Annotated in this window: 53 protein-coding genes and 1 pseudogene (1 of these 54 running past the window's edge); 31 read left to right on the top strand and 23 right to left on the bottom strand. The window is 66.1% G+C overall.

The genetic code is table 11. From position 1 onward, the window contains the following. The 4 genes from ACWDTI_RS21130 to ACWDTI_RS21115 all read left to right on the top strand — a co-directional run. Nucleotides 1-87 carry the 3' portion of a hypothetical protein gene (locus ACWDTI_RS21130; RefSeq protein ID WP_449740088.1) on the top strand. The gene continues 84 nt to the left of window position 1, outside the view, so 87 of the gene's 171 nt are visible here — the last part of the coding sequence; the start codon falls outside the window, past its left edge; it ends in the stop codon at nt 85-87. A gap of 217 nt (nt 88-304) precedes the next feature. Continuing rightward, a complete protein-coding gene (locus ACWDTI_RS21125) occupies nt 305-664 on the top strand; it encodes a hypothetical protein (RefSeq protein ID WP_449740087.1) in 360 nt (119 codons plus the stop codon). 100 nt (nt 665-764) lie between these two features. After that, nucleotides 765-1,076 carry a MerR family transcriptional regulator gene (locus ACWDTI_RS21120; protein WP_449740086.1) on the top strand — a complete coding sequence of 104 codons (312 nt, stop codon included), beginning with the start codon at nt 765-767 and terminating at the stop codon, nt 1,074-1,076. A gap of 65 nt (nt 1,077-1,141) precedes the next feature. Continuing rightward, nucleotides 1,142-1,414, top strand: coding sequence for a GlsB/YeaQ/YmgE family stress response membrane protein (locus tag ACWDTI_RS21115; RefSeq protein WP_449740085.1), 273 nt, complete (start codon nt 1,142-1,144; stop codon nt 1,412-1,414). A gap of 11 nt (nt 1,415-1,425) precedes the next feature. Here ACWDTI_RS21115 and ACWDTI_RS21110 read toward each other — a convergent pair whose 3' ends face one another. Beyond that, complete coding sequence (locus ACWDTI_RS21110; RefSeq protein ID WP_449740084.1) at nt 1,426-2,328, bottom strand: DUF3616 domain-containing protein; 903 nt, start codon at nt 2,326-2,328, stop codon at nt 1,426-1,428. A 165-nt stretch (nt 2,329-2,493) separates the two neighbouring features. On the opposite strand from ACWDTI_RS21110, the gene ACWDTI_RS21105 reads away from it, so the two are divergent. The 3 genes from ACWDTI_RS21105 (at nt 2,494) to ACWDTI_RS21095 (ending at nt 5,043) form a co-directional block, all read left to right on the top strand. After that, on the top strand, nt 2,494-3,033 hold the full coding sequence (locus ACWDTI_RS21105) for a methylated-DNA--[protein]-cysteine S-methyltransferase (protein ID WP_449740083.1): 540 nt from the start codon (nt 2,494-2,496) through the stop codon (nt 3,031-3,033). A gap of 112 nt (nt 3,034-3,145) precedes the next feature. Continuing rightward, nucleotides 3,146-3,988, top strand: a complete 843-nt coding sequence (locus tag ACWDTI_RS21100) for an S-methyl-5'-thioadenosine phosphorylase (protein ID WP_449740082.1) — start codon at nt 3,146-3,148, stop codon at nt 3,986-3,988. Further along, nucleotides 3,985-5,043 carry an NAD-dependent epimerase/dehydratase family protein gene (locus tag ACWDTI_RS21095; RefSeq protein WP_449740081.1) on the top strand — a complete coding sequence of 353 codons (1,059 nt, stop codon included), beginning with the start codon at nt 3,985-3,987 and terminating at the stop codon, nt 5,041-5,043. Before ACWDTI_RS21100 ends, ACWDTI_RS21095 begins: the two co-directional genes overlap by 4 nt. Here the strand turns inward: ACWDTI_RS21095 and ACWDTI_RS21090 are convergent. The 3 genes from ACWDTI_RS21090 to ACWDTI_RS21080 are packed head-to-tail and all read right to left on the bottom strand — an operon-like array spanning nt 4,993 to nt 8,198. Then, a complete protein-coding gene (locus ACWDTI_RS21090; protein ID WP_449740080.1) occupies nt 4,993-6,096 on the bottom strand; it encodes a sensor histidine kinase in 1,104 nt (367 codons plus the stop codon). The genes ACWDTI_RS21095 and ACWDTI_RS21090 overlap by 51 nt on opposite strands. Beyond that, nucleotides 6,093-6,791, bottom strand: a complete 699-nt coding sequence (locus tag ACWDTI_RS21085; protein WP_449740079.1) for a response regulator transcription factor — start codon at nt 6,789-6,791, stop codon at nt 6,093-6,095. The genes ACWDTI_RS21090 and ACWDTI_RS21085 overlap by 4 nt, the downstream gene beginning before the upstream one ends. 18 nt (nt 6,792-6,809) lie before the next feature. Beyond that, entirely contained in the window at nt 6,810-8,198 is a 1,389-nt protein-coding gene (locus ACWDTI_RS21080) for a hypothetical protein (protein WP_449740078.1), read from the bottom strand. A gap of 114 nt (nt 8,199-8,312) precedes the next feature. Here ACWDTI_RS21080 and ACWDTI_RS21075 point away from each other — a divergent pair, with 114 nt between their 5' ends. From ACWDTI_RS21075 to ACWDTI_RS21055, 5 genes are read left to right on the top strand one after another with little or no spacing between them, the layout of a single operon-like run. Continuing rightward, nucleotides 8,313-8,969, top strand: a complete 657-nt coding sequence (locus ACWDTI_RS21075; RefSeq protein ID WP_449740077.1) for a glycosyltransferase family 2 protein — start codon at nt 8,313-8,315, stop codon at nt 8,967-8,969. Further along, nucleotides 8,966-9,649 carry a TIGR04282 family arsenosugar biosynthesis glycosyltransferase gene (locus ACWDTI_RS21070; protein ID WP_449740076.1) on the top strand — a complete coding sequence of 228 codons (684 nt, stop codon included), beginning with the start codon at nt 8,966-8,968 and terminating at the stop codon, nt 9,647-9,649. The genes ACWDTI_RS21075 and ACWDTI_RS21070 overlap by 4 nt, the downstream gene beginning before the upstream one ends. Before the next feature lie 13 nt (nt 9,650-9,662). Continuing rightward, nucleotides 9,663-10,313 carry a methyltransferase domain-containing protein gene (locus ACWDTI_RS21065; RefSeq protein ID WP_449740075.1) on the top strand — a complete coding sequence of 217 codons (651 nt, stop codon included), beginning with the start codon at nt 9,663-9,665 and terminating at the stop codon, nt 10,311-10,313. Next, nucleotides 10,310-11,440, top strand: a complete 1,131-nt coding sequence (locus ACWDTI_RS21060) for a molybdopterin-dependent oxidoreductase (protein WP_449740074.1) — start codon at nt 10,310-10,312, stop codon at nt 11,438-11,440. The genes ACWDTI_RS21065 and ACWDTI_RS21060 overlap by 4 nt, the downstream gene beginning before the upstream one ends. Continuing rightward, nucleotides 11,440-11,907, top strand: coding sequence for a hypothetical protein (locus ACWDTI_RS21055; protein WP_449740073.1), 468 nt, complete (start codon nt 11,440-11,442; stop codon nt 11,905-11,907). The genes ACWDTI_RS21060 and ACWDTI_RS21055 overlap by 1 nt, the downstream gene beginning before the upstream one ends. On the opposite strand, the gene ACWDTI_RS21050 is transcribed toward ACWDTI_RS21055, so the two are convergent. The 3 genes from ACWDTI_RS21050 to ACWDTI_RS21040 are packed head-to-tail and all read right to left on the bottom strand — an operon-like array spanning nt 11,831 to nt 15,569. Next, the gene (locus ACWDTI_RS21050) at nt 11,831-12,700 is read right to left on the bottom strand and encodes a universal stress protein (protein WP_449740072.1); all 870 of its coding nucleotides are present in this window, start codon (nt 12,698-12,700) and stop codon (nt 11,831-11,833) included. The genes ACWDTI_RS21055 and ACWDTI_RS21050 overlap by 77 nt on opposite strands. A gap of 37 nt (nt 12,701-12,737) precedes the next feature. Further along, complete coding sequence (locus ACWDTI_RS21045; protein WP_449740071.1) at nt 12,738-14,141, bottom strand: APC family permease; 1,404 nt, start codon at nt 14,139-14,141, stop codon at nt 12,738-12,740. Nucleotides 14,142-14,183: 42 nt separating this feature from the next. Next, nucleotides 14,184-15,569, bottom strand: coding sequence for an aspartate aminotransferase family protein (locus ACWDTI_RS21040; protein ID WP_449740070.1), 1,386 nt, complete (start codon nt 15,567-15,569; stop codon nt 14,184-14,186). A 333-nt stretch (nt 15,570-15,902) separates the two neighbouring features. On the opposite strand from ACWDTI_RS21040, the gene ACWDTI_RS21035 reads away from it, so the two are divergent. Both ACWDTI_RS21035 and ACWDTI_RS21030 read left to right on the top strand, forming a co-directional pair. Further along, on the top strand, nt 15,903-16,625 hold the full coding sequence (locus ACWDTI_RS21035; RefSeq protein ID WP_449740069.1) for a mycothiol-dependent nitroreductase Rv2466c family protein: 723 nt from the start codon (nt 15,903-15,905) through the stop codon (nt 16,623-16,625). Between the two features lie 89 nt (nt 16,626-16,714). Next, entirely contained in the window at nt 16,715-19,465 is a 2,751-nt protein-coding gene (locus ACWDTI_RS21030; RefSeq protein WP_449740068.1) for a cation-translocating P-type ATPase, read from the top strand. On the opposite strand, the gene ACWDTI_RS21025 is transcribed toward ACWDTI_RS21030, so the two are convergent. Next, on the bottom strand, nt 19,440-20,978 hold the full coding sequence (locus ACWDTI_RS21025) for a class I adenylate-forming enzyme family protein (RefSeq protein WP_449740067.1): 1,539 nt from the start codon (nt 20,976-20,978) through the stop codon (nt 19,440-19,442). The two genes, ACWDTI_RS21030 and ACWDTI_RS21025, sit on opposite strands and share 26 nt — an antisense overlap. A 71-nt stretch (nt 20,979-21,049) precedes the next feature. Here ACWDTI_RS21025 and ACWDTI_RS21020 point away from each other — a divergent pair, with 71 nt between their 5' ends. From ACWDTI_RS21020 to ACWDTI_RS21005, 4 genes are all read left to right on the top strand, one after another. Further along, a complete protein-coding gene (locus tag ACWDTI_RS21020) occupies nt 21,050-22,630 on the top strand; it encodes an FAD-binding oxidoreductase (protein WP_449740066.1) in 1,581 nt (526 codons plus the stop codon). A 129-nt stretch (nt 22,631-22,759) separates the two neighbouring features. Further along, nucleotides 22,760-24,334, top strand: a complete 1,575-nt coding sequence (locus ACWDTI_RS21015) for a DUF222 domain-containing protein (RefSeq protein ID WP_449740065.1) — start codon at nt 22,760-22,762, stop codon at nt 24,332-24,334. A 66-nt stretch (nt 24,335-24,400) separates the two neighbouring features. Next, the gene (locus ACWDTI_RS21010; protein ID WP_449740064.1) at nt 24,401-25,039 is read left to right on the top strand and encodes a DUF1345 domain-containing protein; all 639 of its coding nucleotides are present in this window, start codon (nt 24,401-24,403) and stop codon (nt 25,037-25,039) included. 21 nt (nt 25,040-25,060) lie between these two features. After that, the gene (locus ACWDTI_RS21005; protein ID WP_449740063.1) at nt 25,061-26,119 is read left to right on the top strand and encodes a threonine aldolase family protein; all 1,059 of its coding nucleotides are present in this window, start codon (nt 25,061-25,063) and stop codon (nt 26,117-26,119) included. 49 nt (nt 26,120-26,168) lie between these two features. Here the strand turns inward: ACWDTI_RS21005 and ACWDTI_RS21000 are convergent, their stop codons facing one another. Beyond that, a complete protein-coding gene (locus ACWDTI_RS21000; RefSeq protein WP_449740062.1) occupies nt 26,169-26,999 on the bottom strand; it encodes a sulfurtransferase in 831 nt (276 codons plus the stop codon). Nucleotides 27,000-27,073: 74 nt separating this feature from the next. Between ACWDTI_RS21000 and ACWDTI_RS20995 the strand changes: the two genes are divergently transcribed. The 3 genes from ACWDTI_RS20995 to ACWDTI_RS20985 all read left to right on the top strand — a co-directional run bounded on the left by ACWDTI_RS20995 (nt 27,074) and on the right by ACWDTI_RS20985 (nt 29,826). After that, nucleotides 27,074-27,952, top strand: a complete 879-nt coding sequence (locus tag ACWDTI_RS20995) for a formate/nitrite transporter family protein (protein ID WP_449740061.1) — start codon at nt 27,074-27,076, stop codon at nt 27,950-27,952. Nucleotides 27,953-28,051: 99 nt separating this feature from the next. Beyond that, entirely contained in the window at nt 28,052-29,128 is a 1,077-nt protein-coding gene (locus ACWDTI_RS20990; RefSeq protein ID WP_449740060.1) for an NAD(P)H-binding protein, read from the top strand. Further along, a complete protein-coding gene (locus ACWDTI_RS20985; RefSeq protein ID WP_449740059.1) occupies nt 29,125-29,826 on the top strand; it encodes a CPBP family intramembrane glutamic endopeptidase in 702 nt (233 codons plus the stop codon). The genes ACWDTI_RS20990 and ACWDTI_RS20985 overlap by 4 nt, the downstream gene beginning before the upstream one ends. On the opposite strand, the gene ACWDTI_RS20980 is transcribed toward ACWDTI_RS20985, so the two are convergent. Continuing rightward, entirely contained in the window at nt 29,827-30,606 is a 780-nt protein-coding gene (locus ACWDTI_RS20980) for an MBL fold metallo-hydrolase (RefSeq protein ID WP_449740058.1), read from the bottom strand. 34 nt (nt 30,607-30,640) lie between these two features. Here ACWDTI_RS20980 and ACWDTI_RS20975 point away from each other — a divergent pair, with 34 nt between their 5' ends. Beyond that, the gene (locus ACWDTI_RS20975) at nt 30,641-32,611 is read left to right on the top strand and encodes an alkaline phosphatase family protein (protein WP_449740057.1); all 1,971 of its coding nucleotides are present in this window, start codon (nt 30,641-30,643) and stop codon (nt 32,609-32,611) included. 625 nt (nt 32,612-33,236) lie between these two features. Here ACWDTI_RS20975 and ACWDTI_RS20970 read toward each other — a convergent pair. From ACWDTI_RS20970 to ACWDTI_RS20920, 11 genes and pseudogenes are all read right to left on the bottom strand, one after another. Further along, nucleotides 33,237-33,641: a nuclear transport factor 2 family protein gene (locus ACWDTI_RS20970; RefSeq protein WP_449740056.1), complete on the bottom strand. Its 405-nt coding sequence runs from the start codon at nt 33,639-33,641 to the stop codon at nt 33,237-33,239. Nucleotides 33,642-33,677: 36 nt separating this feature from the next. Next, a pseudogene (locus ACWDTI_RS20965) lies at nt 33,678-33,796 on the bottom strand (SDR family oxidoreductase); the annotation flags it as partial. Between the two features lie 638 nt (nt 33,797-34,434). Further along, the gene (locus tag ACWDTI_RS20960; protein ID WP_449740055.1) at nt 34,435-37,893 is read right to left on the bottom strand and encodes a protein kinase domain-containing protein; all 3,459 of its coding nucleotides are present in this window, start codon (nt 37,891-37,893) and stop codon (nt 34,435-34,437) included. Nucleotides 37,894-37,987: 94 nt separating this feature from the next. Continuing rightward, nucleotides 37,988-39,259 carry a benzoate/H(+) symporter BenE family transporter gene (locus ACWDTI_RS20955; RefSeq protein WP_449740054.1) on the bottom strand — a complete coding sequence of 424 codons (1,272 nt, stop codon included), beginning with the start codon at nt 39,257-39,259 and terminating at the stop codon, nt 37,988-37,990. Between the two features lie 120 nt (nt 39,260-39,379). Beyond that, entirely contained in the window at nt 39,380-39,565 is a 186-nt protein-coding gene (locus ACWDTI_RS20950) for a three-helix bundle dimerization domain-containing protein (protein ID WP_449740144.1), read from the bottom strand. 126 nt (nt 39,566-39,691) lie between these two features. Continuing rightward, a complete protein-coding gene (locus ACWDTI_RS20945) occupies nt 39,692-40,861 on the bottom strand; it encodes an arylsulfotransferase family protein (RefSeq protein WP_449740053.1) in 1,170 nt (389 codons plus the stop codon). Nucleotides 40,862-40,983: 122 nt separating this feature from the next. Beyond that, on the bottom strand, nt 40,984-41,988 hold the full coding sequence (locus ACWDTI_RS20940) for an alpha/beta hydrolase family esterase (RefSeq protein WP_449740052.1): 1,005 nt from the start codon (nt 41,986-41,988) through the stop codon (nt 40,984-40,986). Nucleotides 41,989-42,159: 171 nt separating this feature from the next. Further along, nucleotides 42,160-43,089: a 5-dehydro-4-deoxyglucarate dehydratase gene (locus ACWDTI_RS20935; protein WP_449740051.1), complete on the bottom strand. Its 930-nt coding sequence runs from the start codon at nt 43,087-43,089 to the stop codon at nt 42,160-42,162. Nucleotides 43,090-43,123: 34 nt separating this feature from the next. Continuing rightward, entirely contained in the window at nt 43,124-44,734 is a 1,611-nt protein-coding gene (locus tag ACWDTI_RS20930) for an aldehyde dehydrogenase (NADP(+)) (RefSeq protein WP_449740050.1), read from the bottom strand. A gap of 80 nt (nt 44,735-44,814) precedes the next feature. Beyond that, a complete protein-coding gene (locus ACWDTI_RS20925) occupies nt 44,815-45,708 on the bottom strand; it encodes a LysR substrate-binding domain-containing protein (RefSeq protein WP_449740049.1) in 894 nt (297 codons plus the stop codon). 102 nt (nt 45,709-45,810) lie between these two features. Further along, entirely contained in the window at nt 45,811-47,166 is a 1,356-nt protein-coding gene (locus ACWDTI_RS20920; protein ID WP_449740048.1) for an MFS transporter, read from the bottom strand. Nucleotides 47,167-47,610: 444 nt separating this feature from the next. Here ACWDTI_RS20920 and ACWDTI_RS20915 point away from each other — a divergent pair, with 444 nt between their 5' ends. The 3 genes from ACWDTI_RS20915 to garR are packed head-to-tail and all read left to right on the top strand — an operon-like array spanning nt 47,611 to nt 50,356. After that, nucleotides 47,611-48,816, top strand: a complete 1,206-nt coding sequence (locus ACWDTI_RS20915; RefSeq protein WP_449740047.1) for an L-talarate/galactarate dehydratase — start codon at nt 47,611-47,613, stop codon at nt 48,814-48,816. A gap of 18 nt (nt 48,817-48,834) precedes the next feature. After that, nucleotides 48,835-49,470: a bifunctional 4-hydroxy-2-oxoglutarate aldolase/2-dehydro-3-deoxy-phosphogluconate aldolase gene (locus ACWDTI_RS20910; RefSeq protein WP_449740046.1), complete on the top strand. Its 636-nt coding sequence runs from the start codon at nt 48,835-48,837 to the stop codon at nt 49,468-49,470. A 16-nt stretch (nt 49,471-49,486) separates the two neighbouring features. Further along, nucleotides 49,487-50,356 carry a 2-hydroxy-3-oxopropionate reductase gene (gene garR, locus ACWDTI_RS20905; RefSeq protein ID WP_449740045.1) on the top strand — a complete coding sequence of 290 codons (870 nt, stop codon included), beginning with the start codon at nt 49,487-49,489 and terminating at the stop codon, nt 50,354-50,356. A gap of 1 nt (nt 50,357) precedes the next feature. Here the strand turns inward: garR and ACWDTI_RS20900 are convergent, their stop codons facing one another. Beyond that, nucleotides 50,358-51,599 carry a fatty acid desaturase family protein gene (locus tag ACWDTI_RS20900; protein ID WP_449740143.1) on the bottom strand — a complete coding sequence of 414 codons (1,242 nt, stop codon included), beginning with the start codon at nt 51,597-51,599 and terminating at the stop codon, nt 50,358-50,360. 19 nt (nt 51,600-51,618) lie between these two features. Then, nucleotides 51,619-52,731, bottom strand: a complete 1,113-nt coding sequence (locus ACWDTI_RS20895) for a ferredoxin reductase (RefSeq protein ID WP_449740044.1) — start codon at nt 52,729-52,731, stop codon at nt 51,619-51,621. Nucleotides 52,732-52,865: 134 nt separating this feature from the next. Between ACWDTI_RS20895 and ACWDTI_RS20890 the strand changes: the two genes are divergently transcribed. The 6 genes from ACWDTI_RS20890 to ACWDTI_RS20865 all read left to right on the top strand — a co-directional run bounded on the left by ACWDTI_RS20890 (nt 52,866) and on the right by ACWDTI_RS20865 (nt 56,742). Next, nucleotides 52,866-53,249, top strand: coding sequence for a hypothetical protein (locus tag ACWDTI_RS20890; protein ID WP_449740043.1), 384 nt, complete (start codon nt 52,866-52,868; stop codon nt 53,247-53,249). Next, nucleotides 53,246-53,548, top strand: coding sequence for a WXG100 family type VII secretion target (locus tag ACWDTI_RS20885; RefSeq protein WP_449740042.1), 303 nt, complete (start codon nt 53,246-53,248; stop codon nt 53,546-53,548). Before ACWDTI_RS20890 ends, ACWDTI_RS20885 begins: the two co-directional genes overlap by 4 nt. Nucleotides 53,549-53,555: 7 nt before the next feature. Then, nucleotides 53,556-54,851 carry an HNH endonuclease signature motif containing protein gene (locus ACWDTI_RS20880; RefSeq protein WP_449740041.1) on the top strand — a complete coding sequence of 432 codons (1,296 nt, stop codon included), beginning with the start codon at nt 53,556-53,558 and terminating at the stop codon, nt 54,849-54,851. A 63-nt stretch (nt 54,852-54,914) separates the two neighbouring features. Further along, entirely contained in the window at nt 54,915-55,514 is a 600-nt protein-coding gene (locus ACWDTI_RS20875) for a hypothetical protein (protein WP_449740040.1), read from the top strand. A gap of 15 nt (nt 55,515-55,529) precedes the next feature. Then, complete coding sequence (locus ACWDTI_RS20870) at nt 55,530-56,201, top strand: hypothetical protein (protein WP_449740039.1); 672 nt, start codon at nt 55,530-55,532, stop codon at nt 56,199-56,201. Further along, nucleotides 56,194-56,742 carry a gamma carbonic anhydrase family protein gene (locus ACWDTI_RS20865; protein WP_449740038.1) on the top strand — a complete coding sequence of 183 codons (549 nt, stop codon included), beginning with the start codon at nt 56,194-56,196 and terminating at the stop codon, nt 56,740-56,742. Before ACWDTI_RS20870 ends, ACWDTI_RS20865 begins: the two co-directional genes overlap by 8 nt. The last annotated feature ends 95 nt before the right edge of the window (nt 56,743-56,837 follow it).

The following is a 56,837-nucleotide window of genomic DNA, read 5'->3' as shown; positions in this document are numbered from 1 at the left end:
GGCGCCCACGGCGGCGTCATCGTCGTCTCCGCGTTGATCTGCTGCCTCGCGGCCATGGCCGTACTGCTGAGCGGCGTGCCGATGTAATCGCCGCCAGCATTCTGCAGGCACAACGACCGAGTGCCGGGCGCGCTCTTCCGCGCCCACGCGAGTGTGCCGCCTGCGCCGACGATCAGGTCCGCAGGCGGCACACGCAATTCTTTGTTGACCATAACAACTACGTCACACGCCGTTCGGCGTAGCGTAGGCGTTCGGTCCAGAGACGCAGGCCGGTCCGTGATGTGCGAGAGAAATGAGACGACCGGTGCCGCGAAAGCCCGAGTTCACCGCGCGATATGCCGATGCTCTGCACGTTTTGGAGGTCGCGACACATCGTCCGGCCCGGGTCGTCAACATCGACGGCCGGTATGCCCTCCGCGTCGACTTCGAACACGGTCGCTACCTGATGGCAACCAACACCGTCGCCGATGTCGGCCTCGACGACAGCCGCGACGCGGACGCGGAGTCACCGTGGCGCGTGCTGTTCTTCGACGGGGCAGTCGCCGGGAGGCCGACACTGCTGGCCGACGAGACCCGCGCCTGGCTGATCGACGCCTACGACGCCGCGGTCGGCCTGGTACCGACCGACGCCTCCCAGAGTGCCGAGCAGCCCATCATCGAGTAGCAGCCGACTTTCTACCCGTTCAATCCATAATCTGTGCCATTCGCGACAGATTTCCATATACTTCAAGAGACATGATCCGTGCGCGCACGAAAGGGAGGAGATGACTCAGCGGACACACGCACGACCCGAACAGGGTGTGTACGGGATTTCGGTGGCCGCCGAACTCTCCGGCGTCGGACTGCAGACCTTGCGGCTGTACGAGAGGCGTAACCTGCTGCAGCCGCAACGCACCAGTGGCGGCACACGTCGCTACAGCGAAAACGACATCGCGCGAATCCGGCGCATCAGCGTGCTGGTCGACGAGGGTGTGAATCTCGTCGGGGTGGAACGCATTCTGGCACTCGAGGACGAGAATCTGGAACTCAGAAGGCAATTGAGCGCCCGGGCCGAAACCTGGGCACGGCCGACGTGACGTCGTCCTGACGACAATCTCCCACGAGAAGCCGTGGGCCACATGAGAACAGTGAGGTAGAGAAGATGGTCTCGACAGTTATCAGTGCGATCGTGGTGGGGCTCATCATCGGCGTCCTGGCTCGCCTCGTCATGCCCGGCAAGCAGAACATCGGCGTGATCATGACGATCGTGCTCGGATTCCTCGGATCACTTGTCGGTTCGTGGCTCACCTACAAGATCGGCTACAGCAACTCCAACGGCGGCTGGGCCGTCATCCCGTTCCTCGTCGGGATCATCGTTGCCGTGGTATTCATCGCCGCATATCTGGGGCTGCGCGGTCGGACCGTGCGGCAGTGACCGACGGCTGATCACAACGGCGAATCCAGTGCGGCGAACCCACCCGAGTCGTCGACGATCAGCATCCGGCGGACCTCGCCGTCCCAAAAGGTCGTCACCCCTTCGGGTTTCATCGAGCGATGCTTGAAGGTGACGTCGAGGATGTCGGCCGTCTCGCTGGTGCCGTCCCAGGCGAGTAGTTCGAACGGCACCTCGCCGGCGCTCAAGGAGCGACCCACGATGAGGATGAAGCGGTCGGCTTCGGCGTCATACTCGATGTCGCGAATCCCCTGCGGCCCAGACTGATCTGACTTCTGCAGCCACCGGATACGCGGCTCCCGGCACGCATCGGTGGTCCACGGCGCGTCGAGGTCCAGCGCGACCGACAGGACCGGAATCCGCCCGTTGGCAACGGGACTGCGCACGCCGAAGAGCAGCTCCCGGTGCACCGGATCCCAGGCGAGGCCTTCGATATTGAGGCCACCGTCGTCGGGCATCAGTTGCGTGGCGGGCACCAGCGTCGGGAAGGCGTCGAGCAGCCACCGCCGGAAACGCGGCATCGCCTGCCCGTGCAGATCGCCAAGAGGCGAGTAACGGATTCTCACGAGGCCTTTCGCCGTGATTGGTTCGGATCTTCGCGGCGACAGGACGCAGAACGACGACGACACCACGAGATCGATGGCGCGACCAGTCGTATCGATCCGGGTCAGACCTTCGGGGTCCGACAGCTTTCCGGGTGCCACACCGACGATCCGACGCCGCACGACCGGGCCGTGCTGCCGTCCGTCCCGGGTCAGCGTCAGCTCGAACAGCGCGCCCGGATCGTCGTTGTCGATGAAGACGAACCGGCGGTCCCCCACGGCAACCACGCCGGACGCATTGAACGGTGTACCACGATTGGTTCTGTCGAACGGCATCGACGATACCGAGACCATCGTTGCCTCCTGTCGTCATCACCGGTTCTTCCACCACAATTCTGACGAGGAACGCAAGGGCGAACACGGGTAATGCACTACTCCAACCACTCAATCCGCAGTTCTGTCGGTGCCGGGGACTACCGTGAGGTTCCAGCCCACCGACGAGCGCATGAAGGCGTCCCGATGCCCACGAAACAACCTGATCAGCGACCCGGCCGAGCTCGCTACACCGTGGTCGAGACCGTGTTGTGCCCGCTCACGCTCGTCGCCGACGACGATCACCTGCTCGGCGTTCGTTTCGAGCGTTCACCGGACCCACCCCACCCACCGCTGGGCCGTCGCGTCGAGGTCGCCGACCACGCGATCCTCGAGAACGCTCACACTCAGCTGATCGAGTACCTGGCCGGAACCAGGCGCGACTTCGACCTACCGCTACGCCCCGAGGGCGACACCTTCTCCGTCGCGACGTGGACGCTGCTGCGCGACATCCCCTATGGGGAGACCACGACTTACGGCGAGATCGCCGGGCTCCTCGGGAACCGCCAGTTGGCGCAACGGGTGGGGCAGGTGATCGGTCGCAACCCGATCGGCATCGTCATTCCGTGCCACCGGGTCATCGGAGCCGACGGATCGCTCACCGGTTTCGGCGGCGGCCTCGACCGCAAACGCCGACTGCTCGATCTCGAGGAACCAGCTGAGCGCCGGGCGCTGCGACTGTTTTGACATCCCCGGGTTTGGCACCCCCGGTTTGGCACCCCCGGGCGACCGATGACGAAAGTATGACCATGTCGGCCCGTCCATGGTGTCCGCGCGCGAACGGCGCGAGGATCGAGACATGACCACCGACAACCACACCCCCGATGCGGCGATCGGCATCATCGGCGGCTCCGGCTTCTACCGCTGGCTGTCCACCACAGAGGAGGGCGGCACAGCCGAAACCCACACGGTCACCACTCCGTTCGGCGATCCATCGGGCGAGCTGACGGTGTGTACCGTGCAGGGCCGGCGGATCGTGTTCCTCCCGCGGCACGGCGCACATCACCAGTACCTGCCGCACCAGATCCCCTACCGCGCCAACCTGTGGGCGCTGCGGGCACTCGGCGTCCGCAAGGTGGTCTCCGCGTCGGCCGTGGGAAGTCTTGACCCCGATGTCGGCCCGGGCAGCATCGTCGTCCCTGACCAGCTCGTCGATCGAACCTCCGCCCGGCCGCAGACCTTTTTCGACGACGGTACCGGCGCGGCCGGTCCGATCCATGCGGCGTTCGCGGACCCGTACTGTGCGGATCTGCGGACGGCGCTGGCCGCTGCCGGTTCCACGGTTCGCGACGGCGGCACCCTGGTGGTGATCGACGGTCCCCGGTTCTCCACCCGCGCGGAAAGCCAGTGGTATGCGCGACAGGGATGGTCATTGATCAACATGACCGGCCACCCGGAGGCGGTGCTCGCCCGCGAACTCCAGATGTGTTACGCCACTGCCTGTCTCGTCACCGACCTGGATGCCGGCGTGGTGAGTGGAGAGGGTGTCACCGCCGACGAGGTGTTCGCGCGGTTCGCCTATCACCTGCCCGAACTCGTCTCGGTGATCGAGAAATCGGTCGGCCGAATCGACGCAGGCAAAGGATGTGACTGCGCCACTGCCGATTACGATGTCGATGCGCTCCTCGGAGTGCCCGCGTGACCCGGGTGCTGCTGACCGGGGCCGCCGGGTTCATCGGTTCACACATCCATACCCTGCTGGACGCCAAGGGTTTCGAAGTCATCGCCGTCGACGCGATGATCCCGCAGGCCCATCCGGCCGGCCCGGCCCCGAGCGGTATCCGGCAGGTCGACGTCCGCGACCTCGACACGATCACCGATCTACTCGCCGACGTCGACGTCGTGTGCCATCAGGCCGCCATGGTCGGCATGGGAACCGACATGTCGGACGCACCTTTGTATGCCGGACACAACGATCTCGGTACCGCCACCTTGCTTGCCGCCATGCATCGCGCCGGGTGCTCGCGCCTGGTCCTGGCGTCGTCCATGGTCGTCTACGGACACGGCTCGCTGCGGGGCCCCGATGGCGAGCACATCACCGAACCGCCCGCGCGCCGTCCCGCCGATCTGCACGCCGGGGACTTCGAATATCGTCTGCCCGACGGCGGGCCGGTGACATGGACCTTGACGACGGAGGATGCCCCGCTCGCACCGAGGAGTACCTACGCGGCAAGCAAAGTGGCACAAGAGAATTACGCGCGCGCCTGGTCGATCGCCACGGGCGGGTCGGTCATCGCGTTGCGTTATCACAACGTGTACGGCCCCGACATGCCGCGCGACACCCCCTACGCGGGTGTGGCGTCGATCTTCCGGTCCAGACTCGACCAGGGTGCACCGCCGCTGGTGTTCGAGGACGGCGGTCAGATGCGGGATTTCGTCCACGTATCGGACGTGGCGGCCGCCGACGTGGCCGCGATCGAGCATCTCGCCGCGAACCGGGGCAGAGGGTTCACCCCACTCAATGTGTGCTCTGGACAACCTGTTTCGATCCGCGAGGTCGCGGAGATCCTCGCCGTGCACGTGGGCGGTCCGATGCCGGTCATCACCGGTGAGATACGCCGGGCCGACGTTCGGCACATCGTCGCCGACCCGTCGCGGGCGCGGACCGTTCTCGGCTTCTCCGCTCGCATCGCACCCGACGACGGGCTACGCGAGTTCTCCGGCACCCGGCTGCGGGGGTCGGTCGGCGTCGGCTGACCGCGGCACCGAGAGCGGCGACCCCGGCCGCGGTGCGCGATGGGGCAGCGTCACCTCGAATCGGCACCCCGACTCGGTGTTCGACGCGACGATGAGACCGTCGTGCGCAGCGACGAGCCCCTGGGCGATGGCCAGACCCATACCGGAGCCGACCGGCAATCCGGCACTGTTGACCGGTGTCCGGGCGGCGGTGCCGCGGTATGCCATCTCGAAGATCCTCGGCAGATCCTCGTCGGCGATACCGCCACCGGTGTCCGACACCCCGATCGTGACACCGGTGTCGTCGGCGGCGACGCGGAAATGCACGGACCCGCCGGGGGGCGTGTGTGCGATGGCGTTGACGACCAGGTTCGACAGCACCCGCGACAGTGCCGTCGAACTCCCGACCACGAGCACCGGATGCTCCGGCATGTCCACCGACAGCGTCACCTCGGCGCGTCGTGCGGCCGCGGCGATGGCTCCGGCCACCTCGTCGACGACCTCCCGTACGTCGAGCTGCTCGAAATCCAGACGGAGAGCACCGGAATGGATGCGCGACATCTCGAACAGGTCGTCGACCATCTGGGACAGGCGCACGGTGTTGACGTCGATCTCCCGGGCGAAGCCCACGACCTCGTCGGGGGAGGTCACCACACTGTCGCCGAGCGCCTCGGCCAGCGCCTTGATGTCGGCGAGTGGGGTTCGCAGATCGTGACTCACCCACGCGATCAGTTCCCGTCGCGACCGTTCCGCCGCCCGCTCCTGGTCCCGCATCTGGCGTTCCCACACCGTTCGCTTGGCCTGCGCGTGGCTGAGATACAACGCCGCGGGCGCGGTGACCAGGGCGACCGCGGCCAGCACCGTCGCGATCTTCGAGATGTCGTCGGTGAACATGAATCCGCTGACACCGAGCACCCCGACGAAGGTGGCCGCCAATGGGATCAGGACTATCACGACCATGTTGGCGCGCAACGACATCCCGCGCATCAGGAACAACACCGCGGTGCCCAGGAGCACCACCGGTGCGGTCATGGCGACCGCCACCAACAGGATGTGTCCGGTGCTCGCGGTCATTGCGACTCCGTCCCGGGCCCGTCGGCGGTCGTCCAGCGATAGCCCCGGCCCCAGACCGTTTCGATCCGGTTGGCGTCGCCGAGCTTCGCTCGCAGCCGCTTCACGTGCACCGTCACCGTTGACACGTCACCGAACGACCATCCCCACACGCGTTCGAGCAACTCCTCGCGAGTGAAGACGGTGTCGGGGTTGCGGACCAGGAAGACAAGGAGGTCGAATTCCCGCTTGGTGGTCGACACCGGCCTGGTGCCGACATGGACGGCGTCGCCGGCCAGATTGATGCGGATGTCGCCGTCGACCAGATCGGAGGCGGTGCCCACCGTCGAGGTCGCGTGGGCACGACGCAACACGGAGCGGACGCGCAGGCTGAGTTCCTTGGGGCTGAACGGCTTTGCCACATAGTCGTCGGCGCCCGACTCCAGGCCGGCCACCCGGTCCTCGGCTTCGCCCAGTGCGGTCAGCATGATGATCGGCAGATCGGGTCGCGGACCGTGGCGAATGTTCTGGCACACCGAGATACCGTCACCGTCGGGCATCATCACGTCGAGGATCGCCAGGTCGACGGTGGTGGCGGCGATGATGGACAGCGCGGCCGCGCCGGTACCGGCCAACAGCACCGTCATGCCGTCGCGCTCCAGGTACCGCCTGACCACATCGGCGACGACGGGGTCGTCGTCGGCCACGAGAATCCGCATCGATCATCAACTTTCGCGTCACCAGTAGGTTAACAACAAATGGTTGACGGCGAGCGCCACCGCGGCCTGGGCGATCAGCCAGACACGGACATGCCGGCGCGGAAGCAGTCCCGTCGCGACGATGAGCCATAGCGAGAACGGCAACCAGATCCGTTCGGTTTCGGCTTTGCTCAGCGCGCTCAGGTCGGCGGCGAGCATCGCCACCAGACCCCCGATGACCAGCAGTGCGGGCCCGTGCCGCCACATGTCGCGCTGCCACAGTCGCCCGAGGCCGGCGATCGTGGCCGGGCCCACCGCGATCGCCACGGCGGCGAGGTTCGCCCAGCCCCAGTAGGCGAACGGCCGCTGGCTGGCGATGCCCTGGTAATACCGCTCCACCACTGCGTGGTAGCCGTCGAACCACCAGAAGCCGGCGATCCGGAAGGCGGCGACCACGGCCAGCGCGCCGATCACCGCGCCGAGTAGGGGCCGAGCCGTGCGGGCCGCGACCAGAACCGCGAGGGCGACCGCGCCGATGAGCACCAGACCGTAGTTGAGGAAGATCGCGAAGCCGAACAACAACCCCGACGCGACCGCCGCGAGCACGGAGATGCCCCGTCGGGTGGTCGAGGAGATCGCGAGCAGCGCGACCCCCCACGCGGCGACGCCCATGAAGTAGCCGTCGCCGGAGACACCGACCCACACCCACCCGGGAAACAGGACGAGGAACGGCGCGCAGCGACGCGCCCACTCCGGTGATCCGAGGCACCGCACGGTGATGAGCACGGCGGGCACCGCGCTGCTGCCGACGAGCACGACCCACGTGGCCGCCCACGCACCACCGCCCAACCCGACGCGGTCGAGCCAGATGAAGGTGAGGAACGCACCGGGCGGGTGCCCGGAGACATGTGTCGTCCACGAATCCGGTTGATAGTCGATGATGCGTCGAGCGAACTCGTGCAGCATCGGACCGATCGCGCCGACACCGGGTACCTCGGACAGATACTCGTCGGGCCGTTCCAGACGTCCCGCGAAGCCGCGATGCCAGCCGTCGACGAGTGCGAGGCTGACGGTCCAGGCGGCCGCCGTCACCCACCCGACGACGATCAGCCGATTCCAGCCCATGGTCTCGGCACGGGCCGGCAGCCATGCCACCACGGCGATCGCGATGAGTATCGCAGGCGCAGTGCCGATTCCGAGATGCGGTAGCCATCGCGCGAAGAGCGGCGGTGCCTGCACGAAGATCGTGCCCTTCAGCGACGGCACGAACACCAGCGGAATGAGGGACGCCGCCGCCACGAGCCCGACCGCGATCACCACGCAGAGGATGTCACGGCGCACCGTGGGTCCGCGCCGGGTCGTGTCGTCGACGGCATCGAGGAACCGTTCCGATCCGTCGGAACGGGTGATCGTCGCAGTTTTGTCCACCCCACAACGGTATTGCGGATCCCTCGCCGCATCGCATGATCGGCCGTGACGTCACACTTCCGTCACCGCCGTATGTCTTCCCGATCGTCGGATCGGCGCCTAGCGTCGGAAAGCATGACATCCAACCATGTTTCGGTGGTGATCCCCTGTCTCGACGAGGCGGGGTCGATCGGGGCGGTGATCGCGGCCGTCCCGGCGACCATGGAGTGCATCGTCGTCGACAACGGCTCGAGCGACGACACCGCAGCCGTCGCACGCGCCGCCGGCGCCCGAGTGGTGTTCGAGGCACGACCCGGATACGGAGCCGCCGTAACCGCCGGTGTCGCGGCCAGCACCGCGGAGGTCATCTGCACGGTCGACGGGGACGGTTCGCTCGACCCCGGCGAGTTGCCGAAACTGCTGGCGCACTTGGACGGCGGCGCCGATCTCGTCGTCGGCCGAAGACGACCCGCATCGGTGGGTGCCTGGCCGGTGCACGCCCGGCTCGGATCGGTGGGTGCCGCGTGGTACCTACGTCGCCGGCACCGCCTGTCCGTCCACGACATCGGCCCGATGCGCGCCATCGCCCGCCCCGCCCTGCTCCGACTGGGGCAGCTCGACCAGCAGTCGGGCTATCCGGTCGAACTACTGGTCCGCGCGGCCGAGTGTGGTCTGTCCGTCGTCGAATGCGACGTGCGATACTCGCCGCGCACCGCGGGCCGGTCCAAGGTGTCCGGATCGTTGCGCGGCTCGTATTGTGCTGCACGAGACTTCGTGGCGGCGCTGTCATGAGCCGCGCCGTGCTCGTCATCGCCAAGGCCCCGGTCGCCGGGGAGGCCAAGACGCGGCTCGCACCCCGATTCGGTCCGCGCGGTGCGGCACAGCTCGCCGCCGCAGCGCTCATCGACACCCTCTCGACTGCGCTGCATGTGCCGCACAGCGAGGTGGTCATCGCGCATACCGGAGACTTCGCCGCGGCCGAACGCCGCGACGAGCTCGACGGCCTTCTCCCCTCCTGTATCCGCATCGAACAGCGCGGAGAATCCTTCGGCGAGCGCCTGGCCAACGCCCATCTCGACACCACCGCAATGGGATTCGATCGGTTGGTCCAGATCGGGATGGACACACCCCAGCTCACCGCCTCCACCCTCGCCGACGCACTGGCGGAGTTGGACCCCGCTCACCGGCGTTGCGTTCTCGGCGATGCCGCGGACGGCGGCTGGTGGGCCTTCGGCACGGCCCTCGCCCGCGGAGCCCGTTCGTTGGCGAATGTGCCCATGTCACAGGCCGATACCGCGCGACGGACGCGCACCACCCTGTCCCGCTCAGGGCTTCGGGTCCACCGTCTGGCGACGATGACCGACGTCGACCACCCCGCCGACGTCGACGAGGTCGCCCGACTCTGTGCACCGGACAGCGCATTCGCCAGAACTGCTGCGGCTGTGACGACTTCGACGGCGGCGGCCCGATGAAGGCGGTGGATCGATGGGCATGGTGAAACCGGCCGCCGATGTGTTCGACACCATCTTCGGCGTCGAACACTGCAGGCTGCACCACGCCGACGGGACAGTCCACCCGGTGCCGCTCGCCCGGTGGCGGGGTGCCGGCCACACCGGCCCCGATCGCGACTTCGACCGGGCCGTGATCGACCGATGCCGCAGCGCCACCATCGATCTCGGGTGCGGTCCGGGACGTCTGGTCCGAGATCTGGTGGCGCAGAACATCGTGGCACTCGGCGTCGACCGATCACGTGTCGCCGTGGCCATCGCCCAGGATCTCGGCACCGCGGTCCTGCAACGCGACATCTTCGGCCCGCTGCCACGCGAAGGTCACTGGTCCACCGCCCTCCTCATCGACGGCAACATCGGCATCGGTGACGACCCGCACCGCGTGATGCGACGGGCCCGTCAACTCGTCCACCCGGGAGGATCGATCCTCGTCGAGATCGATCCGGATGTGGAGCATGTCGAACACGACACCGTTCGCGTGGAATCCGCTGCCGGGCTCGGGGACTGGTTCGGGTGGGCGCGGGTCGGTCTCCTCGGCATCGAGGATATCGCCCGCGACACGGGACTGGTCGTCGAAACCACATGGCAGATCTCGGATCGTCAGGTCGTGGAGCTGGTCCGGCCATGACACGCGCGCACACCACCGACACCGCGCCCGGTATCCGGGATCGCCGGGTCACCACGCGGATCGGGTTGACCCTGGCCGTCACCTTCGGCATCTGCTTCGTCACCGGACTGCTGAGTCACTGGATTCAACACCCGCCCAGCTGGTTCGCCTGGGTGTCGGTCCCGATCTGGCTCTACCGCCTCACCCAGGGTGTGCACGTCGTCTCCGGTGTGGTCGCCATCCCGTTGCTGCTCGCCAAGCTCGCGGTGGTGTACCCGAAACTCTTCGAGAAGCCGATCATCGGTTCGCCGGTGCGCGGACTCGAACGACTGTCGATCGCGGTCCTGGTGTCGGCCGGCATCTTCCAGCTGATGACCGGCCTCCTCAACATCGCGCAGTGGTACCCGTGGAAGTTCTTCTTCACGACCACGCATTACGCGATGGCATATGTGGTGGTCGGCGCGCTGGCGCTCCACGTCGCCGTCAAGCTCCCGATCATCCGGGACGCTCTGCAACCCTCGTCGGGTAAGCCCGTAACGCACACAGGCGATCTCGATCGCACCGGCATCTCGCGGCGAGGCATGCTGCGCCTGGTCTGGGGTGCCGGGGCGGTCGCCGGACTCGCGTTCGCCGGGCAGGCCGTCACCTTCCTACGGCCCGTCGCCTTCCTCGCACCCCGCAGCGGCACCGGTCCCCAAGGCCTGCCGATCAACCGGACCGCGCAGGCCGCCGGCGTCACCCGGACGGCGCGCGACCCCGACTATCGCCTCACGATCGTCGGCCGGTCGACGCGAACCCTGACGCTCGACGACCTGCGAGCACTGCCCCACCACACCGTCGACCTGCCCATCGCGTGTGTCGAGGGGTGGAGCGTCGGCGCCACCTGGCGCGGCATCCGCATCCGTGATCTGGCTGCGCTGGTGGGAGATTCGGGCGCCGACGGCATCCGGGTGATCTCGCTGGAACGAGGGCTCTACGCCGTCAGCGAGTTGCCCAGCGCGCAGTCCACCGATCCGCTGACACTGCTGGCGCTCGAACTCAACGGCAGCGAACTCGACCTGGACCACGGGTATCCGTGCCGGCTGATCGCGCCGAACCTGCCCGGAGTGATGCAGACGAAGTGGGTCAGCCGGATCGAGGTGCTCTGATGATGCGTACCGTCCGAACGCTTCTCATCGCCGCGGGCATCACCTCGTGTGCGTATGGCGCCTGGATGATCCTGCACTTCTCGATCTCCGACATCGAGTCGATCGTGATCTGGCTCGTCGTCGGCCTCGCCGTGCACGACGGGCTCTTCGCGCCCGCCGGCCTCGGAACATCCTGGGTGGTGCGCCGCAACCTTCCTCAGGCTTGGGCACGTCCGATCCTCGTCGGCGCCGCCTACACCGTTCTCCTCGTGTTGCTGGCGCTACCGGTTCTCCTGCCACGGCCGCCCGGCGAACGACCGAACAACGCGACGATTCTCGACCGGCCCTACGCGCTGGGACTGGGCGTGGCGATCGCCGCGGTGTGGCTCGTCGTCGTGGCCGGAGCGGTGATCACCCAGCGACGGTCTCGGGCTTCGGTACCACCACCATCGGGACCGGCAGCACCCGCAGCATCTTCGCCGCCGTAGAGCCCAGGAACAGCCGCTGCGGCGCGGCCAGTCGACTGGAACCCACCAGGAGGATGTCACCATCGCGCCAGTCGAGGGCGTTCACGGCGTCCTCGACCGTCCGGCCTTCGGCGACCGCGGTGGTGACCGAAACCCGTTCGGGCACTTCGGCTTCCACGTCCTTCATCGCCGCCTCGGCCTGGGCACGGGCCCGCTCACGGACGGCCTGCGCGTCGCCCCGACGGCGGTCGGCGTCGACCGCCACCAGCGACACCACGCGCAACGGCACGCCGCCGCGTGTGCAGGCCCGGGCAGCGGTGTCGAGCAGGGCACGGCCACCAGGCAGTTCGCCGATAGCGCAGGTGATCCCGCTGACCCGCCGGATCGCCGAGTGCCGGATCCCGCGGGGCGCCAACACCACCGGTACCGGTGCCGAGTGCAACAGCTCGTTCACCACCGATCCGAGCGTGAGACCGCCGAGCAGGCCTCCGCCGTGACCGCCCACCACGAGTCCCACCGCGTCCAGCCGACGGCACTCCTCGATCAGTCCGGCTGCGACCGAATCGTGCACCGCCACATGCGCGGTGACCCGCACGTCGTCGGGGACCTCGGCCACGGCGTCGTCGATCCATTCGTTCGCCTGTGCAGCCAGTTCCTCGTCGAAGAACTCCATCGGTGCGACCGTGTCGGCCGGCTCGCGCTTCATCACGACACAGATGTCCAACTCGACGTCGAGCGTGCGGGCGAGTCGCACCCCGACGGCGACCGCGTCGGCGCCACCGGGCGTGGCCACGTACGCGACCATCAGCTTCATCGCTTGTCTCCGTTCAGGTTCCGCCCAGTGGGTCGATTCATTCCGCACCGTGCTTGATGTGCGGGACCGGGGTGTTCTCCTCGGCCAGGGTTTCCTCTTCGATGCGCATGGTGAGCGGCTGACGGAAACCCTTGGTGGTCACAAACAGCACCACGATGCCGACCGCGAGCCAGATCGTGCCGTAGAGCAGTGCGTCGAAGTGCAGGTTGATCCAGAGCACACCGGTCAGGCACATGCCGATGAGCGGCAGCACGATGTTGGTGGCGATCTCCTTCGGTGTCCGTCGCTTCCCCTGCCGGATCGCGAAGAACACGATGACGGTCATGTTGACCACGGTGAACGCGATGAGCGCACCGAAGTTGATCATCGACGACGCGAACTCCAGGGTGAACTTCACCGCGAGCAGCGACACGACACCCACGATGACCACCGCGTGTGCCGGCGTGAAGAACCGGGGATGAATATTCGACAGGAACCGGGAGAAGGGCCCCTTGCCATTTCGGCCCATGACGTAGATCATCCGGGCCACGCTGGCATGCGACGACAGGCTCGACGCGACCACCGCCGCGAGCGCCGCCGACACGAAGAACACCTTGAACGCCATGCCGCCCACCTTGAGGGCGATCTCCGGCAGCGTGTCGTCGGTGACGTCGAACCCGTCGAGCGTCGGGAACAGCGACTGACTGAACCACGCGCCGATGAAGAAGATGGCGCCACCGATCAGGAGTGCGAGCACAATGGCTTTCGGCACCACGTCGGGCGACTTGGCTTCCTCGGCGTACATGGTGATGGCGTCAAAACCGATGAAGGAGAAGCACACCACGGTGGCGCCGGCGATCACCGGCTGCAGGCTGACGCCCGCGTGGTGCAGCGGTTCCATCGTGAAGATGGTGCCCTGACCGGTGCCGTCCTTGAGCGCCAGGAACCCCAGGACGACGAACGCCCCGATGAGCACCACCTGGAACACCACCAGAATGCCGTTGAGTCGCGACGTGCCTTTCATACTCACGTAATTCAGTGCGGTAATGGCGACGACGTAGATCACCACGAACACCCACGACGGCGCGCTCGGGAAGAACGACTCGAAGTAGATGCGCGCGATGACGGCGTTGACCATCGGGAGCAGCAGGTAGTCGAGCAGCGACGACCAGCCCACCAGGAACCCGAAATTCGGATGGATCGACTCCGAGGAGTACGTGTACGCCGAGCCGGCCGACGGGTAGACGCGGGTCATCCGCCCGTAGCTGATCGCGGTGAACACCATCGCCACCAGGGCGAAGATATAGGCAAGCGGCACAACGCCGTTGGTCTCCCCCGAGACGATGCCGAAGGTGTCGAACACGGTCATCGGGGTCATGTACCCGAGACCGAGTCCGACGATGGCCCACAGGCCGAGCGACCGGCTCAGATGGGCAGAGGTTCCAGAGGTGGTCTGGGTCATGGTTCTTATCGTTCCTCACGCTCGATGGTGGGTTTCCCCGGTTCAGAGCCGGCGGCTCGCCTCACCCAGGACGTTGTGCAGGATCTGGTAGATCTCGTCGAACTCCTGCGGGCCACAGGTCAGCGGCGGAGCGAGCTGCACCACCGGGTCGCCCCGGTCGTCGGCGCGGCAGTACAGACCGGCCTCCCACAGCGCGGGCGTCAGGTAGCCGCGCAGCAGCCGCTCGGATTCCTCGTCGTTGAAGGTCTCCTTGGTCGCCTTGTCCTTGACGAGTTCGATGCCGTAGAAGAAGCCCTCGCCGCGGACGTCACCGACGATCGGCAGGTCGTACAGCTTCTCCAGCGTTCCGCGGAACACCGGCGCCATCTCCTTCACGTGATCGTTGAGGCCCTCGCGCTCGAAGATGTCGAGGTTGGCCAGCGCGACCGCCGCCGACACCGGATGCCCGCCGAAGGTGTAGCCGTGGGCGAAGGTGGTGCTGCCGTCGTTGAACGGCTCGAACAGCTTGTCGCTGGCGATCATGGCGCCCAACGGCGAGTAGCCGGAGGTGAGGCCCTTGGCGCAGGTGATCAGGTCCGGGACATAGCCGAAGTCGTCGCACGCGAACATCGAACCGATGCGACCGTATGCGCAGATCACCTCGTCCGACACCAGCAGGACGTCGTACTCGTCGCAGATCTCGCGAACCCGCTGGAAGTAGCCGGGCGGCGGCGGGAAGCAACCGCCGGCGTTCTGCACCGGCTCCAGGAAGACCGCGGCCACGGTGTCGGGACCTTCGAACTCGATGGCCTCGGCGATGCGGTCGGCGCAGTAGCGGCCGAAGGCCTCCGGATCAGAGCCGTAGGCTTCGGGTGCGCGGTAGAGGTTGGTGTTCGGCACCCGGAATCCGCCCGGCGTGAGCGGCTCGAACGGCTTCTTGAAATCGGGCAGACCAGTGATCGCCAGCGCGCCCTGAGGGGTGCCGTGGTAGGCGATGGCCCGCGAGATCACCTTGAACTTGCCGGGCTTGCCCTTCAGCTTGAAGTACTGCTTGGCCAGTTTCCAGGCACTCTCGACGGCCTCGCCGCCGCCGGTGGTGAAGAAGACCCGGTTCAGGTCGCCGGGTGCGTATGAGGCGATCCGCTCGGCGAGTTCGATCGCCGGCGGGGTGGCGTACGACCACAGCGGGAAGAAGGAGAGGGTTTCGGCCTGCTTGGCGGCCGCTTCGGCGAGTTCGGCTCGACCATGCCCGACCTGCACCACGAACAGCCCGGACAGGCCGTCGATGTAGCTGTTGCCCTTGTCGTCGAAGATTCGGACACCTTCACCGCGGGTGATGATCGGCGGGGTGATCCCGGCGCCGTGCCGGGCGAAATGTCCCCAGAGGTGGCGGTCCGCGGATGCGGACAGGTCGGTTGAAACGGGTTGTCGTTCTTCAAGAGTCGTCATTGGTTCCTCAAATGGCTCGGTTGTGGATGCATGAGCGGTGGACTGGGTTTCGGTTGGTATCACCCCGGGTGACGTACGGGCGATGCGGTATTCGGTGCGCTCGCCGGTGGGGGTTCGAGTCCCGGCGGGCGTGCCTTGCATCACAACTACATGCGAACACTATGCGGGATTCCGCGATCAAACACAAGAGTTTCGACTGAATCAGTCGCATATGTACGATTTTACTATCGAAATCGCAATCCCTACTGTCCCGCCACACCCCCGCCGCCCCGCCCTCGACGCGTCCGCCCTCGACGCCTCGGACGGTGAGCACGGCCGCGTACCGTCGACGGCATGGCCGACATCAGCTTTTACTTCGACCCGGTGTGCCCGTTCGCGTGGATGACCAGCAAATGGGTCCGACAGGTGCAGGCGCAACGCGACTACGACGTCGAATGGCGGTTCATCTCGCTGCGGCTCCTCAATGCGCACATCGACTATGCCTCGCACTTTCCGCCGGAATACGAGGCCGGGCACACTGCGGGGTTGCGATTGCTGAGAGCGGCGGCCAGCATCCGGCACGAACACGGCACGGCGCCGATGGACCCGCTCTATCGCGCGTTCGGTTCCCGCATCTTCGAGACCCACACGGGCACCTACACCCGGGATGGGCGCGACTATCGCGGCACCCAGGAGTTTCTCGGCCCGATACTCACCGATCTCGGGCTTCCCCCGCACCATGTGAACGCCCTCGACGACACCTCCTTCGACGCCGAGATCCAGGCCGAGACCGATGAGGCGCTATCGCTCACCGGACGTGACGTCGGCACCCCGATCATCTGCTTCCAGCCACCAGACGGTGTCGCGTTCTTCGGGCCCGTGATCAGCCGGCTCCCCAGTGACGACGATGCACTCGTGTTGTGGGATCACGTGATCGGGCTGGCAAGCTTCCCCGGCTTCGCCGAGATCAAGCGCAGCCTCCGGGAGAAGCCACAGCTCAAGGCGTTCGGTGTGGACATCGACGACGTTGGCGCGCAGGAGGATTGGCACGCCGGAAGCCGACGCACGAAGAAGTGACGGGGTCGACGCCCGTACAAGTATCGGAACCCCTCGGTTGAGGAGACAATGAACCGGACCCTTCACCGTCGCCCAGCCAAGGGAATTCCGTGACCCAGACAGAACGTCCCGCCTTTCATACCTCCAGTCCCGCAGCTGTCGTTTCCGACCTTGACGTCGACATCACCCGGGGCCTCTCTTCCGCCGAGGTCACGCAACGGCGGGCGGACTCCGGCGAGAACCGGCTGCGCGAGGAGGCCGGTGAACCCGCGTGGCGCAAGATCCTGCGTCTGCTGGCCGACAAGATGACGATCGTGCTCATCGTCGCGGCAGCGGTGAGCGCCGCGGTCTCGCACGAGTGGGAGACGCCAGTGGTCATCCTGCTGGTGATCACCCTCAACACCGTCCTCAACTATGTCCAGGAATCGAGGGCCGAGGAGAGCCTGAACGCGCTGCGCAACATGTCTGTCGCGCATTCCCGGGTCCGCCGCGACGGGCGCGAGCAGGAGGTGGAGCGAACCGAACTGGTCCCCGGCGACATCGTCCTCCTCGAGGCCGGCGACGCGGTGCCGGCCGACGGCCGTGTGGTGGACGCTGCCCGATTGCAGGTTGCCGAATCGGCGCTCACCGGCGAATCGCAGCCGGTCGACAAGGGCACCGAAGCACTCGACGACCCGGACCTCCCGGTCGGCGACCGCACCAACATGCTCTACATGAACACCGAGATCACCCGCGGCCGCGCGACCATAGTGGTGACCGGTACCGGCATGAACACGCAGATCGGCACCATTGCCGGTCTACTCGGCGCCGCCGGCACCGACCAGACACCGCTTCAGCGCCGAATCGATCAACTGGCCACCATGCTGACGATCATCGCCATAGTCGTCGTCATCATCGTGTTCATCCTGGGCATCGCGCGCGGCGAGTCGTGGTCGGACCTTCTGCTCACCGCGGTATCGCTGGCCGTCGCCACCATCCCCGAGGGGCTGACCGCGGTCGTCGCATTCACCCTGGCCCTCGGCGCCTCCCGCCTGGCCAAGCGCGGTGCCATCATCAAGCAGCTTGCCGCCGTCGAGACCCTTGGCAGTACAACGCAGATCGCCACCGACAAGACCGGAACCCTCACCCTCAACGAGATGACGGTGCGGCGCCTGCTCGCCGGCGGGCAGAGCTTCCGCGTCACCGGCGAGGGTTACGCCACCGACGGCCACATCCTCACCGACAATGAACAACCACTCCCCGACTTCCGCCGTGCGTATCTCGCGATGTCGCTGTGCAATGACGCGTCGGTGAACGACGGCGTGCTGGTCGGCGATCCCACCGAGGGCGCACTCGTCGTGCTCGCCGAGAAAGGCGGCATCGACGTTTCCGGCGCGCGGCAGAGTCATCCCCGCCTCGCCGAGGTGCCCTTCGACTCCGACTACAAGTTCATGGCCACCTTCCATGAGACCACCTCCCCTGCGGAGGGGGACCGAATTCGGTGCTACGCAAAGGGAGCACCCGGGGTGTTGCTCGCACGCGCCAACCGGCTCCGTGACGCCGACGGCGACCGACCGCTCTCCGACGCCGATCGCGACCACATTCGCGCCGCAGTGGATGCGCTTGCCCAGCAGGGCCTCCGGACCTTGATGATGGCTGGTACCACACTCGACACACTGCCCGACGATCCACATGAGTTATTCGCGGCAGTGGACGATCTCGTGGTCTATGCGGTCGTCGGCATTCTCGATCCGCCACGCCCCGAAGCACGGGAGGCGATCAAGGTCGCCCATGCCGCGGGGATCGGTGTCCACATGATCACCGGTGATCACCTCACGACCGCGTCGGCCATTGCCCATGACCTCGGCATCGAGGGTGAATCGATCGCCGGTTCCGGCCTCGACCAGATCGATGACGACGAACTGGTTTCTCGTGGGGAGGGATTCGGCGTGTTGGCGCGGGTGGCGCCGGAACACAAGATCCGCTACGTCGAGGCGCTGCAGAAGGCCGGTGATGTGGTCGCCATGACCGGCGACGGGGTCAACGACGCCCCGGCTCTCAAGCAGGCGGACATCGGCATCGCAATGGGCATCACCGGCACCGACGTCTCCAAGGGTGCAGCGAAGATGATCCTCACCGACGACAACTTCGCGACCATCGTTGCCGCGATTCGCGACGGCCGGGGTATCTACGCCAACATCATCAAGTTCGTGAAGTTCCAGCTCACCACCGCATGGGGTTTCGTGCTGATCTTCCTCACCGCCGGAGTATTCGGCATCGCCGGCGGCGCACCATTCACCGCGCTCCAGATCCTGTGGGTCAACATCATCATGGACGGGCCGCCGGCCCTGGCGCTGGGCGTCGATCCGACCGAACCCGATGTCATGCAACAGAAACCGCGGTCGCCGGCGGAAAAGCTTCTCAACCGCAACCGAATACTGCGCATCCTCACCCTCGGGATCGTCATGGCGATCGGCACCATCCTGGTTCTCGTGTTCGGCGACGACCTCTTCCCGGACGACGCCCAGGATCCGCTGTTCGTCACGACGCTTGCGTTCACGACCTTCGTCTTCTACCAGGTGTTCAACCTGCTCAACGTCCGGTCTGATCGCCGCTCCGTGTTCTCGTTGCAGACGTTCACCAACGGCACCATCTGGATCGCCATAGCCGGAGTGATCGTGCTGCACGTCGCGGTGGTGAATGTCGGCTTCCTGCAGGACCTTTTCGACACGACGACGATGACGGCGACCGAATGGCTGTTCGCGGTGTCGGTGGCGACATCCGTGTTGTGGGTGGAAGAGATCCGGAAGGCCGTGGTGCGCATCGCGTTTCCGGTGAAGGCGGAATCGCCGACGATCAGCGCAACGGATCGCCCCAGCTGATCTGATCGCGGATGGTGTTCTTCAACAGCTTCCCGCCGGCGTTGCGCGGCAACGGTTCCGACGAGGTCACGACGAACTGCGGGATCTTGAAGTCGGCGAGCACTGCCCGGCAATGCTCGAGAACGGCGTCGACATCGAGGTCATCGCCGTCGGAAACCAGTATGGCCCCGACCTTTTCTCCCATCACGTCGTCGGGCACCGGGACCACCGCGGCGTCGACCACACCGGGCGCGGAGAGCAACACCGCCTCCACCTCGATGCTGGAGATGTTCTCGCCGCCGCGATTGATGATGTCCTTGATGCGGTCCACGATGTGTACGCGGCCGGCGCCGTCAGCCCGGACGACATCCCCGGTGTGGAGCCATCCGTCGACGATGGTGGTGGCGTTGGCGTCCGGCCGGTCCCAGTATCCGGTGGTGATGTTTCCGCCACGCACCACGAGTTCTCCGATCGTCGGGTCGTCGGAGATCGGGACGACGCCGATGTCCACCGACGGCACCGCGTAGCCGACCGAGTCGGCATGGTCGACCGCATCCGCGTCGGGGAGAACCGTGATGAGAGAGGCGGATTCGGTCATGCCGTAGCCGTTCATCACCGTCGCCTGAACGAATGCTTCCTTGATTTGGAGTACCAGCGACGGAGCGATGGGCGCGCCCCCGTAACCGACGGACCGCACGCCCGACACGTCGGCGTCGGCAAAGGCGGGATTTCGCAGCAGTAGTGAGTACACGGCGGGAACGGTCACCATGAATCCGATGCGTTCGGCGACAAGGACTTCCGGTAGCGAAGCGACATCGAGCACCGGCATGATCACCGATGTTCCACCTACGTACGCGGCCACCAGGAACTGCGAGTTGCATCCGGTCACATGGAACAGCGGCACCGAGATCAGTGTCCGCATCGCGGTTCCAGCGTCCCGCGGTATGCCGAGGCATCGAATCATGTTCTCGGCGTTGGTGACAAACGCCTCGTGTGTCGTCGGAACGCCCTTGGGCCGTCCGGTGGTGCCCGACGTGTAGAAGAACGCTGCCACGTCACTCGCCTGAATCCCGGTGATCACATACGGATCACCGTCGGGCAGCGGGGTGCCGGGGGCGAGATCGACAGTGACCCCCGCGTCGTCGAGGACGAAGGCCACCTCGGGTTCGGCCATGCGCGTGTTGACCGCCACCACCACGCCGCCCGCGAGCAGGATGCCCCAGAACGCAAGGGCCCAGTCGACGCCGGCGGCGTATCGGATGGCGACGCGATCACCGTGACGCACGCCGTCGGCGCGCAGCCCGCCGGCCACGCGCGTTGCCGCAGCCCACAGTTCGTCGTACGTGAGCCGTCGCCCACCGAGTTCGACCACCGCCTCGTCACCCGACTGGGTGTCGACCCGCCGCCGCAGCACATCGATGAGGGACTCCGGGATGTCTGCGTAATGCGGAACTCCGGCGTCGTCCCGGATGATGCCGTCCTGGCCGAACGGATTGTGGGCACGACTGATCTCGATGACGGCGGTGTCGGTCATCATTCGTTTCTACCCCGGCCGGCCGGTGACCGTGGCATCTTGACGATGTACCGCGACGGAAGGCGACGACGATGCCGTCACGCAGCTGGTGGGGCTGGGGCACCGACGAGAGTGCACTCACGTCCACCGAAGTCGAGTCCCTCGTGCGCAGGGTGGCGGAGTTGATGCCCGACCACGATTTCACCGATCACCCACCGCCCGATCCACACGGACTCGCGGTGCCCGCACCCCGGGTGTCACCGCCGGCGACGCTGGCCACCGTGTTCTCCGACGACGTCATCGATCGACTCTCACACGCCCGCGGCAAGGCATTTCGCGACGTGGTCCGCAATCTGCACGGCGACGTGTCCCATGTGCCCGACCTCGTCGCGAGGCCGACCACCGAACACGACATCGTCGACATCCTCGAGTTCTGCGCCGAGACGGGCATCGCCTGTATCCCGTACGGGGGCGGGAGTTCCGTGGTGGGCGGTGTCGAACCGCGCTTCGACGAGCCGGCCATCACCCTCGACCTCGAACGCCTCGATCGGGTTGTGGAGATCGACCGGGTCAGCCGCGCTGCCCGCATTCAGGCGGGCGCGCTCGGCCCGCACCTCGAGAACCAGCTGCGGCCGGCCGGGCTGACCCTGCGGCACTTCCCGCAATCCTTCGAGTTCTCCACCCTCGGCGGCTGGCTCGCCACCCGGGCGGGCGGACACTTCGCCACGTTGTACACCCATATCGACGACCTCACCGAGTCCATCCGCGTGGTGACCCCGGCGGGGATCAGCGAGTCCCGGCGCCTCCCCGGCAGCGGTGCCGGCCCGTCGCCCGATCGCCTGTTCCTCGGGTCCGAGGGCACGCTGGGAGTCATCACCGAGGCGTGGATGCGGCTGCAGGAACGGCCACGATTCGGGACGACGGTGTCGATCGGATTCGACTCGTACCCGCACGCGGTGACCGCCACGCGGGCCATCGCACAGGCCGGCCTCTACCCGTCCAATTGCCGTCTGCTCGATCCGGCCGAAGCCTTCATCAACGCGGCCGCCGACTCCCCCGGTGGCATGCTCATCGTGGCGTTCGAATCGGCCGATCATCCGGTCGACGCATGGATCGAGCGGGCAGTGGAGATCGCCCTCGAAAACCACGGTCGCGTGCTGTCGCGGCGGGGCAGGGATGAGCAGACTGCCGATTCCTCGGCTGCCTGGCGATCGGCGTTTCTCCGCATGCCCTATCAACGTGACGCCCTGGCGCGACGCAGCATGATCGTCGAGACCTTCGAAACCGCCTGCACGTGGAGCGGTTTCGACCCGCTCCATGCCGCGGTCACGTCAGCCGCCAATGAGGCCGTGCAACAGATCTGCGGGGCCGGCGTCGTCACGTGCCGGTTCACGCACGTCTATCCCGACGGGCCTGCCCCGTACTACAGCATCTATGCGCCAGGTCGCTGGGGCTCCACGGTCGCGCAGTGGGACGAGATCAAATCCGCTGTGTCCGAGGAGATCTCCGCCAACGGCGGAACCATCACCCATCATCATGCCGTCGGACGGGACCATCGCCCGTGGTACGACACACAACGCCCAGACCCGTTCGCCGCGGCATTGCGTGCAGCCAAGGGTGCGCTTGACCCCGCCGGAATCCTCAATCCCGGCGTCTTGATGGGACAGACCTGACAACGGTTGGTCGAGGCGATCGGCGAGCGACGAAGTGCCATTCTGGTCCGAATCAACCCTTGCCGGGCGCTCTCATCTCCGGTAGACTTTCGAACATCAGTTCGAGTGACTTACTTGGGGAGGGGCTCGATGACCAGCGACACCGCAACCAGCGACAGCGATATTGTCGGGCTCTACCGGGAGCTCGACGACCTGCTCGATCGGATCGCCGCCGTCGATGCCACCCCGGCCTCCGCCGACGACATCGTGGCAGTCGCCGAAACCCATGAACGCTCCGCGCGGCGGATGAGTTTCTACGGGTTGCAGCGGGTGCTGGAGTGTTCGGACCGCAACATCGTCGCCGAGGAAGGCTACCGGTCCCTCAGCGATTTCATGGTGGACCGGTTGCGGATCACCGACCCCGGCCGACGCCGCAAGCAGATGGCGGCACTGCTGGCCCTGCACTCGCTGAGCGGGGAGAAGCTCGACCCACCATGCCCGACCCTGGCCGAGGCCTACGCCGAGGGCGCGATCGGTGTCGATCACGCGGTCACGGTGATCACCGTGCTCGACAAACTCCCCACCACCATTGATGCCGAGCAACGAGCCGCGGCCGAAGAGTTGATGGCCGACTACGCCCGCGTACACACGCCGAAAGAGTTGACCACCCTCGGTGCCCGCCTGCTGGCCCACCTCGACCCCGACGGCGCCCTGACCGACGATAACGATCGGGCCCGCCGACGCAGCCTGCACCTGTCCAAGCAGGACGCACAGTTGATGAGCACCCTGGAAGGGCAGTTGGATCCGGTCACCCGCGCCCTGTTGGATGTGGTGCTCGACGCGTGGGCCGCGCCGGGGATGAACCACCCCGACGACGACGCATCACCCAAGGGCAGCAAGGACGACGCCGATCCCGAGGCCCTCAAGCAGGCGGCCGAGCGGGACCTCCGCACTCCCGGGCAACGTAACCACGACGCCCTGCACGCCCTGCTGCAGGCGGTCGCCGACGGCGGGCTGTTGGGCAAGAGTCACCGCGGGCTGCCGCCACATCTGATCATCACCATCAGCGAAACCGAACTGCGCGAACGCGCCGGGGTGGGCACCACCGCGGGTGGGGCTCTCCTGCCGATCGCCGATGTGATCGAGTTGGCGGCCGAAGCCCACCAGCATTTGGCGGTGTTTGCCGACCACACTGCCCAACCGTTGTATCTGGGGCGGGCCAATCGGTTCGCCAGTCAGGCCCAGCGGATGATGCTGCTGGCCCGCGACGGCGCCACCTGTACCTGCCCGGGTTGTAGTCAGCCGTTCACCCACACCGAAGCCCACCACGCCGAACAAGACTGGGCCGACGGCGGGCTCACCGACATCCAGGATCTGGCCGCGGCCTGCCCGACCCACAACCGGATGGTCGGCGACAAACCCGGCCAGTGGTCGACCCACATCATCACCGACGGACCCGATGCCGGACGGCCCGCCTGGACGCGTAACACCAAACGCGGGAAAGGTAAAGGTCGTCCGCGGGTCCGGGTGGATCGCACCAGGGAGGTGGCCGAAGCGTTCGCCCGCCACCGCCGCCACCCAGACCGGCGCAGATCACCCCAGAATCGTTCCGGCACAAGTGAACCCAAAACCCCGACCGGACCGCCCGGACACCCCGAGGAACGCCGACGCGTCCCCCGCCTCATCGCCTCCGGGTGGGCCGTCAACAGAATCGATCTCGCGTAGCACCTCGCCACCAACCCGGTGGCGAGGCACTCGCGCATGCGGCGCCGACCGTCGCACAATGGCCCCATGCGAATCATGCCTCACACCGCACCAGCCCGAGCGCTCCTCGCACTGGTCGTGGGCAGCATCGTCGGGGCGATCGTCGGCAGCGTAGCCACCGACACAGGACTCGGGGTGCTCTCCGGCATCGTCGTCACCGGAGGGACGTTCCTCGCCTTGGGCTGGACCGGCCTGTGGCCGATGGACAGTGACGAGACCCGCGAACGAGCGCGGCGAGAAGGCTACGAGCCGCGCACCGACGAACTGATCGTGGTGATCGCCGCCCTTGCCGCTCTCGGCGGCATCGTCGCGCTGCTCATCGAGGGCGGCTCGCGGGCCGGATGGCTACCGGCGGCGCTCGCTCTCGCGGGGGTGTTCGCCGCTTGGGGCAGTCTGCACCTGATGTACGCGGTGCGTTACGCCTACCACTTCTTCGACGACGCAGAACCTGGCGGCATCGACTTCAATTCGTCTGATCCACCGACGTTTCGCGACTTCTTCTACTTCAGTTACAACCTCGGCATGACCTACCAGGTATCGGATACCAGTGTCTCCGACCCCGAGATCCGCGCGGTCGCGTTGCGACACTGTCTGCTCTCGTATCTCTTCGGCGCGGTCATCCTGGCGACGACCATCAACCTGGTCGCCGGCATTGTCACCGGTTGATCGCGGCTACGCTGGATGATCATGACGCCGACCACCTTGGACTTCAGCTCGGACAATCACGCCGGAATCCACGCCGAGGTGCTTTCTGCGATCACCGCGGCCAACGCCGGGTATCAACCGGCGTACGGCGGAGACAGCACCACCGAACGCCTCCGCGAGGTGGTCGTACAGCACTTCGGCGACGAGGCCCAGGCGTTCCCGGTGTTCAACGGGACGGGTGCCAATGTGGTTGCGCTGCAATCCATGCTTCCGCGGTGGGGTGCCGTCATCACATCCGCGGTCGCGCACATCAACACCGACGAGGGCGGTGCACCGGAAAAGGTCGCCGGCATCAAGATGCTTGGTGTACACACACCGGACGGGAAGCTGACGCCGGAACTCATCGACCGTGAGGCGTGGGGTTGGGGCGACGAGCACCGATCACAGCCGGCGGTCGTATCCATCACGCAGACCACCGAATTCGGGACCGTCTACACGCCGGAGGAGTTGGCCGCGGTCTGCGAGCACGCGCATGCGCTGGACATGACGGTGCACATGGACGGCTCGAGGATCGCCAATGCCGCTGCGGCGCTTGATCTACCACTGCAGACCTGCACCCGCGACGTCGGCGTCGACATCCTCAGCTTCGGCGGCACCAAGAACGGCGCATTGGCCGCCGAGGCCGTGATCGTGCTCAATCCCGATGCGGCACAGGGGCTGTCCTACCTCCGCAAGTTCGACATGCAGTTGTCGTCGAAGATGCGCTTCATCTCCGCACAGCTGCTGGCGCTGCTCGAGGGCGACCTGTACCGACGAAATGCGGCCCACGCCAATGCCATGGCGCAGCGCCTCCGATCCGGCATCGAGGCCGGGCTGACATTCGGCGCGATGAAGGGTATCGATTTCGCCCAGCCGACCGATGCCAACGCCGTCTTCGCCGAACTCCCGGACGGAGTCGCCGACCGGTTACGCAAGCATGCCGCCTTCCACAGCTGGCCGGGCAGCCCGAATCTGGTGCGGTGGATGTGCAGCTTCGCCACCACCCCGGACGAAGTCGATGCGTTCCTGGAGGCGATCGCCGCGGTGACGGCCTCTGCATGAGGCGCGAAGGGTCCGAGCACGGTCCCCTCCGCCGCCGGCACGGTTCAGCTCACTCCCCCGTCGCCGCCGCGCGTTCCGGGTCCGACGACCACTGCGACCACGAGCCGGGAAACAGTGTGGCACCACCGAATCCGGCTATTTCCAGTGCCGCGATCTGGTGAGCAGCGTTCACCCCGGACCCGCAGTACGTGATCACCGCCTCGCCCTCGCGGACACCAAGGGTCGAAAATCTTTCGCGAAGAATATCTTTCGGGAGAAACCGCTGATCATCGCCCAGGTTCGCGGCCGTCGGCGCGCTGACCGCACCCGGGATGTGCCCGGCGCGCGGATCGACGGGCTCGACCTCCCCGCGGAACCGTTCCGGCGCGCGCGCATCCAACACGAGCGTGCCGGTCGCCGCGACCTCGTCGATCTCGGCGACCGGCAGTGCGCCGGGACGAAGCGTGACGGATCCGGTACGTGGCGTGGTGTCGCCGCGCGACAGCCGGAATCCCGCGGACTGCCAGGCGCCGAGCCCACCGTCGAGCAACGTCACGTCGACCAGACCCGCCCACCGCAGCAACCACCACGCGCGGGCCGAGGCGAGGTTGCCGATGTCGTCGTAGACGACGACGCGCGACGTGTCGTCGATACCCCACCGGCTCGCCGATGCCTGCAGCAGGGCGGCGTCGGGAAGCGGATGGCGTCCCCGCTCGGCCGACGGCGCGGCGGCGAGTTCGGTGTCGAGGTCGACATAGACGGCACCGGGAATGTGCCCCTCGCGGTACCGCTCGTGACCACGGTTGTCGCCGAGCCTCCAGCGCACGTCGAGCACAACCGGCGGATGATCGGAGAGTAACGCCTCGGCCAACTCGTCGACCGTGATCAGCACCTTGGGCATGGCTGCCACCCTACCGAGGCGGCATTCCCGCCGGAACCGCTGCTCAGAGCACCGCGCTGTGGGACCGTTGACACATGGCGGGTACCGAGTTCGATGTGAACAAGCTATTCCCGGGCAAGTTCTTCATCAGCACGACTCTCGATGTCCTCGAGTCGAAGAAGAAGATGACCGGCCACCTGCGGCGCCGGTACATCCAGCGGGCGGCGATGGCCGGCGTCATCATCGCGTTGTTCTACGTCATCAACTACACGATCGTGGCCGCCTTCGACGGCATGGGCATCACCCCGGAACAGTGGCACCCCGTCGGCAAACTGATCGGCGCCGCCGCGTTCGGCTGGGCGCTGGTGTTCATCTACTACTCGAAGTCCGAACTGCTGACGTCGACGATGATGATCGTGTCGATCGGCGCCTACTACCGCCGCGTCACACCCATGCTGGTGATCCGCATCCTCGGATTCTGCTATCTCGGCAACTTCCTCGGCGGGCTGTTCATCGCGCTCTTGCTGAAGGGCAGCACCATCATCAACGAGAGCGTGCTCAGGGCGATGGAGCACTCGGTGGATGTCAAACTGGGCTACCTGAGCCACGGTTTCTCGGGCTGGCTCGATCTCCTTGTCCGCGCGATCCTCTGTAATTTCATGATCAACCTGGCAATGCTGTTGGTGTACAACGGTTATCTGCAAGAGGACATGGCGAAGGTGTTCTCGATGATCACCGCGGTGTTCGTGTTCGCCTACCTCGATTTCGAGCATTCGGTCGCCAACACGGTGCTCTTCCTGGTCGTCGGCTTCCAGCACGGGATCGACGTGCCTCTCGCTCTCGGCAATCTGGGAATCGTGTTGCTGGGCAATGCCATCGGCGGTGGCATACTCATCGGGTTCTACTACGCGTGGGTCAACGACGAGCGCGACCGGCATCTGCCGCGACTGCGGCATCGCCACACTGACGACTAGCAACCGCCGCCGTTACCACTCCGTGATCGCCGTTGCGGTTGCATTGCTGCATGCCCGTCGCGCCTGCCGCACAGCGTGATTCGGTCCTACCGTCGCAGTATGCGAGCTTTGGTCACCGGCGCAACCGGTTATGTCGGATCCCGATTGGTGTGTGCTCTTCTGGCGGCCGGTCACGAACTGGTGGTCACCAGCCACAATCCGGTGTCGGTGCAACGCTTCCCGTGGTCGGACACCGTGACCACGGCCGAGATGGATGTCGACGACGCCGCCTCCGTCTCCGATGCGGTACACGGCGCGGGACCGGTCGACGTGCTGTACTACCTCGTCCACGGCATCGGCCGTTCCGACTTCGACGAGGCCGATGCCCGGGCAGCACAGGCTGTCGCGCGGGCCGCGGATTCTGCCGGCGTCAAGCGGATCGTCTACCTCGGAGGGTTCGTCCCCGAAGGCGACCGGCAGGGGCTCTCGGCGCATCTACGGTCCCGGGCCGCAGTGGGCGACGCCCTCGACATCGAGGGAGGTCCGGAGTTGGTCTGGCTGCGAGCCGCAGCGATCCTGGGCGCCGGGTCGACGTCGTTCGAGATCATCCGCTATGTCGCCGACCGGCTCGCGGTCATCCCGGAACCCGACTGGGCGGATAACCCCATGGACCCGATCTCGGTGCGCGACGTCGTGCACTATCTGGTCGCGGTGGCCGATCAGGCCGTGCCCGCCGGTTCCTACGACATCGCCGGCCCCGACGAAGGTGCCCGGTATCGGACCGTCCTGTCGGAGTACCTGCACGCCGTGCGTCAGCCCCGCCTGCGGATACGGATTCCCCACGTCAGTGCGCGGATCGCCGGTCGTGTCGCCGGTCTGCTCGTGCCGGTTCCGACGTCGCTGACCGCTGACCTCGTCACGTCACTGGATCACCCGATGCATGCATCGGAGCACGCGATCCGGGATCTGGTGCCCGACCCGCCCGGCGGACTGACCTCGATGCGTGAGGCGGTTCACCGCGCGGTGCACACTCCCGCACCGCGCGCGGTCGACGCGCTCGGCGACCTTCACCACCTCGCCGACACCGACCCGGAATGGGCGGGCGGGGACCTCATGCGACTACGTCGGAGGGCCGGCACCGTGGTCGAGGTGGCAACACGACCCATGCGAAGCGTGGTATCGATGCTGACGGGATGATCACCGCACCGCAGATCTTGCACGACGTCACCGCCCAGGCGCCCGACACCACCGTCGACAGCCCGGGCGGTCTTCGCCGACGACGCATCGTCGTTGCCGTCTTCCTCGTCGTGGGCGCGGTCATCCTCGGGTTCTCGCTGTCGTCGGAGCCCGGCGACGCGTCGTTTTATCCGCTGACCGTCGCGCTGGGTGTGACGTGGATTGTCGGCGGATTCCTGTCCGGGCCGATCCGGCTCGGCCACTTCGGTTTCGGGTCCGAACGCAGCACGGGTGGAGCGACGGCGCTCGGTCTCGTCTTCGGGCTGGCGGTCGGTGCCGCCTTCGTCGTCGGGGCGCTGATCACCCGCGAGATCCCCGTATTGAGCGATCTCGTCACGGATGTCTTGGCGCTGCGCGGCCAGGACAGTCTGCTGGCCGTCACGCTGATCACCCTCGGTAACGGGCTGGCCGAAGAGATCTTCTTCCGCGGAGCCGTGTACTCGGCGGTGCAACGCCACTGGCCCATCGTCGTCTCCACGGCCCTGTACACCGCGGCGACGCTGGCCAGCGGCAACCCGATGCTGGGCTTCGCCGCGGTCATCCTCGGCGCAGTGTGCGCGGTGTTGCGCCGCTGCACCGACGGTGTCCTCGCGCCCATCTGCACGCACGTCGTGTGGGGTGCGATCGTGCTGTTTGCACTCCCGCCGATCTTCGGCTGACTACAGGCTCTCCCCGGGCTCCAGCTCGACGGCGTCGACATCACGCTCGGCCGCGAGCCGCACGAACTCTCCGCCGGGCGCATCGAACAACTCGCGGCGGACGGTATCCATCCCCAGCGGCCATAGGGTCCCGAAGTGGATCGGCACCGCACGCCGCGCCTGGATGCGCTCGGCTGCCACCGCCGCCCGCGTCGGGTCCATGTGGCCGACGCCCAGCGTCGGACCCCAGCCGCCGACCGGTAGCAGCGCCAGATCGGGCTGGTGCACCCAGTCGTCGAGATCGGCATACAGGTCGGTGTCCCCGGCGAAGTACGTGGTCGCATCTCCTGTCACCACGTATCCGAGCGCGGCGGTCTCCTCCGGTCCCCGCCGCCATCGTCGCCCGTCATGGTCGGCGGGCACCGCGCGGATGGCCACGTCGGCGATCGGCACCTCGTCTCCCGCGCGGACCTCGATCAGCCGCGCACCCATGCGTCGCAATGCCGGGAAGACGTCGGGTGCACGACGTGGCACCACGATGGGGAAGTCGCCGCGGAGTCGCCGCAACGACGGTAGGTGGGTGTGGTCGGCGTGCAGATGGGACAAGATGACGACGTCCGGTGTGAACACCTCCGGATCGGTCGGGACTCCGCCGCGTCGCCGTCGCAGGTGAGCGACCCGCGCGGTCAGGATCGGGTCGGTCAGCACCGTTGTCCCGCGATCGGTGAGGGCGACGCTGGCGTGGCCCAGCCAGCGGACGCGGGGCCGCGTCGACTGTTGATCCGGCGGGTCATCGGCCATACGCACTACGATCCCAGACGAACGAGAGGATGCCATGCGGACCACAGCACGAGTGCTCGGCGTCGGAGTCGAGATCGTGGTTCTGTGGCTGCTGACCGCGTTGGCGCTCCTGGTTCTCGACGCCGTTCTCGACGGCGTCGATCTGAAGCCGGTCACGATCGACGGTCATCGCACCACGGTGCCCGCGGCACTGGCGCTGGCGTTGGTCTTCGGACTGCTCAACGTGGTCCTGTGGCCGCTCGTGGTGCGGGCGATGTCGTGGGTGGGTCCCGTCGTCCTGTTCCTCGGCGTGTTCGTGGCCAGCGGTCTGTTGCTGTTGCTGTCGCTCGAGATCGTTTCGGTCGCGTCCGTCACCCGGACCTTCGACGTGTTCGTCATGGCGTTGATCTTGTCGTTCGTCTTCTCCTTCGCGGGCGGCGTGATCGCGTCAAGGTCCGACACGTCGTACCGGCTGATGCAGGTTCGCCGGCAACGGTTGCGTCTGCGACGCTCGGGTGACGTACCCCCGACACCCGGGCTGCTGTGTATCCAGATCGACGGTCTGGGACACGGCGTGTTGCGGCGGGCGATCGCCGACGGAGTGACCCCGACGATGGCGAAGCTGGTGCGCGAGACCCATCAGCTGCGGCCCTGGCACACCGACTGGAGCAGCCAGACCGGCGCGTCCCAACTCGGCATCCTGCACGGCTCCAACCACAACGTCCCCGCGTTCCGTTGGTACGACAAGGAATCCGGCACGATCGCGGTGTTCAGCAATCCGCGCAGCAACGAGGAACGCGAGATCGAGCGCGCCGACATCCCCGGGTTGCTGTCGGTCGACGGCTCCAGCCGCAACAATCTGTTCACCGGAGGCGCCGACGACAACGTGCTCGTGGTCAGCCGCATGCGCGGCGCCCGGCTGGGCGGGGGCGCCGGGTACGCGTCGTACTTCGTCGACCTGTCCAACGCGCTGCGCACCGTCGCGCGGATGATCGCGGAGATCCAGCGCGAGATCCGGCAGTCGCTGCGGCAACGTCGGCTCGATGTCCGGCCCCGGGTACGGCGCGGGGGGATCTACCCGTTCGTCCGCGCGTTCACCACGGTGGTCGCCACCGATGTCGCGGTCTCGGCGGTGGTGCGTGATCTGATCGCCGGCCGCACCATCATCTACGTCGACCTCATCGGCTACGACGAGGTGTCCCATCATTCGGGGATCTCCCGGCCGGAAACGCTTGCGGTACTGACGAAGATCGACGAGATCATCCGGCTACTGCTCGCCGTTGTGAACCAGGCCGACCGCGACTACCACGTCGTACTGCTCTCCGATCACGGCCAGAGCCAGGGCGCCACCTTCGCCCAACGGTTCGGCGAGACCCTCCCGCAGCTCGTCCATCGGTTGTGCGGCAGCCCGATTCGGCCCGCAGATGAGCAATCGGCGAAGCCGACCTACGCCGAGGGGCAGCTGTACGCAACCGCGAGTATCGGCTCCCGCGACGCCGGCGATGAGGCGGTCACCGATCACCTGCCCGTGGTCCTCGGGTCCGGAAACCTCGGGCTCATCAGCTTTCCCACAATTCCCGGACGAGCCGACAGCGCGGAGATCGAGACCGCCTATCCGGGCCTGCTCGACGCGTTACGCGCCCACCCCGGAATCGGTTTCATCCTGGTGACACGTCCAGAGGGCGGATCGGTGGTACTCGGGGCGGGCGGCAGCGTCGATGTCGTGACCGGCGCGGTCACCGGAACGAATCCGCTGGACGGCTTCGGCGACGACGCGCTCGAAAAGATTCGTCGCACAGACTCTTTCGACAACGTCGCGGACATCATGGTCGGCGGCGCTTACTGGCCCGAGACCGACGAGGTGGCCGCGTTCGAGGAGCAGGTCGGCTCCCACGGCGGCATGGGCGGCCCGCAGAGCACGCCGTTCCTGCTGTACCCCACGGTGCTCCCCGAGCCGCCAGATCCGTTGCGGGGTGCGGAGAACGTGCATCGGGTGTTGGCGGAGTGGCGGGACCTGGGGCGCTGATACCCGCCGACCGTCGAGCCCGTCGAAACGTTTGCGCCCGTGGATAACCTCGAGCCAATGCCACGGAACGCCGATACAATCGGCACATGACCGCCTCCGCCGGGCTACTCTCCCTTGCAGACTGGCGCGCCCTGCCCGAGGACAAGTCCGCTCACATCGAACTCCAAGAGGGTGTGCTCATAGTGTCGCCTCGGGCCAACAAGACGCATGCTCAGATCGTTGCGAGGCCGACAACACCGAAAGCCCCGATGCGGCACCGTTTCTCGACCGAGTACGCAATCCGGCCAACGACTACATCAGCGTGAACCTGCCCGCCAAACACACCGACACCATGAAGCTGGCCTGCCGCGTCTGATCTCGATGCGTTCGTCGCAAGCTCCTCACTTACTCGATCAACGGGGATGCGTTCGTCGCAAGCTCCTCACTTACTCGATCAACGGGGATGCGTTCGTCGCAAGCTCCCGCTCTCCACACTCCTCCGCTGGTCGAGTGAGGCCCGAGCGAAGCGAGGCGCCGCATCGAGATCCCCTGTTGCCCGGACTCAAGGGATCGACGGAGGCATGCAAGGCCTATCCGCTGGTCGAGTAAGCCCGGCGACGAAGGAGCCGAGCGCATCGAGACCTCGTCAGTCGGGCGCCGAGCCCGCAGCCATCTCCACGATGCGGTCGAACCGTGCACCACCCATCTCCTTGGCCAGCGCCTCGGCCGCGCGGAGCGGTCGCACCATCACCATGAGTTCGGCGACCTTGCCCTCGTCGTCGAAGAGCAGGAAGTCGGCGCCGGTCACGGCGAGTCCGTCGACCGTCGCCTCGAACACGAGCACCTGATTCGCATCGCCGGACCCACCGATCTCCCGGATGTAGTGAAAGCCCTCGAACACCTCGACGACGTTGCGCAGGATCGCCGACGTGATGGCCTTGCCCTCATAGGGTTTGAACGCCACCGGACTGCGGAAGATCACGTCGTCGGCAAGCAGCGCGTCGACCGCGTCCAGGTCGTGTGTCTCAACGGCTTCACGGAAGGTCGGCATCGTCGGATTCCTCTCGTCGTCGGGTCGGATCACTGTTCAGTATTGCGCGACCTGTCCCTCGCGCGGAGCGCGGTACATGGTCCACAGCAATCGGGGCATCGATCGCAGCGGAAGCGGCCGCGGCCAGTCCGGGTGCGGAGCAGCGCCTCGGTGCCCACCTACCGTCGGCGTCGACTCCAGGGCAGTGACCTCCACCCTCAGGTGATCACATCCCGACGACGCAGGTGCGTGATCGCCTAACCGCGCACGGAGGGGACATTCGAACCAATAGTTGTCGCGTGACCGCTGTGCGTGCGCGGTTGTGCGTGAGGACCGTCACTTCCTGTCGCACAGCCCCATTCGGTGGTCTAGGGTCTGAGCTGTCACCGCGGTCAGATGCGGTGACGGACAGAAATCACACAACATGTCGGGGGGCGTCATGGGTTCAATCGAAACGATCATCGGGCTGTACCAGATCTACCAACTGCTGGCCACGCTGGGTATTCTCTGAGGCCTCGCCGGCGAGAACCACATCCGCCGGGTCGAGAAAGCCCGGCGACTAGGAAGTCGTGCGCATCGAGGCCGAGATCGCCTGTCTAACAACAGAAGTGGTCTCGATGCGGCGCCTCGCTGCGCTCGGAGCCTGATCCGAAGAGTCGCCGCACCCCGCTGATCGAGTAAGGCCCCGAGCTTGCGAGGGTCCGCATCGAGATCGATCAGCGAAAAGGGCTGCGACTCTTCCCAGCCCACGCTGCCTGCGGCTGCCCAGACCAATCACTCGATCAGCCACGCTGCCTGCGGCGGCCCAGATTACTTACTCGATCAGCGGTTTGGTTGCGCCGGTCCGCAGCACCCGCTCCACGAATTCGATCGGCACCGCATCGAAGTCGGCGGTCACATGGCCATCACCGAGGTCGACGCGGATGTCCTCGACGAGTTGACGGAATCCGTCACCGCCGTCGAGTGGGTGCCGGGCCATGCCGGTGGCCGCGCATTGCGCCAGAACAATTGCGGCACAACGTTTTGCCTCGGACATACGGCCCGCCGCCGCAAGACAGGTGGCCAACAGCCGCTGGGCGCGCAACAGCGCGCGGGGGCGCTTGTTGTCCGCGAGCCGATCGACCCACTCCTGCGCCCAGCGACACGCGATATGCAGGGCCGCGCCGTCCGAGTCGGAATCGGTGAGCAGCAGACGGATCGCGACTTCCTCGGTCAGTTGTGCAACTCGCACCGCGCTCGCCTTGGGCGCCATCACGCGATGGTCGAACGGAACCCGAGCGCGTAGACCGCGCCGTGACGGCAGTCCGAGCACGGCCTGTTCGGCCTCGATATGCGCGCGCAACCGCCGTGACCCCAATTCTTCGGCCGTGTCCGCACCCTCGTCGAGGATGGTCGCGGCCGCATCGCGGTCGCCGCGGACGACGGCCAGCCGCGCGCCGATCAGGAAGCGCGCCTTGATCATCTCGGTCAGCCCCTCGTTCGCGCCGAGCCGGAAACCCTGGTCGAGGAGGGTGCTGGATTCGTTGATGCGGCCGCGTTCGTACAGCAACTCGGCCAGCAGGATACTGGCGAGTCGAGCGACCTGGGTTTGGCCGGACCTGGTGCGACCGGATACCTGCACTGCGGTGCGGAAGCAGTGTTCGGCACGATCGAGATCGAGCTGTTCGAACCAGGCGACACCGTCGAGTGCATACCCGTACATGCCGCCGTACGGTCCGGTGTTCTGGTGATGGTAGGGCGTCGCCCACGCCTGCCAGCGGTGTGCGGCGGCGAAGTCGAAGCGCGCGGTGGCGGTGGCCGTCGCCGCGTTGGCGGCCGCGGATACGACGAAGGGCGCCAACGATTCCGGGTGATCCAAGCAGTCTGTGATGAGGTCGTCGACGCCGTCGAACCGGTCGGCGATCGCCCGGGTACAGGCCTCGGCGACATGCACTTCCGTGGTGATCGCGGCGACGTCGAGATCACCGCCCCGCCGCGCCACGAGCGCGGCGTCGACCCGATTCAGAGCCGCATGCGCGACGTCGGTGTGGTGCAGCAACATGTTGGCCCATCCGAGCCACAACTGTAGCCACGGACTTGACGCCACCGCCAGCGGCGGCAGTTTGTCGATGAGTCCGATGAGCACCGCCAATTGCGAATGCTCGATGAGTGAACGCCCGTGCTCCTCGACCAGTTCGACCGCGCGCGGTGCATCGTCGGCGTCGAGGGCGTGATGCACTGCCTCGGCGAGCAACTCATGCTCGGCAAACCACTGGGACGCGGTGCGGTGCAACGGGGTCACGCGTTCGGGATGGTCCCTCTCCATTCGGCGCCGCAGGAACTCGCCGAACAACGGGTGAAACGAGAACCAGTCACCGTCGTCATCGATCCGACGCAAGAACAGGTCTCGGGTCTCCACGTCCTCGAGGAGTGCTTGGCCGCGCGATTCTCCGCTGAGAGCGGTTGCCAGACTTGCACATATCCGATCGGGGATGGCGATGGCCAGTAAGAAGCTGCGCATCTCGGGTTCGAGAGCTCCCAGCACGTGTTCGGCGAGAAAGTCACCGATCGCGTGATGGCGACCGGAGATGTTGCTGATGAGTTCGGCGGGTTTGTCCGCCCCGCGCAACGACAGGCAGGCCAACTGCAGTGCCGCAGCCCAGCCGTCGGTGGAGTTCCACAGCTGCGTCACGTCGCTGCCCGCGAGCTCGAGGCCGGCGACGTCGACGAGGAAGGTGCGCGCCTCGTCGGCGTCAAAACACAACCCGGCAACATCGATCTCGACGAGTTCGTCACTCACCCGCATCCGGCTGATCGGCAGGCCGGACCGGGTCCGGCTGGTGATGATCATCTGCAGGTGATGGCACCCGTGTTCGAGCAGGAACTCCATCGCACCGATCGCCGCCGCGTCGCTGACCTGGTGCCAATCGTCGACGACCAGCGCCATCCGGTCCCCGCGGTCGTGGATGGCGTCGATCAGGGTGGTCAGCACGTACTGCTGGGCCTTCTCGCCATGTTCCTCGATCATCTCGGCGAGGTCACCGGTGACCTCCGGTTGCACACGACGGATTGCCTCGACCAGATGGGACAGGAACCAGGTGACCGTGTTGTCGTCCTCGTCGACGGTCAACCACGCGACCGTGACCCCGGTGCGCTGCAGTTCTTCAGCCCACTGAACCGCGACGGTCGTCTTGCCATATCCGACGGGTGCATGAATCAGGATGAGCCGCCGTTGTTCTCCGGCCCGCAGGATCTCCATCAATCGCACTCGTGGCACCTGCGCACGGGGCCGCAGCGGTGGCCGGAACTTTGTCGCGGGCGTCGGCGGCGCGGTGGTGTGATCGGCAGCCGAGCGTTTGGCCGACACGGTCACCAGAGGCGACGCCGTCGATTCCACCGGGATGGCCATGTCGTCGACGTCGACGCCGAGACTCCGCTCGATCTCGCGCAGCTCGTGGCCGTACTCCACAGCGGAGATCGCTCTGTCCTCGGGGTCGCGGGCCATCGCGTGTTCCACGGTCCGGCAGACCTCGTCGGGAACCCCGGCCTTGCGGAGGTCGGGGACGGGCTCGCTGGCGATCCGCAGGAACTGGGCCACCACCTGCTCGCCGTCGCGCCGCTCGAACGCGGCATGCCCGGTCAGGGCGCAGAAGAGGGTGGCGCCGAGGCCGTAGATGTCGGAGGCCACCGTCGGCTCCGCCCCGGCGAGTAGCTCGGGGGCGGTGAACGCCGGCGACCCGGTGACCATGTCGGTCTCGGTCTCGAACCCGCCGGAGATCCGGGCGATACCGAAGTCGGTCAGCTGCGGTTCTCCATATTCGGTGAGCAGGATGTTGCCCGGCTTGATGTCGCGGTGGAGGGTTCCGCCACGATGGGCGGTCTCGAGTGCACCGCACATCTTGATGCCCAACCGCAGCACGTCGCGCCAATCGAGCGGCCCCTGCCGCCGGATGCGGGCATCCAGAGATCCATGCGAGTGGAACGGCATGATGATGAACGGAAATGCGCCCGGCGTCGCCCCGACCTCGAGGATGTTGACGATGTTCGGGTGGCCGGACAGGCGGCCCATGGCCCGTTGTTCACGCATGAAGCGTTCGACGCTGGCCGGGTCGAAGTGATCGGTGAGGACCTTGACCGCCACCGTGCGGTCCAGCGCCGGCTGGGCGCACCGGTAGACCGAGCCGAATCCACCGCGACCGATCAGGAGCGGTTCCTCGAAACCCGAGGCGCGCAGCTCTGCGGCGATGTCGGGCGCGACATCTCGCTGCGTGGTCAGCGGATCGTGGTGGTCCATCACGCGGTCCTCTCGCGCACATGTGCGATGGTTCACATACCCTATCGCGCGGCAGCGAGGATTCGGGCATATCGTCCGATGGCCGGGACAGCGATCAGCCGGCCCGACGCGCCCGGAAGTCGTCGCGCTCGACCAGCCAGGACACCGCGACACCCGCGATCAGTCCCCAGAAGGCGGCGCCGATGTTGAGGAAGTCCAGATTCGAGATCGACACCAGAAATGTCACCAGCGCGCCCATCGTGAACCGAGCCTCGAACGCCGCGCGAAACGCGTTCTGCAGCGCCCCCAGCAATGCCAGTCCGCCGACAGTGGCGATGAACGCCGCCGGCATTGCGAGCATCAGATCGACGAAGGCGGGTGCGAGCAGCCCGACGACCACCGCGAGCGCCCCGAATGTCAGCGCGGCGGTGTACTGACGCTGCCGCTCCCCGCTCGCGACGAGCAGTGCGTTGGTCGGCCCGGCCAGACATGACGACACCGCACCGAAGGCCGCGGCGATCATCGACCACACGCCGCACGCGAGTGTCACCGCGTTGACCGGCGGGCGATGCCCTGCGACCTGCAGCACCGCGACACCCTGACCGTTCTGCACGACGATGACGGTGATGGCCAACGGGACGACCAGTTCGAGCAACGCCCGCGCGCTGAACTCCGGTGCCTGCAGCATCGGCGCGGCGAACCAGGTCGACGACCCCTGCTGGGGATCGAAGCTGCCGGTAGCCGCGACGGCGATCGCCCCGACGATGAACGCACCGATGATCGGCGGCATCCATCGGCGCAGCAGCGCATGGCTCTGCAGGGCGAAGAAGACCACGACGATGGGGATCGCGATCGCCGGGTCGCTGCCCACGGACTTCACGATGTCCACTCCGAAATGCAGGAACACCCCGGCAACCATCGCCATCACGATCGGCTGCGGGAGTGCGGCCATCACGTGCCCGACCTGACCGGTGACCCCGATCAGGGTGATGAGCACACCCGTCACGACGAACGCCCCGAGCACTTCCGGCCACGAGAGATGGCCGAGTGACGACCCGACGAGCACGGTGCCGGGAATGGTCCACGCGAACGCCAGCGGGACCCGATAGATCCAACTGGTGATCAGCGTGAGGATGCCGTTGAGCACGAACACCCCGAAGATCCACGACGACAGCTGCGCGGCGCTCAGGTGTCCGGCTGCGCCTGCGGCGAGGATGATCGCCACCGGGCCGGACGCGGAGAAGATCAGCCCGACGAGACCGTTGACGAGGTAGGTGCCGCCGAGGTCGCGAAACACCGATCTCGGACTCGGGAGCGGACCGGACGGGCGTTCGATGATGCCGCCGCGGGGGCTCGACGGACGGGTCATTGCCGGGGACTCAGGCATCTCCTCGAGCGCTCCTGCGTGCATCGGGAACAGATCAGCGGCAAAGTTGCCGAAATTCGATGGTAAGAGCGTGAGTGGCCGCAGGGAATGACCGGGTTACGGCGGATTGATCGCCAGTGCTTATCGATTGGCGATCTGCGCGACCTGCGCTGCCGCGGCAAGGACCCGGGCGGCGCGCTTTTCCACCAGCAGCGGGATGAACTCGCGCTCTGGCGAGCCGTCGAAATGACGGAAGGCGGTGTCGACGGTGCGCCGCACATCGGCGGCGTCGATACCGGGGAACTGAGCAATCAACCGACGCTTCACGTCGTCGATCTGCTGGCGCTCACTCCCGATATTCACGCTGGCAAATATTACGCGTTGACGTTTCAAACCACCGAATTCGGTGATCGGGTCGCGTCCTGCGCGTGAAGGTGACAGACATCACCTCGATCACAGGCCGTGCTGGTACCAGAACGCGCGGTAGGTGGTGAGGTTCCCCGACAGTTTGACGTCGTAGACGAGTCGGCCGTGGGCGTCGAACTGACTGATGTGACCGGTCGTTCCCCAACCGCCGAACACCGAACCGTCGGACTGCCGCTGCGCGTTGCCCATCGCCCACGCGGTCAGGCGCTGCGGGTGCTCCCAACGCGAGACGAGGTGCACCGTGCCCGTGCGCCAGTCGGGGCGGATGGTCAGGATCGACGACGGCCCACCGACACCGGGCAGCGCAGAGTGATTGTCGAACACGCGGATCGCGCCGCCCGGGGTGAACTCGGCGTCGTGCTGGTTGGCGAAAGTCGCCGATGCGTCGACTCGCAGGGTCGAACGGTTACCGCCGATGATCCAGCGGACCCGACCGGTGCCGCCGTCGATCAGATACAGCGCCGAGGTGTTGCGCGACGAGATCAGATAGTTGCCTTGGCCGTCGGGGAAGATGCTGTTGATGTGGAAGTAGTCGAGTCCTTCACCGGGGATCGGCAGCGGTGTGGTGTTGGCGCTGACGGGGACGTGTGCCAGTGCGCTCCAAGCGAAGTCGGCGTGTCCGGTGGCGATGTCGATGACGTAGAACCGTGAGTCGATCACCGGGACGCGTGCACCACCGACCTCTGCCGTCGTGGTGACATAACTGGTCACCGCGGCCCGCCCGTCGGGCAGTATGCGGAACTCGTGTAGATCGCCCGACGTTCCGGGTGGCGTCCGGAAGTTGTGCAGCACACGAAAGTTCCGGTCGGCGATGAAGTAGGTGCCGGAGCCGTGGCCCGGCAGGGAACTGCCTTGCCACCAGGTGTAGACCCGTTGTCCCCGGTAGGTCTGGATCTGGAAGTTCCCGGCATCCTGCCCTCGCGGGATCGGATGTCTCGCGATCAGCCGCCCGTTCCGGGCGCGGACCTCCAACTCACCCGGCGTACTGGGCGCGGTGTTGCCCAGACGTGGCACCGCGGGATTGTTCCGAAGATCCGACGGCGACAACAGGATCACACCGCCACTGCCCGGTCGGGCGTCGGTGAGCACCTGGTAGATCGACGCCGGTGTCGCATTCGCCTGCGTTGCCCCGACGATCGTCAGGATCAATGCTCCGAGTATCGCTGCGACTGCGTGAAGGGTTCGATTCGTGGCCACGAGCGGTCATCGTACGCCCGCGCAGCGGTGTACCCGCGACATCGATTCAGGCGGATCGCAATCGTGCGCGGTTCGTCCGGTGTGTCCGATTCACCAACGCGGGCTTGTGTTCTCGCCCGCGATCAGCCGCGCAACGACCCGGCCATCGGGTGCTTGCGGAAGAACTCCCAGATGATCGCGGTCGCGTTGATCGACGAGGCGATCGGCCCGGTGATCGGGGTCACGGCAAGAGTGGGGTCGCCACCAGGCCAGTTGTGCCCGCCGCCGCGAATCGTGTAGAGCTCCACCGACGCATCGACCGGGCACGCGTACGAGGTCTGCGAGACGTCGGACGTGATGCGGCGAGCGGTCGGCGCAAGAGCACATCCGTCGCGTTTCGCCCATGCGGCCGCCTGCGCCGGGATGCTCGCCGGGTTCGGCATATTCTGCGGATGGGCATCCTCGCGCAGTTGCTGCCCGATGGTGCGCAAGGACCCGTCGGTCGCGGGCAGAAGCCTCCCGCGAGGTCCGACTCCCCCAGAGTACGAAAGGATTTCGTCGCCCGTGCCATGGAAGGCGATGACCGGCACCGCCCGCGACGGGCTGCACCACGAAAAGTCTTGCAGCCCGGACACCGGAGCAATCGCCGCGAACCGATCGGCGAGCTGACACGCCACCGAGGATGCCGTGAAACCGCCCATCGACAGTCCGGTCATGAATACACGCCTTTTGTCGACGCAGAGCGTGTGCTCGACGTGTGTCAACAGATCGGACAGGAATCGGATGTCGACTCCGTTCTTGCCGCTGGCCCACTTCGGTGGCAGGACATGGGTTTCCGGCGTGATGACCGCAAATCCGTGTCGAGCACCGAACGCCGACATCCTGCTCCAGGCGCCCTGCATTGCTCCGGGCTGCAGATATCCGTGGACGTCGAACACCACCGGCATAGGCGTGCGTTTCGCGACGCGCGGGACTTCCTGTAGGTAGTCGCCCGATCGGCCTGCGGCGGAAAAGGGGTGCAGGGTGATCCCGTCAGGAACCGGATCCGCACGACAACCCGCGGACGGCACCGGCGCCACGGGATTCGGTCGAGGACCCGGCGCCGCGAGCGCGTCGGCGTTCGTGACCGTCCAACCCAGGATCGCCATGAGCACCACAAGGGTTCGCAGCGCGAACCTCCCGATGCGTCCCGTGCCTGAAATACCCTCCACCCCATGCCCCCACATGGAACGAACTGTAGCGCCGGGGACTGACATGCACAAGGATCAATTATCAACTTCCTCAACTATTGAGGTGAGTAAGTTGATGTGCAGGCGTTGTCAGACGGAGGAAGCCAGCGCCCCGGCCAGCACGGCGCGGCCGGCCGCGGTGATCCGTTCGAGGTCGGCGAGATCCTCGGGGCTGGGTGGGACGAGTGGCGCCCGGACCGGCCCGGCGTCGATTCCGTCCAGTGTCACACCGGCTTTCACCAGAGAGACCGCGTAGCCGGGCACCTTGTTGCGGAGTCGGACGAGCGGATGGAAGAAGTCCTGCAGCAGTTCTTCGGTGAGCTGGGTGTTGCCGGTCTCGAGCGAGTTGTAGTACGCCAACGCGAGTTCGGGGGCGAACGCGAACGTCGCCGACGAGTACAGGGTGACACCGATCGCGCGGTAGGCCTGCTGGGTGATCTCGGCGGTGGGCAGGCCGTTGAAGAAGAGGAAGTCCTTGTCACTGTCGGCAAGTGCGCCTCTCACCGCGACGACGATGCGGGACACGTTGTCGAGGTCGCCGGTGCCGTCCTTGAACCCGATCACGGTGGGCAGCTTCGCAACCTGTACCGCGGACGTCTCGTCGAAGACCGCGTTGCCGCGGTTGTAGACGATCAGCGGTAGGTCGGTGGCAGCAGCGACCTGTCGGGTGTATTCGGCCAGCCCGGCGGGCGGCATGGTGACCAGATACGGCGGGAGGAGCAGGATGCCGTCGGCGCCGTTGGCCTTGGCGCTCACGGCGAACTCCTTGGCCTGCACCAGGGATCCGCCGGCACCGGCGAACACCGGGACGCGGCCGGCGACGGTTTCGACGGTGCGGCGGACGATCTCGCCGAACTCGGCGAGACCCAGCGCGTGGAATTCGCCGGTGCCGCAGGCGACGAACACGCCACCGGGTCCGGCGGCCACACCACGGTCGACGTGCTCGACGAGTCGGTCGTAGTCGACCTCGCCGCTCTCGTCGAAGGGGGTGACCGGGAAGAACAGTACGCCGTCGAGCATGGTGGATCTCCTTGTGAATGAGGTGGTTTGGGGGTCAGTCGCGGGTGAGTTGGCCGTCGATGCGGCGCCAGATCTGGTCGGGGTTGCCGTCGGCGATGGCCGAGGGCAGCAGCGCGGCCGGGACGTCTTGGTAGGCGACGGGCCGCAGGAATCGGTCGATCGCGAGCGAGCCGACCGAGGTGGTGCGGCTGTCGGAGGTCGACGGGAACGGGCCGCCGTGGACCATCGCGTGGCCGACCTCGACACCGGTGGGCCACCCGTTGAACAGGATCCGGCCGGCTTTGAGTTCGAGAAGGGCAAGCAGTTCGCCGGCCTCGGCGTGATCGGTGTCGTCGGCATGGATGGTCGCGGTCAGCTGACCTTCCAGCTTCCCGGTGATCTCTTGAACCTGTTGCGCATCGGAGCATTTCACGATGAGACTGGACGCGCCGAAGATCTCCTGCTGCAAGGTCTCCGAGCGCTGGAAGCTGTCGGCGTCGGTGACGAACAGCGCGGCACGGCAGGTGTTGGGTGCAGAGGTTTGCACGCCGCGCGCCACAACGGTTGCGGCGCCGGCGAAGTCGTCGACACCCTCGGCATAGCTCCGGGCGATGTTCGGGGTGAGCATCGGAGTCGGGGCACTACCACCGACGGCATCGGTGGCCGCGGCGATGAATGCGTCGAGATCGGGGCCGTCGACCGCGATGACCAGGCCTGGGTTGGTGCAGAATTGACCAGACCCCAGGGTGAGCGATCCGATGAAGGCACGTCCGAGTTCGGCTGCGCGAGTGCGCAGGGCCCCGGCCAGCGGATAGACGGGGTTGATCGAACTCATTTCGGCATAGACCGGGATCGGCTCGGGGCGTGATGCCGCCGCGGCGACGAGAGCGGTACCGCCGGAACGAGATCCGGTGAAGCCCACCGCCTTGATGTCCGGATCGGTGACGAGCGCGATGCCCAGTTCTCGTCCGCTGCCATACAGCAACGAGAATGTACCGGCCGGCATGCCGGTGGATGCGATCGCGTCGGTGATCGCGCGGCCGACGAGTTCGGAGGTGCCGGGGTGGGCCTCGTGTGCCTTCACGACCACCGGGCAGCCGGCCGCCAGCGCGGACGCGGTGTCGCCACCGGCGACGGAGAAGGCGAGCGGAAAGTTGCTGGCGCCGAACACCGCAACGGGCCCGAGCGGGATCTTGCGCTGCCGGATGTCAGCTCGCGGCAGGGGTGCACGGTCAGGCTGGGCGGGGTCGATGCGGGCACCGTTCCAGCTGCCTTCGGTCAGGACTGCGGCGAACAAACGGAGTTGCCCGCTGGTACGGCCCACTTCGCCGGTGACGCGCCCGGCGGGCAGCCCCGTCTCGGCGGTCGCCCGCTCCACCAGCTCGTCGGTCGCGGCGTCGAGGTTGTCGGCGATCGCGGTGAGAAACGCCGCGCGGTCGGCCGAGGTGGTGGCGCGGTAGATCGGAAAGGCCTCGGCCGCAGCCGCGGTGGCCCGCGCGACGTCGGCTGCGGTGCCGTATGCGTAAGCAGGTTGCAGCCGGGCGTCGGTCGCCGGGTTGACGGCGTGTGCGGCCGATCCGGTGCCGGTGACGTGCTCGCCGGCGATGATCATCTGTCCGGTCAGGGTGGTGGCCCGCTGTGCGGTCATCGTGTCGGTCAATCCCATGCATCGACCTTACGACCGACTATCCATTCCTGTCCAAGTCAATTGCTGGGCAACTCAATACAAGAATTGAATTGACCTTCTCAGATCCACTCGCGTTCCGGGAGAACATCTTTCATGAGCCGCGCAAGGGCAGGGTTGGTGTTGTCCTCCCGCCAGGCCACGTGCATCTGGACCGGCCGGTCGCGAATTGCGGTCACCTGCTTGAACACAACGCCCTCGGGGTGCATGGTCATCGCCGATTCGGGGACCAGCGCCATCCCCAGGCCCGAGTGCACGAGCACCAGCATGGTGTGGACCTGTACGACGTACTGCACGTACCTGGGCGACGCGCCCACCGAGGTGAACATGCTGATGAGGAGTTCGTTGAAATACCGGGCATCGACCGGCGAGTACATGACCACCGCCCGGCCGTCGAAGTCCTCGATGGCCAGATGATCGGCGTCGGCGAGTTCGTGGTCGGCCGGCAGGGCCGCGACGAGCCGCTCGTGATGCAGTGGGCGCCCGAGGATTCCGGGCCGGGAGACGGGTGGACGAACGATCCCGAGGTCGAGATCCCCGCCGGCGAGGGCGTCGATCTGTGCGGTCGTCACCATTTCGCGGAGCACCAGCCGCACGTCCGGTAGTCGTTCACGAGCTGTCTGCAACAACCGCGGCAGCACGGCACGGGCCGACGCGCCGGTGAAGCCGATGTTGACGGTGCCCAGATCGCCGGCCGGTACCCGACGGACGGTCAGTTCGGCACTCTCGGCCAACGAGACGATGCGTCGGGCGTCGGGGAGAAAGGCCGTCCCCGCAGCGGTGAGGGACACGGATCGACTGCTGCGTTCGATCAGCTGCACGCCGAGCTCATGCTCGAGTTGCTGGATCTGCCGGCTCAGCGGCGGCTGGGTCATGTGCAGGCGCTCGGCGGCCCGGCCGAAATGCAGTTCCTCGGCAACGGCGATGAAACACGTGAGGCGCGACAACGAGAACATCGATCCACTTTCGGCATGAAACAGCGGGCGTGGGATCAGGCTAGCGCGTCGGCCGGGTGGCGGATCGATGATCCGCCACCCGGCCGTACGTGTGCTTGCCGGTTACTCGGCGGACGCCACCTCGTGGCCGGCGCGGGCCTTCATCTCGTCGAGGTCCAGTCGCCGGATCGGGCCGACGACGACCAGGTAGCAGACGATCGCGAGCACGGCACTGGCCGCGACGTAGGCGAGGGCGAGTTCGAAGGAGCCCGTGGTGTTCACCAGGTAGCCGATGACGATCGGGGTGGTGATCGCCGCGAGCGAACCGAAGGTGTTGAACACGCCGCCGGACAGACCGGCGATCTGCTTGGGCGCGGTGTCGGCGACCACGGCCCAGCCGAGCGCGCCGAGTCCCTTGCCGAAGAAGGAGACCGACATCAGCGCGATCACCAGCCAGGAGGCGTCGGTGTAGTTGCAGCCGATGATCACCGTGGCCAGCAGCAGGCCGGTGATGATCGGGACCTTGCGGGCCTTGGTCAGCGACCATCCGCGGCGCAGCAGCGAGTCGGAGAGGAAGCCACCCAGGACGCCGCCGACGAAGCCACAGATGGCGGGCAGGGAGGCGATGATGCCGGCCTTCAGGATCGACAGTCCGCGTTCCTGAACCAGGTACACCGGGAACCAGGTGAGGAAGAACCAGGTGATCGAGTTGATGAAGTACTGCCCGAAGTACACGCCGAGCATCATCCGATTACGCAGGAGCAGCTTGACCGCGCGCAGCTGATCGGCGCCGGAATCCTTTGACTCCGAGGACTTCTGGTCCATGTCAACCAGGGCACCGCCGGCTTCGATGTAGTCGAGCTCGCCCTGGCTGACCCGCGGGTGGTTGCGCGGGCTGTAGATGACCTTCGTCCAGATCAGGCCGAGCACGATGCCCACGGCACCGATGTAGATGAAGACGTGTTCCCAGCCGAAGGTCACGACCAGCCAGCCCATGATGGGCGAGAACACCACGGTGGCGAAGTACTGGGCCGAGTTGAAGATGGCCGACGCGGTGCCACGTTCCCTGGTGGGGAACCAGGCGGCGACGATGCGCGAGTTACCGGGGAACGACGGCGCCTCCGCGATGCCGACGAGCAGTCGCAGACCGAACAGCAGTCCGACCGCGGTGCCCATGCTGAATCCGCCGACGAAGCCCTGGCACATGGTGAACGTGGACCACAACAGGATGCCGGCGCAGTAGACCCGCTTGGAGCCGTAGCGGTCGAGGAGCCAGCCGCCGGGGATCTGCGCGACCAGATAGGACCAGCCGAACGCGGAGAAGATGTAGCCGAGGGTCACCGAGCTGATACCGAAGTGATCCTGGACGGCGTCACCGGCGATGGACATGGTGGCGCGGTCGGCATAGTTGATCACCGTGACGGCGAACAGCATCGCCAGAATGGTGTAGCGAACCTTTCCGGTTCTCAACACGTTCACGGCGGCCGACTCCTTTGCTGAAGACGGAATGGTTGTCATGACCGGAGGCTCCTGACGAGTGTGGGGTTGATTGTCACCGAAGACCAGTTATGGCCTGAATCACATCTGTGATGCGGATGAATCTACAAGCGGCGGAACATTCACGTCCAAGCCAATTTTGGGATGGATCAATTCAACATGGGTATCCATGATTCCCCTCGTTGCCGGCCGATCTTCCCCGTGAGAGTTCCTCCTCCCCCTCTTGGTTGGTCCGCCCTCTGCACGGGGAGGACGAACCAAGACCCGGGGGACGAACTGACGCAGCGGTCCGAGCGCATGGACGGCATCGGCGAGTGGGATCAATGCAGGAACAGCATTGATCCATACGAAAGTGGTGTTGGACGTATATCGACCGAGTCTCGTAGCGTGTGACCTGTACAACAGAGCCACCCGAGGAGTTAGCTGATGATCACCGACACCGCCACGAAACCCACCAGCGCGCTGAGTGCGCCCGACGCCGCGATCAAGGCCCTCGCCCCCGGAGATGCGACCCAGGACCGCATCAGCTCGGTGAAGATCTCGTCGGTCACCTTGCCGCTGTCGACGCCCATCAGCGATGCGAAGGTCCTCACCGGCCGGCAGAAGCCGATGACCGAGGTCGTCTTCCTGTTTGCCGCCATCCGCACCGAACAGGGCCACGAGGGCATCGGCTTCAGTTACTCCAAGCGCGCCGGCGGTCCCGCGCAATACGCGCACGCCAAAGAGGTCGCGCCGGTGCTGATCGGCGAGGACCCCAATGACATCGCGAAGATCTGGACCAAGCTGGTCTGGGCCGGCGCCTCCGTCGGTCGCAGCGGTGTTGCGACGCAGGCGATCGCCGCCTTCGACATCGCCCTGTGGGACCTGAAGGCCAAGCGCGCGAATCTTCCGCTCGCGAAACTCATCGGAGCGCAACGCGATTCGGTCCAGTGCTACAACACCTCCGGCGGCTTCCTGCATACCCCGATCGAGCAGGTGCTGGAAAACGCGAGCCACGCGCTGGCGACCGGTATCGGCGGCATCAAGATCAAGGTCGGACAACCGGATTGGAAGACCGACATCGCCCGCCTCGAGAAGGTTCGCGAGCACCTCGGCGACGATGTGCCCCTGATGGTCGACGCCAATCAGCAGTGGGATCGCCCCACCGCCATGCGCATGGGCCGAATCTTCGAGAGCTTCAACCTCGTCTGGATCGAGGAGCCGCTCGACGCCTACGACGCGGAGGGGCATGCCCAACTCGCCCACAACCTCGACACGTCGATCGCGACCGGCGAGATGCTGGCCAGCCTCGGCGAGCACGTCCGGCTGATCGAGGCCGGGTCGGTCGACATCATCCAGCCCGATGCGCCACGCATCGGCGGCATCACCCAGTTCCTCAAGCTGGCCACCCTGGCCGAGCACAACCATCTCCAACTCGCACCGCATTTCGCCATGGAGATCCACCTGCACCTGGCGGCAACCTACGCACACGGCGCCTGGGTCGAGCACTTCGACTGGCTCGACCCGCTGTTCAACGAGCACCTCGAGATCCGTGACGGCCGTATGCAACTCTCGGATCGGCCGGGTCTCGGGTTCACGCTCAGCGAGCAGGCGCACGCGTGGACCACCGTCACCGACGAGATCGGCGGTTAGGCCGCGATGACCGTCACCATGAGCGTTCCGACCGAACGCACGCAGCTACCGCTGCCGGCGAAAGCCGTTGTCGCGGTTCTGCGGGCACCCACCGCCGAGCATTTCGTGTCCGCGTCACGAGTGCTCCGGGATGCGGGCATCACCTGCTTCGAATACACGTTGACCACGCAGGGAGTGTGGCAGGCACTCGATCACGCCCGCGCCGAATTGCCCGACGCGACAATCGGTATCGGCTCGGTCCGAACCTGCGACGACATCACCCGCGCGGCCGCGACCGGTGTGCCGTTCGCGGTCAGCCAGGTGTTCCTCCCCGAGTTGGTGGCCGAGGCCGCGGCACGCGAGATTCCTTACGTACCCGGCACACTCACACCCACCGAGGTGCTCGGGGCGTGGAACACGGGCGTGCCCGCGGTGAAGGTGTCGCCGATCGGCCCACTCGGCGGCGTCGACTATCTCGCCGAACTGCGCGCACCCATGCCCGACGTCGTGATCATGCCCACCGGAGGTGTCACCCTCGACGCCGCCCACGCCTACCTCGATGCGGGTGCGGTTGCCGTCGGGGTGAGCGGGGCGCTGTTCGGCACGAGCCTCGTCGACGGAGACCTTGCCCCACTGGCTCAGCGCGCACAGCTGCTGATGTCCGAGCAGAACTGAAATCACAGGAGACACCATGAAGATCGGATTCATCGGCCTCGGCATCATGGGAAAGCCCATGGCGCACAACCTCCTTGCCGCAGGTCACGACCTGGTGGTCAGCTCCCACAACCCGGTCAAGGCGGCCGAGCTCGTGGATGCGGGTGCCACCCTGGCCGACACCCCGGCACAAATCGCCGAGCAGGTCGACCTGGTCATCACCATGCTGCCCAATTCGCCCGAGGTCCGGGAGGTCACACTCGGTACCGACGGGATCATCGACGGCGCGCACTCCGGCCTGGTGGTCGTCGACATGAGTTCCATCGCGCCCCTGGCCGCACGGGATATCCACGATGCGCTGGCGGAGAAGGGCATCACGATGCTCGACGCGCCGGTCAGCGGCGGCGAACCCAAGGCCATCGACGGCACACTGTCGGTGATGGTCGGCGGCGACAGCGCGACCTTCGACAGCGTCAAGGACGTGCTCGCCGCCATGGCAGCCTCCGTCGTGCACGTCGGCGACATCGGTGCCGGCAACACCGCGAAACTCGCCAACCAGGTCGTCGTCGCACTCAACATCGCCGCTGTCGCAGAGGCATTCACCCTCGCCCGCAAGGCACAGGTCGACCCGGAAACCGTCTACCGGGCCATCCGCGGCGGACTCGCCGGCAGCACCGTACTGGACGCGAAGGGGCCGATGATGCTTGCCGGCGACTTCACGCCCGGCTTCCGGATCGATCTGCACATCAAGGATCTGCTCAACGCCGTCGATACCTCACAGGTGGTGGATGCCGAACTCCCGCTGACCACCTCGGTGCTGGAGATGTTCTCCGCGGTCCGCGACGCCGGCCATGGCGGCGAGGACCACAGCGCGCTGCTCCGGTTCTACGACGACTCCGTGCGCTGACCTACCTCCCCACCCGCACCGGAGCACTCTTCAACTCCCGCAACGCCGTCCGTAGTCCGCGCCGCTTCCCGGTGACCGGATCGCCGCCGAAGTGCTCCCTCATCCCGTCGAGCACCGCGAACCGGAGTTCGGACGCGGTCTCGGGGGCGTCGTCGGAGGTCGCCGTCAGCAGTGCGTTGGGCAGGGAGAGTTTCGCGATGGTGCGGAACGACTGGAAGTACTGGTGCAGCAGCGATCCCGTCGTGTACGGCAGGTCGTACTTGTCGCAGAGTTCACGGACCCGAACCCCGATCTCCTCATAGCGGGTGCTCGGCAGGTCTGGGAAGAGATGGTGCTCGATCTGGTGACTGAGGTTGCCGCTCATGAACCGCATGAGCGGTCCGGCCCGGAAGTTGGCCGATCCCAACATCTGTCGCAGATACCAGCGTGGCTGATCCTCGTTCTCGTACTCCGCGACGGTGAACTTCTCGGCGCCGTCGGGGAAATGCCCGCAGAAGATGACCATGTAGGCCCAGTAGTTACGGATGATGTTGGCGGTGAAGTCGGCGGTGATCGTCGTCTTCGAGTTGGGACCGGACAGCGCGGGGAAGATCAGGTAGTCCTTGGCCGCCTGCTTGCCCACCTTGCGCCCGATGATCCGCAGATCCTTGAGCGCCTGCCGGTAGGTCTTCTCCCCGTTGCGGAGCTTCTCAGTTTCCAGATGATGCAGGGCCACACCGTATTCGAAGAAGGTACCCAGCAGGAGGTTGTAGACGGTGTTGCCGACGTTCCACCATTCCCACGGCTGATCCCGGGTCACCCGCAGGATCCCGTAGCCCACGTCGTCGTCCATGCCGACGACGTTGGTGTACTTGTGGTGCACGAAGTTGTGCGAATGTTTCCATTGAACGCTCGGACACGTGGTGTCCCACTCCCAGGCCGACGAGTGGACTTCCGGGTCGTTCATCCAGTCCCACTGGCCGTGCATGACGTTGTGGCCGAGTTCCATGTTCTCGATGATCTTGGCCGCGCCCAGCAGCGACGTACCCAATAACCATGCGGGTTTGCGGTTGCTGAACAGCAGCACCACGCGGCCACCCGCGGCAAGGCTGCGCTGAATAGTGATGGTGCGCTTGATGTAACGGGCATCGGCTTCGCCACGGGACTCTTCGATGTCGCGGCGGATGGCGTCGAGTTCGGCGCCGAGACTTTCGACGTCGGCCTCGGTCAGATGGGCGTAGCAGTCGATGTCGGTGATGGCTATGACAGTCCCCCTGGCTTCCCTAGAGATCGATGGTGCATTCTCCGGATACCGTGCTGATGCACGTCTGGATGCGCTCCCCCTCACGTCGTTCGTCGCCGGACCGGAGATCACGCACATACCCGCCGGCGAGCGGTACGACGCAGGTCTGGCAGATACCCATCCGGCAACCGAACGGCATCTGGATTCCCATCTCCTCGCCCGCTTCGAGAAGGGTTGTGGCGCCGTCGATGTCGGTGGTCTTACCGGATTTGGCGAAGGTCACCGTACCACCTTCGCCACCGACGTCGGAGCGCGCGATGGCAAATCGCTCGGTGTGCAGTCGGTCGCGGAGTTCGGCGCCCTCGTAGTGTTTCTCGACGGTGTCGAGCATCGCCACCGGTCCGCAGGCCCAGCACGACCGTTCCCGCCAGTCGGGCACCTGGGCGTCAAGCCCCGCGATGTCGAATTTGCCGTCGCTGCGCGTCAATTGGAGGTGCAGGCGGTACGACGGCACCTCGTCGTGCAGCCGCTCGAGTTCGTCGAGGAAGATGGTGTCCTCGCGGGTGGGCGCCGAGTGGATGTGCACGATGTCGGGTTGCTGATCATGCCGCCGAAGCGACCGCAGCATCGCCATCACCGGTGTGATCCCGCTGCCCGCGGTGAGGAACAGAATGCTCGACGGCAACGGTTCGGGCAGATGGAAGTCGCCCTTCGGCGCTGCGAGTCGGATGATGGTGCCGGGCGCGATGCCGTCGACGAGGTGCGTCGACAGGAATCCGTCCGGGTTGGCCTTGACGGTGATCGCGATGTGCTGGCCGTCGGTACTGCCGATCGAGGTCAGCGAGTAGGAGCGCCAATGCCAGCGGCCGTCGAGTTGCAGTCCGATACCGACGTATTGGCCGGGTTTGTAGCTGTCGGGGAACCCCCATCCCGTGCGGATGAGGACGGTTGCCGAATCGTCGGTCTCCTTCTCCACCGCCTCGACCTTGCCGCGCAACTCCCGCGCCGACCAGAGTGGGTTGATCAGGTGGAGGTAGTCGTCGGGCAGCAACGGTGTGGTGGCTCGCGCGACCAGCCCGCGCAGGATGTTGACCTCGGGTTTCTTGGCGTCGACGCCCGCCGCCGGCCGTTTGCTCCACTTCAACAGATTCATGCGTGACCTCCTCCCCCCCAAACGCGTGTGTACGACTGTGCACAGAGTCTGTGGCCGGCGTCACAATGCAACGATGCCCGTCGTCTGAATGACGAGTGGAACCGAGATGAGTCGTGTGCGGTAGCTTGTCAACGATGCCGGGGTTCGACGTGGACACAGATGGTCGTGAGGTGGTCGACGCAGGTCGATTGCTCGCCGGTGAGGACATCTCGTTGGTCGAAGCGGTGCGCATACTCGGCGAGTCCACCGTCTTTCTTCAGCGCCCCGACACCGAGTTCGCCCAGCTCAATGTCCTCACAGTGGCGGACGAGCAGTGGGTGCTCGCCTTCTCGGCCCTCAATCGACTCGTCAAAGCATTCGGGCCGTCGGAATGGATTGCGCTGCTGGGCGACGACCTCATGGACAACATGCCGGCCGGAGTGAATCTCGGTATTGATCTCCAGGACGACACGAGCTTCTTCGTTCCGGCACCCCTGATCGCTGCCCGCAAGTACACGAACGGAGTTGGCGCCCCATGAGTATGGATGCGTTCAAGATTCTGCTGGATGAAGTTGCCGGCGCGTCGATCGGCATCAAGGCGACGGTCGACGACATGAAGACGATCTCGATCGACAAGATCGACGGCCCGAGCGGTCAGTACGGACACGACGGTCTGGCGTCGGCATTTCAATCGTTTTGCGACCGATGGGACAAGGGAGTCAAGGACCTGATCTCGAACACCGAGGGCCTCGCCGACGCGCTGGACCTGGCGATCGCGAACTATGCGCGTCAGGACAAGGCCTCCGCCAAGGCACTCGGCATTCCGATCGTCGAGTAGCACCACGATGGCCGAGTTGGGGGGCACCAACGATCCGAAGGAACTGGTCCCAGGGGATCCGGGAGCCATCGACCAGAACGCAGTGGCCATCGGCGGGCGCGGCAATTCGATGGCGCTCGCCGGCTTGAGTCTTCGAGGCATCAACACCGGCGATTACTGGACCGGTGACGGAGCTGAGGCGTTTCGTGACGTGTTCACCGAAGAGCCCGTCAAGTGGCTCAGGGCGGCCGACGCGTTCATCAACACCGGGAGAACACTTGGCCAGTACGCCGGCGTGCTCCGGTGGGCGCAGGACGAGGCGAAAACCGCCATCGACACGTACAACGAGGCACAGCGGGCCACGGCCAGAGCGACCGAGGACTACAACAGGGCGGTCGATTCGGCGAACGCGACGAACTCGGCGAACGCCGCCGCCGGAGATCCGACCCGCGTCACCGTGCCGCCGTTCAGCGATCCCGGAGTCGAAGGTCGAGCACACGCGCACTCGATCTTGAACCATGCCCGGCAGCAACTGACAGAGGCCGGGGACACCGCAGCCGGCAACGTCCGCAGCCAGGTCGAGCATGCGCCCGAAGAACCCAAGCGGCGCAGCGGTATCTGGGACTACGTGAAGGAAGTCGGCGGCGGGATCGGCGACTGGGGAACCGGCACCTGGGATGCCGTCAAGACTCTCTTCACGACAAATCCGGTCGATTCCGCCAAGGGGATCTGGAATGCCATCTCCCAAGACCCCAAACAGTTCGGCAAAGACCTGGTCGACTGGGATACCTGGGCGGAAAACCCCGCCCGCGCAACAGGACGCGTACTCCCTGACGCGCTTCTGACCGTCGCCACCGGGGGCGTCGGGGGTGTTGTCAGACGCGGAGCGATCAAGACCGTCGAGGAAGGCGCCGAAGCCGCAGCGGACGCAGCCGAGGGAGCAAGTGCGGCATCCCGGGGTTCGTCGATCACGATGAAGTACAAGGACACCTGGACCGACGCGCAGAAAGCCGAGATGGACCGAAAGGTCAACGCGTTCAACGAGAAGGTCAAGGACACCGGATTCCAGCGACAGCCCGGACCCTTTGTGCGCGACCCGAAAGTACGAACCGAGTACCTGGACTCGCTCGGCCTGGACAGTCCACCGACCGGCGTGCACGTCGATCACGTCCAGGACCTTCAGGCCGGCGGCGCCGACGCAGCGTCGAACCTGCAACTCCTCGACGGCAGCGTGAACACGAGCTTCGGGTCGCAGCTACGCAACCTGATGAGCGAACAACCGCCAGGAACGGTGTTCGGCGCGGTCGAGATGCTCCGCGAATAGCGCGTCCACCGCGTCGGGATCGATGGTTACACTCGAGAGGCAAACGGGGAAGGACTCACTGCAGTGGAATGGACGTTCGAACGCCTGTCACGGAGCGTATGGCAGCCCGGTCTGGTCGGTTCATTCCTGGCCGACCGCGGTCTGTGCGGGGTGTCCGGTAACAGCGGACTCCTGCGATTTCACGACGCCCAGTCCGGTCCGATTGCACAGCAATTCGTCGACAGCGCATTCGGCGGCCGAGGCGTCCGCGCCGACGTCTTTGCGTTCGACTGGCGAGCAAGACAATTCGCGATCAGCACCTGCTTCGATCTCGAGGGAAACTACACGGGCGGCGGCCAGCCCCGCACGATCGTGACACTCGACCCGTTCGACATGGTCACCGAACCGTGGGGTCTGACGATCGACAAATTCGAGTCGGCGCTCACCCTGGATGCCGTGCAATCTCAGCTCAATCCAGATCTGTTCAGCCAGTGGCGTGCGGACCAAGATGTTGCGCCCCTCGGTCTCACGATGTGCGCGGGCGCAACCGTGCCCGGTTTCTACGGCGGCAAACTCGAGGTCGACAACCTGGAACTCAACAACACCGACGTCTTCCTGACATTCATCGCGCAGTTGTGGGCGCGTGCCAACGAACAACAGCCGGCGAGTCCGCACCGACACTGAATCTGTGATCTCCGAATGCCCACCAAACTGTCCACGCAGCAATGGAAGAGCCTGACCGGCGAACTGGCACCTCAGGTCGGCGACTGGCTGAGCCGTCACGACTCGAGCCTGACCGACAAAGGTCGGAAGTTCGCGAAACGCGCCGTCGAGAAAGCCAACCTGGCCGGCGAAGCCGGCACCCGCACGCTGTTCGAACCGGTCCTCCTGATCGCCACCGCGGCGGAGCCGCTGAACATCGACGAACTGTTTGCAGTCTGTGATCGAATCCCCTTCACCGGAGACTACTTTCAGTGGGACTATGTGCGCGCGACCTATGCGGCCGCCTATCGGATCTACATGCGTCACGGCGACCATGACCGTGCCGCCCACCCCCGACAGATGCTGTCGTATCCGGAGAACGGGGAGCAACTGGCAGATCCGACCGCATCAGGACTCCCCGCCATCCTGAACCGTGCCGACGGAGGTGTGCTCGGCAGAAGTGCCGACTACCCGCGGCCTGCCACCACTCTTCCCGCACTCCAGCATCTTCTGGGCGCGGTTCGCGAGTGGAACATCATGTGGGCCTACGGAATATCCACCGAGTGGACCCGAGCCCGTATCGATACCGAACTCGACACAGCGATCGAGGCGGCGGCCGGTTACATTCACAGAATTCCGCCAGAACGACAAGGAGAACAGAATGTCTGAGCCAAGCGTCGACAACGCCGTCCCGCAAGCACTCGTGCGCGCTCTTCCCGGGGCGGAACCAGATATCGATGCGAGCGCCTGGATAGCACCGACCGCAGTGGTCGTCGGTGGTGTCGACCTCGGGCCCGACGTGAGTGTCTGGTACGGCGCGGTGCTGCGGGCCGAGATGGAACGGATCACCATCGGCGCCGGCTGCAATCTGCAGGACGGTGTGGTGGCCCACGTCGATCCCGGATCTCCACTTCGATTGGGCCGCAACATCAGCGTCGGCCACAACGCCGTGCTGCACGGCTGCACGGTCGAGGATGACTGCCTTGTGGGCATGGGTTCGGTCATCATGAACGGCGCGGTCATCGGCGCCGGATCGTTGGTCGCGGCCGGAGCGCTGGTGACGGAGGGCACTGAGGTACCACCCAAGTCGCTGGTCGCCGGGGTACCGGCCAAGGTGCGTCGGGAGCTGACCGACGAAGAGAGCGAGCGCATCGGACACAATGCGGCGGTGTACCGAGAGCTCCTGGCGGTGCACCGCGACGCCGTGTAGCCCGGACTCAAGGGATCGACGCAACACCCTGACCTGTGGAGGTTGCGGTGGCGGATCGGGAACGGATGCGGGCGTTGGCGGTGAAGTGGTTTGCT

It is taken from the genome of Gordonia sp. NPDC003424 (assembly GCF_053588655.1).
Note: the sequence above shows the minus strand (reverse complement) of the source record. Positions and strands in the feature narration are given on the sequence as shown.

Coding starts and splice junctions, on each gene's coding strand:
- ACWDTI_RS21120 (WP_449740086.1), top strand. CDS start 765: ATGACTCAGCGGACACACGCACGACCCGAACAGGGTGTGTACGGGATT.
- ACWDTI_RS21115 (WP_449740085.1), top strand. CDS start 1,142: ATGGTCTCGACAGTTATCAGTGCGATCGTGGTGGGGCTCATCATCGGC.
- ACWDTI_RS21110 (WP_449740084.1), bottom strand. CDS start 2,328: ATGGTCTCGGTATCGTCGATGCCGTTCGACAGAACCAATCGTGGTACA.
- ACWDTI_RS21105 (WP_449740083.1), top strand. CDS start 2,494: ATGCCCACGAAACAACCTGATCAGCGACCCGGCCGAGCTCGCTACACC.
- ACWDTI_RS21100 (WP_449740082.1), top strand. CDS start 3,146: ATGACCACCGACAACCACACCCCCGATGCGGCGATCGGCATCATCGGC.
- ACWDTI_RS21090 (WP_449740080.1), bottom strand. CDS start 6,096: ATGACCGCGAGCACCGGACACATCCTGTTGGTGGCGGTCGCCATGACC.
- ACWDTI_RS21085 (WP_449740079.1), bottom strand. CDS start 6,791: ATGCGGATTCTCGTGGCCGACGACGACCCCGTCGTCGCCGATGTGGTC.
- ACWDTI_RS21075 (WP_449740077.1), top strand. CDS start 8,313: ATGACATCCAACCATGTTTCGGTGGTGATCCCCTGTCTCGACGAGGCG.
- ACWDTI_RS21070 (WP_449740076.1), top strand. CDS start 8,966: ATGAGCCGCGCCGTGCTCGTCATCGCCAAGGCCCCGGTCGCCGGGGAG.
- ACWDTI_RS21065 (WP_449740075.1), top strand. CDS start 9,663: ATGGGCATGGTGAAACCGGCCGCCGATGTGTTCGACACCATCTTCGGC.
- ACWDTI_RS21060 (WP_449740074.1), top strand. CDS start 10,310: ATGACACGCGCGCACACCACCGACACCGCGCCCGGTATCCGGGATCGC.
- ACWDTI_RS21055 (WP_449740073.1), top strand. CDS start 11,440: ATGATGCGTACCGTCCGAACGCTTCTCATCGCCGCGGGCATCACCTCG.
- ACWDTI_RS21050 (WP_449740072.1), bottom strand. CDS start 12,700: ATGAAGCTGATGGTCGCGTACGTGGCCACGCCCGGTGGCGCCGACGCG.
- ACWDTI_RS21045 (WP_449740071.1), bottom strand. CDS start 14,141: ATGACCCAGACCACCTCTGGAACCTCTGCCCATCTGAGCCGGTCGCTC.
- ACWDTI_RS21040 (WP_449740070.1), bottom strand. CDS start 15,569: ATGACGACTCTTGAAGAACGACAACCCGTTTCAACCGACCTGTCCGCA.
- ACWDTI_RS21035 (WP_449740069.1), top strand. CDS start 15,903: ATGGCCGACATCAGCTTTTACTTCGACCCGGTGTGCCCGTTCGCGTGG.
- ACWDTI_RS21025 (WP_449740067.1), bottom strand. CDS start 20,978: ATGACCGACACCGCCGTCATCGAGATCAGTCGTGCCCACAATCCGTTC.
- ACWDTI_RS21020 (WP_449740066.1), top strand. CDS start 21,050: ATGCCGTCACGCAGCTGGTGGGGCTGGGGCACCGACGAGAGTGCACTC.
- ACWDTI_RS21015 (WP_449740065.1), top strand. CDS start 22,760: ATGACCAGCGACACCGCAACCAGCGACAGCGATATTGTCGGGCTCTAC.
- ACWDTI_RS21010 (WP_449740064.1), top strand. CDS start 24,401: ATGCGAATCATGCCTCACACCGCACCAGCCCGAGCGCTCCTCGCACTG.
- ACWDTI_RS21005 (WP_449740063.1), top strand. CDS start 25,061: ATGACGCCGACCACCTTGGACTTCAGCTCGGACAATCACGCCGGAATC.
- ACWDTI_RS21000 (WP_449740062.1), bottom strand. CDS start 26,999: ATGCCCAAGGTGCTGATCACGGTCGACGAGTTGGCCGAGGCGTTACTC.
- ACWDTI_RS20995 (WP_449740061.1), top strand. CDS start 27,074: ATGGCGGGTACCGAGTTCGATGTGAACAAGCTATTCCCGGGCAAGTTC.
- ACWDTI_RS20990 (WP_449740060.1), top strand. CDS start 28,052: ATGCGAGCTTTGGTCACCGGCGCAACCGGTTATGTCGGATCCCGATTG.
- ACWDTI_RS20985 (WP_449740059.1), top strand. CDS start 29,125: ATGATCACCGCACCGCAGATCTTGCACGACGTCACCGCCCAGGCGCCC.
- ACWDTI_RS20980 (WP_449740058.1), bottom strand. CDS start 30,606: ATGGCCGATGACCCGCCGGATCAACAGTCGACGCGGCCCCGCGTCCGC.
- ACWDTI_RS20975 (WP_449740057.1), top strand. CDS start 30,641: ATGCGGACCACAGCACGAGTGCTCGGCGTCGGAGTCGAGATCGTGGTT.
- ACWDTI_RS20970 (WP_449740056.1), bottom strand. CDS start 33,641: ATGCCGACCTTCCGTGAAGCCGTTGAGACACACGACCTGGACGCGGTC.
- ACWDTI_RS20960 (WP_449740055.1), bottom strand. CDS start 37,893: ATGGACCACCACGATCCGCTGACCACGCAGCGAGATGTCGCGCCCGAC.
- ACWDTI_RS20955 (WP_449740054.1), bottom strand. CDS start 39,259: ATGCCTGAGTCCCCGGCAATGACCCGTCCGTCGAGCCCCCGCGGCGGC.
- ACWDTI_RS20940 (WP_449740052.1), bottom strand. CDS start 41,988: ATGGCGATCCTGGGTTGGACGGTCACGAACGCCGACGCGCTCGCGGCG.
- ACWDTI_RS20935 (WP_449740051.1), bottom strand. CDS start 43,089: ATGCTCGACGGCGTACTGTTCTTCCCGGTCACCCCCTTCGACGAGAGC.
- ACWDTI_RS20930 (WP_449740050.1), bottom strand. CDS start 44,734: ATGGGATTGACCGACACGATGACCGCACAGCGGGCCACCACCCTGACC.
- ACWDTI_RS20925 (WP_449740049.1), bottom strand. CDS start 45,708: ATGTTCTCGTTGTCGCGCCTCACGTGTTTCATCGCCGTTGCCGAGGAA.
- ACWDTI_RS20915 (WP_449740047.1), top strand. CDS start 47,611: ATGATCACCGACACCGCCACGAAACCCACCAGCGCGCTGAGTGCGCCC.
- ACWDTI_RS20910 (WP_449740046.1), top strand. CDS start 48,835: ATGAGCGTTCCGACCGAACGCACGCAGCTACCGCTGCCGGCGAAAGCC.
- garR (WP_449740045.1), top strand. CDS start 49,487: ATGAAGATCGGATTCATCGGCCTCGGCATCATGGGAAAGCCCATGGCG.
- ACWDTI_RS20895 (WP_449740044.1), bottom strand. CDS start 52,731: ATGAATCTGTTGAAGTGGAGCAAACGGCCGGCGGCGGGCGTCGACGCC.
- ACWDTI_RS20890 (WP_449740043.1), top strand. CDS start 52,866: ATGCCGGGGTTCGACGTGGACACAGATGGTCGTGAGGTGGTCGACGCA.
- ACWDTI_RS20885 (WP_449740042.1), top strand. CDS start 53,246: ATGAGTATGGATGCGTTCAAGATTCTGCTGGATGAAGTTGCCGGCGCG.
- ACWDTI_RS20880 (WP_449740041.1), top strand. CDS start 53,556: ATGGCCGAGTTGGGGGGCACCAACGATCCGAAGGAACTGGTCCCAGGG.
- ACWDTI_RS20870 (WP_449740039.1), top strand. CDS start 55,530: ATGCCCACCAAACTGTCCACGCAGCAATGGAAGAGCCTGACCGGCGAA.
- ACWDTI_RS20865 (WP_449740038.1), top strand. CDS start 56,194: ATGTCTGAGCCAAGCGTCGACAACGCCGTCCCGCAAGCACTCGTGCGC.